Origin of the sequence: Methylobacterium sp. Leaf123, assembly GCF_001423405.1 — a bacterium.
Lineage (GTDB): Bacteria > Pseudomonadota > Alphaproteobacteria > Rhizobiales > Beijerinckiaceae > Methylobacterium.
This window is the reverse complement of sequence record NZ_LMNS01000004.1, coordinates 110,340-163,300: the sequence shown is the minus strand read 5'-3', so window position 1 is coordinate 163,300 and position 52,961 is coordinate 110,340. Positions and strand designations below refer to the sequence as shown.

60 protein-coding genes and 2 pseudogenes (2 of these 62 cut by a window edge) are annotated in these 52,961 nt (G+C 69.6%); 27 read left to right on the top strand and 35 right to left on the bottom strand.

Going from position 1 to position 52,961, the window contains the following annotated elements:
* Together flgA and flgH are read left to right on the top strand one after the other, a co-directional pair.
* Positions 1-847 carry the 3' portion of a flagellar basal body P-ring formation chaperone FlgA gene (flgA, locus tag ASF53_RS05940; protein ID WP_056195363.1) on the top strand. The gene continues 200 nt to the left of window position 1, outside the view, so the window shows 847 of its 1,047 coding nt (coding positions 201-1,047); the start codon falls outside the window, past its left edge; the stop codon is at positions 845-847.
* Positions 848-906: 59 nt separating this feature from the next.
* Positions 907-1,659, top strand: a complete 753-nt coding sequence (gene flgH / locus ASF53_RS05935) for a flagellar basal body L-ring protein FlgH (protein WP_056195360.1) — start codon at positions 907-909, stop codon at positions 1,657-1,659.
* A 223-nt stretch (positions 1,660-1,882) separates the two neighbouring features.
* On the opposite strand, the gene ASF53_RS26240 is transcribed toward flgH, so the two are convergent.
* The 5 genes from ASF53_RS26240 to ASF53_RS05910 all read right to left on the bottom strand — a co-directional run bounded on the left by ASF53_RS26240 (position 1,883) and on the right by ASF53_RS05910 (position 5,068).
* On the bottom strand, positions 1,883-2,059 hold the full coding sequence (locus tag ASF53_RS26240; protein WP_200943167.1) for a hypothetical protein: 177 nt from the start codon (positions 2,057-2,059) through the stop codon (positions 1,883-1,885).
* 179 nt (positions 2,060-2,238) lie between these two features.
* Positions 2,239-2,940 carry a hypothetical protein gene (locus ASF53_RS05925; RefSeq protein ID WP_056195352.1) on the bottom strand — a complete coding sequence of 234 codons (702 nt, stop codon included), beginning with the start codon at positions 2,938-2,940 and terminating at the stop codon, positions 2,239-2,241.
* A gap of 143 nt (positions 2,941-3,083) precedes the next feature.
* Positions 3,084-3,563 (bottom strand): hypothetical protein, encoded by a 480-nt coding sequence (locus ASF53_RS05920; protein WP_056195350.1) that lies wholly within the window; start codon positions 3,561-3,563, stop codon positions 3,084-3,086.
* Positions 3,553-3,912, bottom strand: a complete 360-nt coding sequence (locus tag ASF53_RS05915; protein WP_056195347.1) for a rod-binding protein — start codon at positions 3,910-3,912, stop codon at positions 3,553-3,555. Before ASF53_RS05915 ends, ASF53_RS05920 begins: the two co-directional genes overlap by 11 nt.
* Before the next feature lie 25 nt (positions 3,913-3,937).
* Positions 3,938-5,068 (bottom strand): flagellar basal body P-ring protein FlgI, encoded by a 1,131-nt coding sequence (locus ASF53_RS05910; protein ID WP_056195343.1) that lies wholly within the window; start codon positions 5,066-5,068, stop codon positions 3,938-3,940.
* 254 nt (positions 5,069-5,322) lie between these two features.
* Here ASF53_RS05910 and ASF53_RS05905 point away from each other — a divergent pair, with 254 nt between their 5' ends.
* Positions 5,323-5,763 carry a flagellar assembly protein FliX gene (locus ASF53_RS05905; protein ID WP_056195340.1) on the top strand — a complete coding sequence of 147 codons (441 nt, stop codon included), beginning with the start codon at positions 5,323-5,325 and terminating at the stop codon, positions 5,761-5,763.
* Positions 5,764-5,807: 44 nt separating this feature from the next.
* Here ASF53_RS05905 and ASF53_RS05900 read toward each other — a convergent pair whose 3' ends face one another.
* Positions 5,808-6,104, bottom strand: a complete 297-nt coding sequence (locus ASF53_RS05900) for a GCG_CRPN prefix-to-repeats domain-containing protein (protein ID WP_056195334.1) — start codon at positions 6,102-6,104, stop codon at positions 5,808-5,810.
* 350 nt (positions 6,105-6,454) lie between these two features.
* On the opposite strand from ASF53_RS05900, the gene ASF53_RS05895 reads away from it, so the two are divergent.
* The 3 genes from ASF53_RS05895 (at position 6,455) to dksA (ending at position 9,521) form a co-directional block, all read left to right on the top strand.
* Complete coding sequence (locus ASF53_RS05895) at positions 6,455-7,828, top strand: MBOAT family O-acyltransferase (RefSeq protein WP_056195331.1); 1,374 nt, start codon at positions 6,455-6,457, stop codon at positions 7,826-7,828.
* A 1-nt stretch (position 7,829) separates the two neighbouring features.
* Entirely contained in the window at positions 7,830-8,849 is a 1,020-nt protein-coding gene (locus ASF53_RS05890; protein WP_056195328.1) for a hypothetical protein, read from the top strand.
* A gap of 252 nt (positions 8,850-9,101) precedes the next feature.
* On the top strand, positions 9,102-9,521 hold the full coding sequence (gene dksA / locus ASF53_RS05885) for an RNA polymerase-binding protein DksA (RefSeq protein WP_056195326.1): 420 nt from the start codon (positions 9,102-9,104) through the stop codon (positions 9,519-9,521).
* Between the two features lie 21 nt (positions 9,522-9,542).
* Here the strand turns inward: dksA and ASF53_RS05880 are convergent, their stop codons facing one another.
* Both ASF53_RS05880 and ASF53_RS05875 read right to left on the bottom strand, forming a co-directional pair.
* Positions 9,543-9,851, bottom strand: coding sequence for a porin (locus ASF53_RS05880; RefSeq protein WP_082482488.1), 309 nt, complete (start codon positions 9,849-9,851; stop codon positions 9,543-9,545).
* Positions 9,852-9,882: 31 nt separating this feature from the next.
* Positions 9,883-10,101 (bottom strand): SlyX family protein, encoded by a 219-nt coding sequence (locus ASF53_RS05875; RefSeq protein WP_056195323.1) that lies wholly within the window; start codon positions 10,099-10,101, stop codon positions 9,883-9,885.
* A gap of 422 nt (positions 10,102-10,523) precedes the next feature.
* On the opposite strand from ASF53_RS05875, the gene ASF53_RS05870 reads away from it, so the two are divergent.
* Positions 10,524-11,114, top strand: coding sequence for a PilZ domain-containing protein (locus ASF53_RS05870; protein WP_082482487.1), 591 nt, complete (start codon positions 10,524-10,526; stop codon positions 11,112-11,114).
* Between the two features lie 102 nt (positions 11,115-11,216).
* The gene (gene ilvA / locus ASF53_RS05865; protein ID WP_056195317.1) at positions 11,217-12,749 is read left to right on the top strand and encodes a threonine ammonia-lyase, biosynthetic; all 1,533 of its coding nucleotides are present in this window, start codon (positions 11,217-11,219) and stop codon (positions 12,747-12,749) included.
* A 64-nt stretch (positions 12,750-12,813) separates the two neighbouring features.
* On the opposite strand, the gene ASF53_RS05860 is transcribed toward ilvA, so the two are convergent.
* Together ASF53_RS05860 and ASF53_RS05855 are read right to left on the bottom strand one after the other, a co-directional pair.
* The gene (locus tag ASF53_RS05860) at positions 12,814-13,086 is read right to left on the bottom strand and encodes a hypothetical protein (RefSeq protein ID WP_012254350.1); all 273 of its coding nucleotides are present in this window, start codon (positions 13,084-13,086) and stop codon (positions 12,814-12,816) included.
* Between the two features lie 290 nt (positions 13,087-13,376).
* Complete coding sequence (locus ASF53_RS05855) at positions 13,377-13,598, bottom strand: hypothetical protein (RefSeq protein ID WP_056195314.1); 222 nt, start codon at positions 13,596-13,598, stop codon at positions 13,377-13,379.
* Positions 13,599-13,923: 325 nt separating this feature from the next.
* Here ASF53_RS05855 and ASF53_RS05850 point away from each other — a divergent pair, with 325 nt between their 5' ends.
* Both ASF53_RS05850 and ASF53_RS05845 read left to right on the top strand, forming a co-directional pair.
* Positions 13,924-14,148: a hypothetical protein gene (locus ASF53_RS05850; RefSeq protein WP_056195311.1), complete on the top strand. Its 225-nt coding sequence runs from the start codon at positions 13,924-13,926 to the stop codon at positions 14,146-14,148.
* A gap of 160 nt (positions 14,149-14,308) precedes the next feature.
* Positions 14,309-14,653, top strand: a complete 345-nt coding sequence (locus tag ASF53_RS05845) for a hypothetical protein (RefSeq protein WP_056195309.1) — start codon at positions 14,309-14,311, stop codon at positions 14,651-14,653.
* 21 nt (positions 14,654-14,674) lie between these two features.
* On the opposite strand, the pseudogene ASF53_RS26535 reads toward ASF53_RS05845, so the two are convergent.
* The 3 genes and pseudogenes from ASF53_RS26535 to ASF53_RS05835 form a co-directional block, all read right to left on the bottom strand.
* A pseudogene (locus ASF53_RS26535) lies at positions 14,675-15,244 on the bottom strand (UDP binding domain-containing protein); the annotation flags it as partial.
* A gap of 1 nt (position 15,245) precedes the next feature.
* A pseudogene (locus ASF53_RS26530) lies at positions 15,246-16,077 on the bottom strand (UDP-glucose dehydrogenase family protein); the annotation flags it as partial.
* A gap of 231 nt (positions 16,078-16,308) precedes the next feature.
* Complete coding sequence (locus ASF53_RS05835; protein WP_056195306.1) at positions 16,309-17,322, bottom strand: NAD-dependent epimerase/dehydratase family protein; 1,014 nt, start codon at positions 17,320-17,322, stop codon at positions 16,309-16,311.
* Between the two features lie 531 nt (positions 17,323-17,853).
* On the opposite strand from ASF53_RS05835, the gene ASF53_RS05830 reads away from it, so the two are divergent.
* Positions 17,854-18,087 (top strand): hypothetical protein, encoded by a 234-nt coding sequence (locus tag ASF53_RS05830; RefSeq protein WP_003600212.1) that lies wholly within the window; start codon positions 17,854-17,856, stop codon positions 18,085-18,087.
* A 76-nt stretch (positions 18,088-18,163) separates the two neighbouring features.
* On the opposite strand, the gene ASF53_RS05825 is transcribed toward ASF53_RS05830, so the two are convergent.
* On the bottom strand, positions 18,164-18,811 hold the full coding sequence (locus ASF53_RS05825) for a hypothetical protein (RefSeq protein WP_056195304.1): 648 nt from the start codon (positions 18,809-18,811) through the stop codon (positions 18,164-18,166).
* A gap of 276 nt (positions 18,812-19,087) precedes the next feature.
* Between ASF53_RS05825 and ASF53_RS05820 the strand changes: the two genes are divergently transcribed.
* A complete protein-coding gene (locus ASF53_RS05820) occupies positions 19,088-20,464 on the top strand; it encodes an 8-oxoguanine deaminase (protein WP_056195302.1) in 1,377 nt (458 codons plus the stop codon).
* Here the strand turns inward: ASF53_RS05820 and uraD are convergent.
* Complete coding sequence (gene uraD / locus ASF53_RS05815) at positions 20,449-21,330, bottom strand: 2-oxo-4-hydroxy-4-carboxy-5-ureidoimidazoline decarboxylase (RefSeq protein WP_056195299.1); 882 nt, start codon at positions 21,328-21,330, stop codon at positions 20,449-20,451. The two genes, ASF53_RS05820 and uraD, sit on opposite strands and share 16 nt — an antisense overlap.
* 584 nt (positions 21,331-21,914) lie before the next feature.
* On the opposite strand from uraD, the gene ASF53_RS05810 reads away from it, so the two are divergent.
* Positions 21,915-22,163, top strand: coding sequence for a hypothetical protein (locus ASF53_RS05810; RefSeq protein ID WP_056195296.1), 249 nt, complete (start codon positions 21,915-21,917; stop codon positions 22,161-22,163).
* A gap of 218 nt (positions 22,164-22,381) precedes the next feature.
* Here the strand turns inward: ASF53_RS05810 and ASF53_RS05805 are convergent, their stop codons facing one another.
* Entirely contained in the window at positions 22,382-22,900 is a 519-nt protein-coding gene (locus ASF53_RS05805; RefSeq protein ID WP_056195293.1) for a flavin reductase, read from the bottom strand.
* Between the two features lie 209 nt (positions 22,901-23,109).
* Here ASF53_RS05805 and ASF53_RS05800 point away from each other — a divergent pair, with 209 nt between their 5' ends.
* The 7 genes from ASF53_RS05800 to ureG all read left to right on the top strand — a co-directional run bounded on the left by ASF53_RS05800 (position 23,110) and on the right by ureG (position 28,820).
* Positions 23,110-24,039: an urease accessory protein UreD gene (locus ASF53_RS05800; RefSeq protein ID WP_056195573.1), complete on the top strand. Its 930-nt coding sequence runs from the start codon at positions 23,110-23,112 to the stop codon at positions 24,037-24,039.
* A gap of 80 nt (positions 24,040-24,119) precedes the next feature.
* Positions 24,120-24,740 carry an urease subunit gamma gene (locus tag ASF53_RS05795; RefSeq protein ID WP_082482486.1) on the top strand — a complete coding sequence of 207 codons (621 nt, stop codon included), beginning with the start codon at positions 24,120-24,122 and terminating at the stop codon, positions 24,738-24,740.
* Positions 24,737-25,297 (top strand): HD domain-containing protein, encoded by a 561-nt coding sequence (locus ASF53_RS05790; protein WP_056195287.1) that lies wholly within the window; start codon positions 24,737-24,739, stop codon positions 25,295-25,297. The genes ASF53_RS05795 and ASF53_RS05790 overlap by 4 nt, the downstream gene beginning before the upstream one ends.
* A gap of 2 nt (positions 25,298-25,299) precedes the next feature.
* Positions 25,300-27,027 carry an urease subunit alpha gene (gene ureC / locus ASF53_RS05785; protein ID WP_056195284.1) on the top strand — a complete coding sequence of 576 codons (1,728 nt, stop codon included), beginning with the start codon at positions 25,300-25,302 and terminating at the stop codon, positions 27,025-27,027.
* Positions 27,028-27,030: 3 nt separating this feature from the next.
* Entirely contained in the window at positions 27,031-27,522 is a 492-nt protein-coding gene (locus ASF53_RS05780) for an urease accessory protein UreE (protein ID WP_056195282.1), read from the top strand.
* Positions 27,467-28,189 (top strand): urease accessory protein UreF, encoded by a 723-nt coding sequence (locus ASF53_RS05775; RefSeq protein WP_056195570.1) that lies wholly within the window; start codon positions 27,467-27,469, stop codon positions 28,187-28,189. Before ASF53_RS05780 ends, ASF53_RS05775 begins: the two co-directional genes overlap by 56 nt.
* Positions 28,190-28,205: 16 nt before the next feature.
* The gene (gene ureG, locus ASF53_RS05770) at positions 28,206-28,820 is read left to right on the top strand and encodes an urease accessory protein UreG (protein WP_056195279.1); all 615 of its coding nucleotides are present in this window, start codon (positions 28,206-28,208) and stop codon (positions 28,818-28,820) included.
* 272 nt (positions 28,821-29,092) lie between these two features.
* Here the strand turns inward: ureG and ASF53_RS05765 are convergent, their stop codons facing one another.
* From ASF53_RS05765 to ASF53_RS05740, 6 genes are read right to left on the bottom strand one after another with little or no spacing between them, the layout of a single operon-like run.
* The gene (locus ASF53_RS05765) at positions 29,093-30,154 is read right to left on the bottom strand and encodes a phytoene/squalene synthase family protein (protein WP_056195276.1); all 1,062 of its coding nucleotides are present in this window, start codon (positions 30,152-30,154) and stop codon (positions 29,093-29,095) included.
* Entirely contained in the window at positions 30,135-31,661 is a 1,527-nt protein-coding gene (crtI, locus tag ASF53_RS05760; RefSeq protein WP_056195274.1) for a phytoene desaturase family protein, read from the bottom strand. The genes ASF53_RS05765 and crtI overlap by 20 nt, the downstream gene beginning before the upstream one ends.
* A 44-nt stretch (positions 31,662-31,705) precedes the next feature.
* Positions 31,706-32,614, bottom strand: a complete 909-nt coding sequence (gene bchO / locus ASF53_RS05755; RefSeq protein ID WP_056195271.1) for an alpha/beta fold hydrolase BchO — start codon at positions 32,612-32,614, stop codon at positions 31,706-31,708.
* 9 nt (positions 32,615-32,623) lie between these two features.
* Positions 32,624-34,372, bottom strand: coding sequence for a magnesium chelatase subunit D (locus ASF53_RS05750; RefSeq protein ID WP_056195269.1), 1,749 nt, complete (start codon positions 34,370-34,372; stop codon positions 32,624-32,626).
* Between the two features lie 5 nt (positions 34,373-34,377).
* The gene (locus tag ASF53_RS05745; RefSeq protein ID WP_056195266.1) at positions 34,378-34,887 is read right to left on the bottom strand and encodes a DUF192 domain-containing protein; all 510 of its coding nucleotides are present in this window, start codon (positions 34,885-34,887) and stop codon (positions 34,378-34,380) included.
* Positions 34,884-35,429, bottom strand: a complete 546-nt coding sequence (locus ASF53_RS05740; RefSeq protein WP_193763202.1) for a cold-shock protein — start codon at positions 35,427-35,429, stop codon at positions 34,884-34,886. Before ASF53_RS05740 ends, ASF53_RS05745 begins: the two co-directional genes overlap by 4 nt.
* Positions 35,430-35,851: 422 nt before the next feature.
* On the opposite strand from ASF53_RS05740, the gene ASF53_RS05735 reads away from it, so the two are divergent.
* A complete protein-coding gene (locus ASF53_RS05735) occupies positions 35,852-36,838 on the top strand; it encodes a heparan-alpha-glucosaminide N-acetyltransferase (RefSeq protein ID WP_056195260.1) in 987 nt (328 codons plus the stop codon).
* A gap of 3 nt (positions 36,839-36,841) precedes the next feature.
* Here ASF53_RS05735 and efp read toward each other — a convergent pair whose 3' ends face one another.
* Positions 36,842-37,408 carry an elongation factor P gene (gene efp / locus ASF53_RS05730; protein ID WP_056195257.1) on the bottom strand — a complete coding sequence of 189 codons (567 nt, stop codon included), beginning with the start codon at positions 37,406-37,408 and terminating at the stop codon, positions 36,842-36,844.
* Positions 37,409-37,531: 123 nt separating this feature from the next.
* Here efp and epmA point away from each other — a divergent pair, with 123 nt between their 5' ends.
* Genes epmA through ASF53_RS05710 form a run of 4 tightly spaced genes read left to right on the top strand, consistent with a single transcriptional unit; the run spans position 37,532 to position 41,116 of the window.
* Positions 37,532-38,590: an EF-P lysine aminoacylase EpmA gene (epmA, locus tag ASF53_RS05725; protein WP_056195254.1), complete on the top strand. Its 1,059-nt coding sequence runs from the start codon at positions 37,532-37,534 to the stop codon at positions 38,588-38,590.
* On the top strand, positions 38,587-39,648 hold the full coding sequence (locus ASF53_RS05720) for a lysine-2,3-aminomutase-like protein (RefSeq protein WP_056195251.1): 1,062 nt from the start codon (positions 38,587-38,589) through the stop codon (positions 39,646-39,648). Before epmA ends, ASF53_RS05720 begins: the two co-directional genes overlap by 4 nt.
* Complete coding sequence (locus ASF53_RS05715; RefSeq protein ID WP_056195247.1) at positions 39,645-40,268, top strand: glutathione S-transferase family protein; 624 nt, start codon at positions 39,645-39,647, stop codon at positions 40,266-40,268. Before ASF53_RS05720 ends, ASF53_RS05715 begins: the two co-directional genes overlap by 4 nt.
* Before the next feature lie 50 nt (positions 40,269-40,318).
* On the top strand, positions 40,319-41,116 hold the full coding sequence (locus ASF53_RS05710; protein WP_056195244.1) for a YdcF family protein: 798 nt from the start codon (positions 40,319-40,321) through the stop codon (positions 41,114-41,116).
* A 7-nt stretch (positions 41,117-41,123) separates the two neighbouring features.
* On the opposite strand, the gene ASF53_RS05705 is transcribed toward ASF53_RS05710, so the two are convergent.
* The 7 genes from ASF53_RS05705 to ASF53_RS05675 form a co-directional block, all read right to left on the bottom strand.
* A complete protein-coding gene (locus ASF53_RS05705; protein ID WP_082482386.1) occupies positions 41,124-41,387 on the bottom strand; it encodes a DUF3253 domain-containing protein in 264 nt (87 codons plus the stop codon).
* Entirely contained in the window at positions 41,377-42,090 is a 714-nt protein-coding gene (locus ASF53_RS05700) for a DUF599 domain-containing protein (RefSeq protein WP_056195239.1), read from the bottom strand. Before ASF53_RS05700 ends, ASF53_RS05705 begins: the two co-directional genes overlap by 11 nt.
* A gap of 101 nt (positions 42,091-42,191) precedes the next feature.
* A complete protein-coding gene (locus ASF53_RS05695; protein WP_056195236.1) occupies positions 42,192-42,476 on the bottom strand; it encodes an acylphosphatase in 285 nt (94 codons plus the stop codon).
* A gap of 251 nt (positions 42,477-42,727) precedes the next feature.
* Positions 42,728-43,159 (bottom strand): gamma-glutamylcyclotransferase family protein, encoded by a 432-nt coding sequence (locus tag ASF53_RS05690; protein WP_056195232.1) that lies wholly within the window; start codon positions 43,157-43,159, stop codon positions 42,728-42,730.
* A gap of 278 nt (positions 43,160-43,437) precedes the next feature.
* Complete coding sequence (locus ASF53_RS05685; protein WP_056195230.1) at positions 43,438-45,441, bottom strand: acetyl-CoA carboxylase biotin carboxylase subunit; 2,004 nt, start codon at positions 45,439-45,441, stop codon at positions 43,438-43,440.
* A gap of 227 nt (positions 45,442-45,668) precedes the next feature.
* Positions 45,669-46,127 (bottom strand): hypothetical protein, encoded by a 459-nt coding sequence (locus ASF53_RS05680; RefSeq protein ID WP_056195567.1) that lies wholly within the window; start codon positions 46,125-46,127, stop codon positions 45,669-45,671.
* A 172-nt stretch (positions 46,128-46,299) separates the two neighbouring features.
* Positions 46,300-46,938, bottom strand: a complete 639-nt coding sequence (locus ASF53_RS05675) for a L,D-transpeptidase (protein WP_056195225.1) — start codon at positions 46,936-46,938, stop codon at positions 46,300-46,302.
* A gap of 300 nt (positions 46,939-47,238) precedes the next feature.
* On the opposite strand from ASF53_RS05675, the gene ASF53_RS05670 reads away from it, so the two are divergent.
* Complete coding sequence (locus ASF53_RS05670; protein ID WP_056195564.1) at positions 47,239-48,168, top strand: histone deacetylase family protein; 930 nt, start codon at positions 47,239-47,241, stop codon at positions 48,166-48,168.
* Between the two features lie 22 nt (positions 48,169-48,190).
* On the opposite strand, the gene ASF53_RS05665 is transcribed toward ASF53_RS05670, so the two are convergent.
* The 3 genes from ASF53_RS05665 to aroC form a co-directional block, all read right to left on the bottom strand.
* Positions 48,191-48,424, bottom strand: coding sequence for a hypothetical protein (locus ASF53_RS05665; RefSeq protein WP_056195222.1), 234 nt, complete (start codon positions 48,422-48,424; stop codon positions 48,191-48,193).
* Between the two features lie 109 nt (positions 48,425-48,533).
* Positions 48,534-49,613, bottom strand: coding sequence for a 3,4-dihydroxy-2-butanone-4-phosphate synthase (gene ribB, locus ASF53_RS05660; RefSeq protein WP_056195219.1), 1,080 nt, complete (start codon positions 49,611-49,613; stop codon positions 48,534-48,536).
* Positions 49,614-49,810: 197 nt separating this feature from the next.
* On the bottom strand, positions 49,811-50,911 hold the full coding sequence (gene aroC / locus ASF53_RS05655) for a chorismate synthase (protein ID WP_056195216.1): 1,101 nt from the start codon (positions 50,909-50,911) through the stop codon (positions 49,811-49,813).
* Between the two features lie 131 nt (positions 50,912-51,042).
* On the opposite strand from aroC, the gene ASF53_RS05650 reads away from it, so the two are divergent.
* On the top strand, positions 51,043-51,333 hold the full coding sequence (locus tag ASF53_RS05650) for an addiction module antidote protein (protein WP_056195213.1): 291 nt from the start codon (positions 51,043-51,045) through the stop codon (positions 51,331-51,333).
* Here ASF53_RS05650 and ASF53_RS05645 read toward each other — a convergent pair.
* Together ASF53_RS05645 and ASF53_RS05640 are read right to left on the bottom strand one after the other, a co-directional pair.
* Positions 51,305-51,943, bottom strand: coding sequence for a DUF3578 domain-containing protein (locus ASF53_RS05645; protein ID WP_056195210.1), 639 nt, complete (start codon positions 51,941-51,943; stop codon positions 51,305-51,307). The genes ASF53_RS05650 and ASF53_RS05645 overlap by 29 nt on opposite strands.
* Positions 51,944-51,953: 10 nt before the next feature.
* Positions 51,954-52,961, bottom strand: the 3' portion of a protein-coding gene (locus tag ASF53_RS05640; protein ID WP_056195207.1) for an anhydro-N-acetylmuramic acid kinase. Its footprint extends 126 nt past the window's final position; 1,008 of the gene's 1,134 nt are visible here — the last part of the coding sequence; the start codon falls outside the window, past its right edge — the gene reads right to left on this strand; it ends in the stop codon at positions 51,954-51,956.

The following is a 52,961-nucleotide window of genomic DNA, read 5'->3' as shown; positions in this document are numbered from 1 at the left end:
CCTCGTGGAAGGCGCCCCCGCCGAACTCGCCGCCCGTGCGCTGTTCCGCGCGCCGGCCCTCGGCGCCGTCGGCACGATCCAGGCACGCCGCATCATCGAGGCGGCCGCCTCCCTCGGCCTGACCGGAATCGAGACCGGCGGGCGGGTTCAGGTGACGGTGCAGCGCGCCGCCCGCCGGGTCGGCGCGACGGAGATCGAGGCGGCGCTCAAGCGCGCGCTGGAGACCGGCTACGGCCTCGATCCGAAATCCCTCTCGGTACGCCTCGACGGCGATGCGCCGATGCTGCTCGCCCCGCTCGACCTCGACGGGCAGGCAGCGGCGGTCGATCTCACCTACGATCCGCGCACCCGCCGGGTCGCCGGCCTCGTGGTGCTCGGCGAGCGTCAGGCCTCGCTGCGGGTGTCCGGCGTGGCCGTCGAGACCCGCGAGGTGGCGGTGCTGACCCGCAGCCTCCACCGCGGCGAGGCGGTCACCGGTGCCGACCTCACTGTCGAGCGCCGCCCGCGCGACGGCGTGCCCAACGACATGCAGGGCGCGCCGACCCTGGTCGTCGGGCAGGTGGCGCAGCGTCCCCTCAGCGCCGGCGCCGTCCTGCGCTCCGGCGACGTGGCCCCGCCCGATCTCGTCGCCCGCGGCGACAGCGTCGCCATCGTGTTCGAGACCCCCGGCGTGTCCCTGTCGCTGCGCGGCGTCGCCAACGAGAACGGCCGGCTCGGCGCCAGCGTCTCGGTGACGAACGCCGCCTCGAAGAAGGTGCTGCAGGCCGTGGTGATCGCCCCGGGGCGGGTCTCGGTCGGCCCGATCCCGCAGCCTCAGCCGATCCTCCAGGCCAGCGCGGCCCCGTGAGCCGCGCGCCCTTCCTTCCGTCTCGCTCTTCCCTTCCCGCCAGCGCCGGACCCCTTCCGATGACCGCTCGCCGTCCCCGCCTCTCCCGCCTTGCCGTGATCCTGGTGCTCGCGCCGCTCGGCGCCTGCAACACCGTGGACCGCCTCTCCCAGGTCGGCGCCACGCCGACGCTCTCGGCGATCGAGGACCCGACCGCCCAACCCGGCTACCGGCCGGTGCGGATGGCGATGCCCGATACGAGCCCCGTCTCCTACGCGCCGAACTCCCTGTGGCGCACGGGCTCGCGGGCCTTCTTCAAGGATCAGCGCGCCGCGCGGATCGGCGACCTGCTCACCATCAAGGTCAACGTCACCGACCGGGCCAACCTCAACAACGAGACCAAGCGCTCGCGCACCAATGCGGAAGGCTTCGGCCTGCCCAACGCCTTCGGCCTGGAGAACAGCGCGGGCGTGGCCGCCGCCGGCATCGCCCCCGACAAGCTCATCAACGGCACCTCGACTTCGTCGAGCGACGGCGCCGGCTCGGTTCAGCGCGCCGAGACGGTGAGCACCAACGTCGCCGCGGTCGTCACGCAGGTGCTGCCCAACGGCAACCTCGTCGTGGAGGGCAAGCAGGAGATCCGCATCAATTTCGAGGTGCGCGAGCTGGTCGTGGCCGGCGTGGTGCGGCCCGAGGACATCGAGTCGGACAACACCATCGATTCGAGCAAGATCGCTCAGGCCCGCATCGCCTATGGCGGCCGCGGCCAGATCACCGACGTGCAGCAGCCTCGCTACGGCCAGCAGCTCGTGGACATCCTGCTGCCGTTCTAAGCGGCTCTCGCGAAACGCGCCCAGCGCCGTGCCCGAAGGGGAATCGAGCGGTGACCGGGCGTTCGGTGGAGCACTTTCAAACCGGAGGGCGTGTGCGCCCTCCCCCCGGCGAAAAGCGAGCGCCGCGCCTTGGATCTCGGATCCAGGACGCGGCGCTCGTTTATTGTTCTGCATCGTCGTCTTCCGAGAGCCGGCCCCTTTCGGGGGGGCTGCTCCGGGCGCGTCAGTGCTCGGTGCCGGGCCGGTTCGGGCGCGGCGCTTCACCGTGGGCCTCGGTGAAGGCCGAGCGGCGCGGGTCGTTCTTCGATTGCGCGACCCGGCCCCGCTGCCAGATCGCGAAGGCGGCGACGAGGACAATGGTGACGATGGCGAGCAGCGGAATGAGCACGTCGTTCGACATCGCCATTTCCTCCGATGATTGTGTTCGGGGGCAAGCGGCGCGCTGCCGGAAAGGTTCCGGTCGCTCGAATCTTCGGACGATGATTATGAAAACATGGGGCCGATGCGGAAAGACGCTTCAGCTGCCAAATAAGATGAAATTCTTTCGCTCGCCGCCGTGAGCGGATTGTTTTCCGCCTGCTATCGGCTCGCTCCCAGGATCGAGTCGTATTGCTTCAGGGCTTCTCGTCTCGGATCGGCGCTTGTGGAAGGGGTCGCCCCGGACATCCGGTCCATGTAGTCCTGCGCCGCCGAGGTGAAGGCGCCGTCCTCGAGCACCATCGTGCCGGAGAGCCGCTGGATATCGAGCATCCGCGTCGTGTATCGGCCATAGGATTGATCCTGCTCCTCCTGGCTGCGCGCGCTCTTCTTCTCCTCGTTGTAGCGTTCGAGCGATTGCTGCGCGGTCCGCATGGCTTTCAGGGAGGCGATGGTCTCAAATTCCTTCACCAGCTCCGGGTCGTCCTTGAGGACTTCCGCGATTTTCGTGCGGTAAGGGCTGTCGGTGACGAGCGTCCCCGATTCGAGCCGCAGGGCGATCGGCTCGTCGAGGGGGATGCCTTTCTTCGCGAAGGCCGCGCCGAGCTTCGATGCGAACGCGTCGGAGCGCGCTTTCAGGTGCTCGTCGAAGGATCGGGCGGCGATCGCGGCCGCCTCGCGATCCGCGTCCAGCTTGGCCGCCGCCGCCTTCGCCTTGTCGGATACGTGGATTGTGGCGGCCGGATCGGCGGCGGTCTTGGGGCTGGCGGACGGACGATCCGGCGCGGCTGCACGCTGTGCGGGAAGGGCGCCGCGCGCGAATGGCGGGAGGCTCGACCCGCGATTCGTGGTGATAGACGTCATCGCCGTTCCTCCCCAAAGCGCACGCGACAGGGCGCCGGAAGGGGGCGGGCTGTCCGCCGCATCGAGGCGCTACAACCACAAGATCGGATCGCCGTTACGAAGTCGTGAAGCGAGGCCGCGCGGTGCGGAGCGCTGCACCGTCGTCAGAGGCTGCGCGAGAACACCAGCGGACCGCCCTGCGCGCCCCGGCCGTAGGGCGAGGGCGAGAGGGAGGGACGGCCATAGACGGTGGGCGTGCGCGATTTGGCGACTTCCTCAGCCAGCGCCTTGATCAGCCCCTCGGAGACGGCGCGGGCGGTGGCGAGCACCTGCTGGTTGGTTTCCACCACGGCGGCGAAGCGGTGCTGGGCCGCCTTCAGCGCTTCCAGCCCCTCCGGGGCGAAGCGGGCGAGTGCGATCGCGTTGGCCTTGGCCGCCTCCAACCCGTTCATGTAGGCGGAGGCGAGTTCGGACTTCACCACGGATTCCGTCAGCGCCTGGGCGATCCGCCCGGCCCGCACGCCGTCGCTCTCGCGGGTGAGCACCGCTTCCAGCTCGATCATGGTGGCGAGCAGCCCGCGCACGAAGGTCTGGGCCGAGGGGTGGTCGGTGAGGCGCAGGGCGAGGCTCCGATCAGCGGCCATTGCCCGCCTCCTGCATGCGCATCATCTCGGAATAGACCTGATTGCTGATGCCGACGCCGCCGGTCTTCACGATGGCGTTGGCGTATTCCTTGGTCATCATCGAGCGCCAGACGCCGCCGCCGGTGCCGTTCTCGCCCATCGGCCCTTCCGTGCCCTCGCTCTGCGTCAGCTTCTCCAAGCTGTCCTCCAGGAACATCTTTTCGAAGTCGTCGGCGGTCTTGCGCGCCTTGGTCGAGGCGGCGGACTTGGCCGTGTCCATCGTGTTCGCGTCGGTTTTCGCGAGCGTGTTGAGCAGGTTCTTGCCGACGCCGACGGCGGCGGAGGCCGCGAAGGTTGCGAGGGGCAGCATGTGCGGTCTCCCGATGGGATAGAAATTACATCAGCTCGATGTCGGCCTGGAGCGCGCCGGCCGTCTTGATCGCTTGGAGGATCGAGATCAGGTCGCGCGGGCCGACCCCGAGGGCGTTGAGGCCGTCGACGAGTTCGCGCAGGCTCACGCCCTCCTTCACCAAGGCGAGCTTGTTGCCGTCACCGGTATCCACCTTCACCCCGGTGCGCGGCACCACCGCAGTCTGGCCGTTCGACAGCGGCGCGGGCTGGCTCACCATCGGCTGCTCGGTGATCGTCACCGTGAGGTTGCCCTGCGCGATGGCGACCGTGGAGACCCGCACGTCGCGGCCCATCACGATGATGCCGGAGCGCTCGTCCACCACCACGCGCGCGGTCTGGTCGGGCTCGACCTTGAGCTGCTCGACCTCGGTGATGAGGCGGATCATGTTGCCGCGGTATTTGGCCGGGATCTGGAGGGTGATCGTCGCCGGGTCGGTCGGCTCGGCGGTGTCGGCGCCCATAAAGTCGTTGATCGCCGAGGCGATCCGCTTGGCGGTGGTGAAGTCGGGGTTGCGCAGCGACAGCCGCAGGGAGCGCGCCTCGTTGAGCTTGAACGCCATCTCGCGCTCGACCAGCGCACCGTTGGAGATGCGCCCGTTGGTCGGCACGCCGCGGGTGATCTTGGCGGCCTCGCCCTCCGCCGCGAAGCCGGCGATCGCCACCGAGCCCTGCGCCAGGGCGTAGATCTCACCGTCGGCGCCGAGCAGGGAGGTCGCCACCAGCGTGCCGCCCTGAAGCGACTTGGCGTCGCCGAGCGAGGAGACGGTGACGTCGATATGCGTGCCCTGGGTCGCGAAGGGGGGCAGGTTGGCCGTCACCATCACCGCCGCGAGGTTCTGGGTGCGCATGGTCGCGCCGCGGGTGTTGATGCCGAGCCGCTCCAGCATCGCCTGCAGGGACTGCTTGGTGAACGGGATGTTGTTGAGGGTGTCGCCGGTGCCGTTGAGGCCGACCACGATGCCGTAGCCGACGAGCTGGTTGGTGCGCACGCCCTCGACGGCGGCGAGATCCTTGACCCGCGACAGCGCGCTGGCCGGAGCCGGCGGCAGCAGGACCGCGAGGCAGGCGAGCACCGCGACGAGTCGGCGGGCGAAGTGGGGACGAGGCAGGGGCATCGGAACTCGGCAGCCGGACCAGGCGACTTTACGCCGGTTTCCTCTCTGCCAGGGCCGTGCCAAAAGATAAGTCTCTGATAGTAAGCTTATTTTTGTTTTACGGCGGTGCCGAAGCGGCGTGGAGGAGGAGAGCGTTTCCTGCCGCCCCGGCAGCTTCTGCCGGGCTGTTTACCCGCGCTTAACCCTGTCGGCCGATGTCTTCGGAGATCGGCACCCGCCGTGCATCGGCGGGTGTGAAAAGGTTTCGAACCATCATGCGCGTCGACACACGCTTTGCCGCCGCCGCCGCAGGGGCGCTCAACGCCACCCGCCGCGCCGCCGCGCCGGGCGCCTTCGCCCCAACGGCGGGAGCGGAAGAAGCGCCTCGGGCCGCGACCGCGGGCACGAGCCAGACCGGCATGCTCACCGGGCTCGACGCCCTCCTCACGCTCCAGGGACAGGACGGGGCCGACGCGCAAAAGGAGCGTCGCCGCCGCTCGGTGCAGCGCGGGCACGACCTGCTCGACGGGCTCGACCGCCTGAAAGCCGCGCTGATCGGCGGCCGGGTGGCAACGCGCGACCTTCAGGCCATCGCCGGCCGCCTCGCCGAGCGGAGTGCGGAGAGCGGCGACGCCCGCCTTGATGGGCTGGTGGCCGAGATCGAATTGCGGGCGGCGGTGGAACTCGCCAAGCTCGAAGCGGCGCGGGGCGCCTGAACACAAAAAGGGCCGGATCTCTTTTCGAGGTCCGGCCCCTGCGATCACCAGTAATAGGGCCGTGGGCGGTAATAGCCGTAGGGCCGGTAAAGCGGCCGCGGGCGATAATAGCCGGGGGGCGGGCCGCCCCAGTAGCGCCGCGGACCCCAGTTCGGGCGGCAGATGCCCCAGGGATTGGGATGGAAGCCCGGCCCGCAGCCGCCGGCGGTGCGCTCCACGAGCGTGCTGTCCGTCGCGGTCGCGAGGGGGACGGGGCTGAAGGGCGCCGCCTGGGCGCTGCCCGCGACACCAAGGCTGCCGGCGACCACCGCAGCCAATGCGAACGCCTTCGCGTGCGTCATCGTACGATTTCTCCGTTGCGGCCGGAACAGACGGCCGATGCGGGAAGCTAGGTCTGCCTCGATGAACCGAAGCTGACTGACTCGTCTCGTCGGCAGTGCTGCACGACCACTGTCGGCAAGCCCTGCATCCATCGCAATAATCCGTGGTCCGGAGCTCGGTTTCTTGCCGGGACTTCCGTGGGTCTGCTCACGGGTGTGGCGAGGACGACTCCGCGCCGTTTCCGTGCCGCTTCGGCGCGATTGACGGGTCCGCTTCGATCCCCGACAAGGCTGGCCGCGTGAGCGGGCGCGCGCCGGTCTCGCCGGGTCGCTAGCGGAGCCGGATCGCCAAGGGAATCGTCCGCGCCGCGATGCTGTTCAACTCCTTCGTCTTCCTGCTCGCCTTCCTGCCGGTCGCGCTGCTGCTGCACGCCGCTGCCGAACGCTATCGGCCGCAGGCGCGGCTACCGCTGCTCGTCGGGCTGTCCTTCGTCTTCTACGCGTGGTGGGATTGGCGCTTCCTGCCGCTGCTCCTCGCCTCCATCGGCGTGAACTGGCTCGTGGCCCGCGCCCTGCCGCGGGATCGTACCGGCTGGCTGTTCCCGCTGGCGCTCGCCGGCAACCTCGCCGTGCTGGGCGCCTTCAAATATCTCGGCTTCCTCGCCGATCTCGCCGACCTGATCCCCGGCATCGATCTCCCGCGGGTCGATCTCGCCCTGCCGCTCGGGATCTCGTTCTTCACCTTCCACCACATCATGTACCTGACGGATCTGAGGGCCGGGCGCGCGCCGGCCTTCGGGCTGACCCGCTACGCCCTCTACATCGCCTTCTTCCCGCAGGTTCTCGCCGGCCCGCTCGTGCGCTGGAGCGAGATCATGCACCAGTTCGAGGAGCGCCCCTACGCGCGGCCCGACGCCGCCGAGCGGATCGGGCGCGGGCTGATGCTGCTGACCGTCGGGCTCGCCAAGAAGGTGTTCCTCGGCGATCCGCTCTCGGTCTACGTCAATCCGGTGTTCCAGGCGGCCGCCGCGGGCCAGGCGGTGACGATGGCCGAGGCGTGGCAGGCGACGCTCGGCTTCACCTTCCAGATCTATTTCGACTTTTCCGGCTACACCGACATGGCGCTCGGCCTCGCGCTGCTGTTCGGGATCGTGCTACCGCAGAACTTCGACGTGCCCTACCGCGCCACCTCGCTGCGCGACTTCTGGCGGCGCTGGCACATGACGCTGTCGCGCTTCCTGCGCGACTACCTCTACATCGCCATGGGCGGAAACCGCCGCGGCCTTGCGCTCCAGGTCGGCGCGCTGTTTGCGACCATGACGCTCGGCGGCCTCTGGCACGGGGCGGGGCTGACCTTCGTCGTTTGGGGCGCCGCCCACGGCCTTGGCCTCGGGGCGGGCGTGCTGTGGCGCCGGGCGGGCGGACGGCTGCCGCATCTCCTCGGCTGGGCGCTGACGGCCGGTTTCGTGATCCTGACCTGGGTCCTGTTCCGCGCCTCCTCGTTCGAGGCGGCTTTGGCGATCTACAAGGGATTGTTCGGGCTGGCGCCGACGGGGGCGGGCTTCAAGTGGCGCACCATCGCGATCGCCGCCGCCGTCGCCATGATCGGCCCGACCGCCTGGGCCGCCGTGCACCGCCTGCCGCCGAAGCGATGGCTCGCGGCCGCCTTCGCCCTGTTGTTCGTTGTCGTGCTCCTCAAGATCGGGGACGATGCGAACTACGAATTCATCTATTTCCAGTTCTGAGATGGCATCCGCCTCCGGCAGCCCTGGGCGGCAGGATTGGGCAGCCTTCGCGCGCCTGTTCCTGTGTACCGCCCTCGGCCTGCTCGCCGGCTATCTCACGCTGGCCGTCCTGATCGATCCCTACGATAGCGGGCGCTCGACGCTGTTCTCGGCCGGCGCCGTGCGACCGCAGGGCCCGCGCACCGCCGCCGCCTCACGCGGGCGCGACCCGGCTTTCACGGGGGCCGTGTTCGGCAATTCCCACATCCAACTGATCGAGCCCGCGCGGCTCACGGCGGCGACCGGCATTCGCTTCGTGCAGCTCTCCGTGCCAGCCACCGGCCCCGGAGAGCAGCTCGCGCTGCTCGGCTGGTTCCTGCGCCACCATCCGGCGCCGCAGGCCGTGATCCTCTCGGTGGACGATTACTGGTGCACCGACGATCCGGCACTGGCCAACGACAAGCCGTTCCCGTTCTGGCTCTACAGCCCCGATCCGCTGGCCTATCTGCGGGGGCTCCTGCGCTTTTCCGTGGCCCAGGAGGTGGTCGGCCGCATCGGTTGGCTCGTCGGCCCGCGCCGCAAGCGGGCGACCACCGACGGCTGGTGGGACTACGAGCCGGATTACTTCAAGCTCGGCTCCCTCGACGACGAGCACCTCCGCGCCGCCCGCGAAGCGCCGGTGCCCGATGCGGCCACTCCGGGCCAGGCGGGGCCGGACTTTCCCGCTGCGGACCGTCTCGCCGCCGCGCTCTCCGCACTGCCGGCCGAGACCGCTGTCGTCATGGTCTTCCCGCCCGTCTACGCCGCCGGCCTCCCCCGGCCCGGTACGCCGCGCGCCCACGCCGAGGCCGCGTGCCGGAACGCCGCGGCGGCGGCGCTGCGACGGCACGGGCGCAGCGCTCTCATCGATGCGCGGCGCGAGCGGCCGGCCCTGCACGATCCCGGCCTGTTCTTCGACCAGACCCATTACCGGCACGCCCTTGCCCGCCCCCTGGCCGACGAGATCGCCGCCGCCATCGTCCGGCTGCGCGGCGCGCCCTGAGCGGGGCGGTTTCATCGCCGAGCACGCACGGCGTTCGTGGTCGGCGTCCCTCGCGCGCCCACGAGAGCGAGCGCACCGGCTCAACCTGATGTCGGGTCGAGGGCCACTTGAGCGTGTCGTCTTTGCCGCAATGCGAGAGCTTTTCACGCGAGACGCTGCAAGGCGGCATCCGCGCGTTGTAGAGCTTGCCCAGCTCGATTATAGCCTCGCCGACGATCGCCGCTGACCGGCAGGGAGCGCGAGGATAAGACGATGGCGAAGGTCACGATCGAGGACGGCTACAGGCCCTCCGACGACGAGCCCTTCATGAATGAGCGGCAGCGCGAGTACTTTCGACGCAAGCTGCTCAATTGGAAGAGCGAAATCCTGCGCGAGGCGCAGGGGACTCTCAGCGCGCTTCAAAGCGAGAACGAGAACCATCCGGATATCGCCGACCGCGCCTCCTCGGAGACGGACCGGGCGATCGAGCTGCGGGCTCGTGACCGCCAGCGCAAGCTGACGAGCAAGATCGACGCGGCCCTGGCCCGGCTGGAGGACGGTTCCTACGGTTTCTGCGAAGAGACCGGCGAGCCGATCTCGCTCAAGCGGCTCGATGCGCGGCCGATCGCGACCCTGTCGCTCGAAGCCCAGGAACGTCACGAGCGCCGCGAGCGCGTCTATCGCGACGACTGACCCGGCGCGCTTCGGCGCTCCTCAGCGCTGACCCGCGTCGATCCGGACGAAGCTGCGCACCGGCCCGAGGGCGGAGTCGCTCCGCGTATCGACCGCGATGCGGCCCTGCACGGGGATGTCGGTACGGCGCGAGCCGATCTCGGCATCGGCCCTCACCCGGCCCGACAGGCGGATGCAGGTCGCGGTGCCGGGAATGCGGAAGAAGCCTGCCCCCTGGCTCGGGCAGGGTTCCATCGGCCCCTCGGAGGGAGGCGGCGCGCGCTCGAATGCGCTTGCGGCGAACGGCACCAATGCGAGGCACAGGCCGAGGCCGCGCATCACGCTCCGCATCTCACCCTCCCCTGCCCCATGACGGTTCGCCTCAGTAATGCGGGGGCGGCGGCTCCGGCGCACCGCTGGCGCCCCGGAAGGCGCTGTCCTCGACCTGCTCCTGCAACCGGCCTAGCTGCCGGGTGAGCCGGTCGATCACCTTCCACTGCGCGGTGATGGCCGCGTTCAGATCCTCGATCACGGCCTCCTGTTCGGTCAGCCGAATCTCGAGACGGGCGATGCGATCGGTGTCGGGCGGTAGGTCGCTCATCCCCCGACCATGCCCGGAGCGGCCGCCCCCTGACAACCGGCGAGGATCATCCACGCCTCTTTCACCATCATATGATGGAATAAGCGGTATGCTCCCCTGGAATGGCTGCCAGATCGGGTCGAAATTTATCTGGTCTTGAGTCGTTCTATCCAATTCTTGTCCCTGTTTGTATCGCTGTTTCCGATTCCAACCAGAAAAATCATGTATAAATTTCGCGGTAATTCACTGTAGCTTCGAGACAATGCTCTGTGGCTATCCCCATCCGGCTGTGGCGAGAGCAAGATTGGGCGGAGCCGAGGATCGATTGGCTCGAATTCACAGTCGATGACTTGGCGCGGCGGTTCGCGCGGCGAAAATTTCGGAAAAGTCGAGGAATTTTGGGCGTTTTCCCTTCAGGGCTGCACGGCCAGTGTCGCGCAACGATGACACGTGGCACCATGATCGAGCGCACCGCCGCCAACCTCCATACGGTGTTTCTTCCCGCGCTGTGCTGGGGCCGGCGGCAGCCTGACTTCTACGCGGTGACGCAGGATCTCTCCCGGGCCGGCATCACCTTCCGCTCAGCCTCCAATCCGGCGGTCGATGAGACGCTCACCTGCAGCATCCGCTATATCGGCCAGATCGAGGTCCGGGTCGTCCGCAGCGGCGACAACCAGTTCGTCGTCCGCCTCATGGCATCCCGGCAGCGGGCGGCCGAGGTCGCCCGCACCATGCTGGCGCTGGCCCGCGAGCAGGGGCGGGTCTTCGACGCGACACGGGCGCATCCGCGGATCAACCCGGCCCGTAAGGACGTGCTCGTGACCCTCGAAGACGGTCGCGTCCTGCCGGGTCGGCTGATCAACGTCTCGGCCTCCGGGGCAGCGCTCGCGCTCGACCACTCGCTCTCGCGCGGGGCGAGCATCACCATCGGCAACACGGCGGCGAAGGTGGTGCGCATCTTCCGCGACGGCATCGGCGCCACCTTCGCCTTTCCCCTCGATCCGGGGCAGGTCCATTCCGGGATCCGGCTCTGACACTGCGGGCCGTTTCCTCGCGCATCCCGCCCTCGCATCCCGGCCGCGGAAGGACTAAGTGCCGGTTGTGCCCTGCCCGATGACGCGGCCGAAAGCCTACCCGTGACCGACTACATCAAGAAGATCCTCTCCGCCCGCGTCTACGACGTGGCGATCGAGAGCCCCCTCGACCCGATGCCCCGCCTGACGAAGCGGCTCGGCCGTCCCGTGCTGCTCAAGCGCGAGGATCTGCAGCCGGTCTTCTCGTTCAAGCTGCGCGGCGCCTACAACAAGATGGCCTCGCTGTCCCAGGAGCGGCTCGCGAGCGGGGTGATCTGCGCCTCGGCCGGCAACCACGCGCAGGGCGTGGCGCTGGCCGCAGCCAAGCTCGGCGTGCGGGCGGTGATCGTGATGCCGCGCACGACCCCCGCGATCAAGGTCGATGCCTGCCGGGCGCGCGGTGCCGAGGTGGTGCTGCACGGCGACGCCTTCGACGAGGCTCTGGCCGAGGCACGGCGCCTCGAAGCGCAATGGGGCCTGACCTTCCTGCACCCATTCGACGATCCCGAAGTGATCGCCGGCCAGGGCACGATCGGCATGGAGATCCTGCACCAGCATACCGGACCGATCGAGGCGATCTTCGTGCCGATCGGCGGCGGCGGGTTGGCGGCCGGCATCGCCACCTTCGTGAAATATCTGCGCCCCGAGACCAAGGTGATCGGCGTCGAGCCGGACGACGCCGCCACCATGTCCGAGGCGATCCGGGCGGGCGACCGGGTGATGCTGCCGACCGTCGGCTTGTTCGCCGACGGCGTCGCGGTGCGGCAGGCTGGCGAGGAGACCTTCCGGCTCTGCCGCGAGCATCTCGACGCGGTCATCACCGTCGATACCGATGCGATGTGCGCCGCCGTCAAGGACATCTTCGACGACACCCGCGCGATCTCCGAGCCGTCGGGCGCGCTGAGTCTGGCCGGCGCCAAGGCCTGGTCGGCGAAGAACCCCGGCGCCGGGCCGCTGGTGGCGATCTCGTCGGGCGCCAACCTCAACTTCGACCGGTTGCGCCACATCGCCGAGCGGGCGGAGATCGGCGAGGAGCGCGAGGTGCTGCTCGGCGTCACCATCCCCGAGCGGCCCGGCGCCTATCGCGCCTTCATCGGCGCGCTCGGCCCCCGCGCGATCACCGAGTTCAATTACCGCTACGCGCAAGGCAGCGATGCGCGCATCTTCGTCGGCATCAACCTGCCCGGCGGCAAGCCCGAGAAGCGCGACCTGATCGCCGCCCTGGAGAGTGCCGGCTACCGCGTCGCCGATATGAGCGACAACGAGATGGCCAAGGTGCATGTCCGCTACATGGTGGGCGGGCGCGCGGCGGGGCTCGCCGACGAGCGGCTCTACCGCTTCCAGTTCCCAGAGCGGCCCGGCGCGCTGATGAAGTTCCTGGAAGCCCTCGGAGACGGCTTCAACATCAGCCTGTTCCACTACCGCAATCACGGCGCCGATTACGGCCGGGTGCTGGCCGGGATCGAGGTGCCGGCGGCGGAGCGCGCCCGCTTCGACGCCGCCCTCGAAGCGCTCGCCTATCCCTATGTCGACGAGACCGACAACCCGGCCTACCGGATGTTCCTCGACAACGGCATCGGCGCGGACGACCACTGACGCACGGGTCCCCCCATGCGAGGGCCGACTCTCCGGCGGTGAGCGATCCGCAGGGGAACCCGAGTTACGCCGTGGCGTGTGCGGGCTGGCTGCGGAACAGGGCCGTGCAGCCGGCATCCCGATGCATGCTCAGGATCGAGGCCCGGTCGATCTCGGGGTGCTCGGCAAGAACGCGGCGCACATCCTCAACGACCTTGTCGTAGCGGTGGGCGTCGAAGTTCTTCTCCAGCGGACTGACGGCGATATAGGCCTCGACCACGAGCACCCGTTCGGTGCGCTCCTTGGTGACATCGACGGCGATCCAGGCCGATTTGACCAAGCGGTTGGCGGCGAGCATGGGACGACCCTCCGATGCCGCCGCGTTGTCCGGCGGCTTTCGAAGCCGAGCATGGACCGCTCTGAAGAACTTGCCAAGGGATTCTCAGGGTAAGGGCAGCCTAAATCCTCACGGATCTTGCGCAAACCCTCTCGGAACCAATGCGAGAACCGGCTTGGTCTGAAGCTAGCGCTTACATGAGCCGCGCTGCCCGACTTCGGTTGCGAGCCAACCCCAGGGCGGGGCCTCGCGCCGGGGAATCGAGCGCGTGCCCGATGGCCTCGGCGATTTCCCCAGCCCCTCCCCTCACATCACGTGTCGGAGACGATCCGCAGGCCCCCATATCCGTTCGGGCGGGAGGGCGGCGCGTAGCCTCCCGAGCCGTCCTCGGCATCGGCCGACCCCTTCTTGCGCCCCTTCATCAGCGTCGGGCGTGCGATCCACCGCACCACCTTGTCGCCGTGGTATCGCCCGGTCCGCCGCTCGTCCCTGCGCAAGACCCAGCGCGGATGAACCGCTCCATTCCTCATCATGACCCGTCCCCCTCCGGGGGCGTCGCGCCGCAGCCGGCACCCCCTTGGCGCGCCCCGGTCTCACTGCGGCCCGTGCCCCCTCGGGGGCTAGCAGGCAACGATTTCGGGACAATTGCATCCTCCAAATTAGGGATATCCGGCATCATTTGCACTTAAGTAGCCGAGGGCATCCTCAAAGATATTTTTCAACCTCACAGCGGAAAACGTCCCTCCCGTCACCGCAACCGGCCGGCCGTGCATTCAACGCAACAGTCGACGCAACATGCCCGCAAACAGCCGATTCTAACCCGCTTCTTGCGAAATGTGAGATGTCGCGAGGGGAAAGATGCCGAAGATCGTAGTCACCGCCCGTGCCGCCTCGATCACGCTGATCGTATCCTGCCTTGTTCCATCCCTGCCGGTGCGCGGCGCCGTGCCGGAGATGCGGTCCGAGGATGGTGATGTTGGCCGCGGATGGGGCAGCGTCCAGAGCACGACGCGCGCCTCGGATGCGCCGCGGGCCTCGTGCCCTCTGCGCTGGCCCTACATCGTCCTGACCTGCACGGCGTGATGCGGCCATGACCCTGTTCGTTATCCTGCTCGCCTGCAATCTCGCCCTGGGTGTCGTCTTCTCGCTGATCGCCGCATCGGGGGAGTGAGCCGGTAGGGCGGCATCGGCGCGTGCGGCCGGCGCGCTTGACCTGGGTGCCGGCTTGCGCGCACGAGATCTTATGCTGACGCTTGTTCGCCTGATGGCATGGGTCGTGGCCATCGGCCTCGTCGCCGTGACGCTTTCGCCGCTCGAAGCGCGTCCGGTCCTGGCTTCGCCGACCCTGGAGCGGGCCGGCGCCTACGCGCTGTTCGGCTTCCTGCTCGTGCTCTCCTATCCGCGGCGTTGGGGATGGGCGCTCCTCGCGGCCGTCGCCCTCGCCGGGGGGCTCGAGGCGGCCCAGGGCCTGACCGTGAGCCGGCATGGCCGGCTCGCCGATTTTGTGGTGAAGGGCGGCGCGGCGATGGCCGGAGGGCTCGCCGCGCAGGCGATGCATCTCCTGCTCGCCCGCCGCGTGGCGCGTTAGAGCCGCGTCCCGAAGGCCGGTTCAGTCGCCGCTTGCCAGGGCGCCGACGCCGACATGGCGCAGACCTTGGCGGCGGGCCTCTTCCGGCGCGTAGACGTTGCGCAGATCGACGAGGACGGGCGCGCGCATCACGCCCTTGAGCCGGGCAAGATCCAGCGCCCGGAACGCGTTCCACTCCGTCACGATCACCAGGGCGTCCGCGCCCTCCGCGCAGGCATAGGCGTCCTCAGCGTAAGCGACCCCCTGCAGCAGCGGCCGCGCCTGCTCCATCCCCTCGGGGTCGTAGGCCACGATCTGCGCGCCGGCATCCTGCAAGCCGGCGATGATCGACAGCGAGGGCGCGTCGCGCATGTCGTCGGTGTTCGGCTTGAACGTCAGCCCGAGCAACGCCACGCGCTTGCCCCGTACGCTGCCGCCGCAGGCCGCGATCACCTTGCGCGCCATGGCACGCTTCCTCTGATCGTTGACCGCCACCACCGTCTCGACGATCCGAACCGGCGTGCCGTAATCCTGCGCCGTCTTCACCAGGGCCAGCGTGTCCTTCGGGAAGCACGAGCCGCCATAGCCCGGCCCGGCATGCAGGAACTTGGANTAATCCTGCGCCGTCTTCACCAGGGCCAGCGTGTCCTTCGGGAAGCACGAGCCGCCATAGCCCGGCCCGGCATGCAGGAACTTGGAGCCGATGCGGTTATCGAGGCCGATGCCGCGGGCGACCTCCTGCACGTTGGCGCCGACCTGCTCGCACAGATCCGCGATCTCGTTGATGAAGGTGATCTTGGTCGCCAGGAACGCGTTGGCGGCATATTTGGTCAGCTCGGCCGTGCGCCGTCCGGTGAACAGGATCGGCGCCTGGTTGAGGTAGAGCGGGCGGTAGACCTCCTGCATCACGGCGGCCGCGCGGTTGTCCTCGGCGCCGATGACGATGCGGTCGGGCCGCTTGAAGTCGCCGATGGCGGCGCCCTCGCGCAGGAATTCGGGGTTGGAGGCGACGCCGACATCTATATCGGGCCGGGCCTCGCGGATGATGCGCTCGACCTCATCGCCGGTGCCGACGGGCACGGTCGATTTGGTGACGACCACGGTGTAGCCGGTCAGCGCCGAAGCGATCTCGCGGGCGGCGGCGTAGACGTAGGAGAGGTCGGCAAAGCCGTCGCCGCGGCGGGACGGGGTGCCGACCGCGATGAACACGGCTTGCGCCTGCGCCACGGCGGGCTTGAGATCGGTGGAGAAAGAGAGGCGTTTAGCCCGCACGTTCTCGGCGACGAGGGTATCGAGGCCGGCTCGTAGATCGGCATGCGGCCCTCGTTGAGGGCGGCGATCTTGTCCGGATCCTTGTCGATGCAGACGACCTCGTGGCCGAAATCGGCGAGGCAGGCACCCGACACGAGGCCGACATAGCCCGAGCCAATCATCGCGATGCGCATCGGTGGTCCGTCTCCCTGAAGCGGCGGACCCGATCCTCAAAAAATGTCGAGGAGACCGCCCGTCGCGAGGGTCGGCATATTTTCCGGTGCGGGCAATTCGCTCAGCGTGGCCGGAGTGGGCGCATCCGGGGAAGGTGAGACCCCGAAAGGCTGTGATCCGTTTTCGGGAACGAGGGCGGTGCGACGCGCCCTCCAGGGGCTCTTCTCTGGATGCCCTGGCCCGCAAGAGCTCTATTGGTCCCCGTAATAGTCGAGATACCACCTCACGAAGGCGGGGATGCCAGTCTCCAGCGGTGTCTCGGGCAGTTTGCCGACGAGGTCGCGCAGCAGGTCGGGGCTTGCATGGGTCCGGATCACGTCGCCGGGCGGCAGCGGCTTGAGCACGCGCTCGGCCTTGCGACCCAGGGCCGCCTCCAGGGCGCCGATCATGGCATCGAGCCGGACCGGACGGCCGCCGCCGATATTGACCAGACGATAGGGTGCGACGCTGCTCAGGGTGTCGGCCGCCGAGACCGGGCCGCCCTCGGACGGCATCGGCGGCGGGCGCTCCGACAGCGCGACGATCGCGTCGATGAGATCGTCGATGAAGGTGAAGTCGCGCTCCGCCGCCCCCTCGCCGAACACCTCGATCGGCTCGCCCGCCAGGATCTTCCGGGTGAACAGGAACAGGGCCATGTCCGGCCGCCCCCACGGTCCGTAGACCGTGAAGAAGCGGAACGCTGTCGTCGGCACGCGGAACAGGTGGGCGTAGGAATGCGCCATCGCCTCGTTGGCGAGCTTCGAGGCGGCGTAGAGGGTGAGCGGCGAGACCGCCCGGTCGGTCTCGCGGAACGGCACGCTCGCATTGCCGCCATAGGCCGAACTGGTCGAGGCGACGAGCAGGTGCTTGACGGGGTGGGCGCGCACCGCCTCCAGCAGGTTGGCGAAGCCGACGAGATTCGCTTCGACATAGGCGCCGGGGTCGATGAGGCTGTAGCGAACGCCCGCCTGCGCCGCGAGATGGAAGACCAGATCTGGCTTCACCCGTGCCATCACGTCGAGGAGCGCGCCGGGCGTCTCGAGCCGCGCTTCCACCGCCTCGAAACCGGGAGATCGGGCGAGATCCGCGTGCCGGGCCCGCTTCAGCCCGACGTCGTAATAGGGCGAGAGGCCGTCGAAGCCCGTCACGCCGAAGCCCGCCGCCAGCAGACGGCGGCTCAGCGCATGGCCGATGAAGCCGGCCGAGCCCGTGACGAGAGCATGCATGCGAGGCCCGATGCGCCGTCTTCCAAAGGAATCGTGTCGCTCACTCAATGCCCGCTGCGCCGCCATGCCAAGTGGAGAGACGATCGGAGACGGGGATTTTTATGAGGCACTCCGAAGCGGGATAGCTTCCGCACGCGCGCGTCGCAAGGAACGCGAGCACCGGTCACGCGGTGAGCCGTTCACCGGATCGGGAACGTTGTGCCTCAACTTCGATTATCGTTTTCACAGGGTTTTTCCGGCAGGTCTCCGCCGGCCTTTCGCCTGGTGAACGCGCTAACCCTGCTTCCAGCGCGCAGCTGTCGCGCCGGCTCAGGGGTTGTTTATCGGGGAATCAGGTATACTTACGCCAGACAATCAGCCGACCTTCGTCTTGCGCCCGTTCGCGACGCCGGTCCCGCATTCAGCCGGGACTGAACCTCGCCGTACGGATCGCATAAGGCGAGCGGGCCGGCCGAAACATCCGTCCAGGCCCAGGGCGCTGTGCCGCCCCTCGCTTGGGTCCAGCGAGTCCGAACACCGAGTGTCCGCACGATGAACCAGCTTTTCCGCCTGCCGCAAGTCGGTGAGGCCGATGCGATTGCCGAACCCTCCGCCGATCTTCGTGTCCCCTTCGCGCAATCCGGCACTTTCGTCTGCAAGTTCATCATCGGTGAGCCGAGCGACCAGGCCGTGTGCTGCGGGGCTCCGGTTGCCGATGGCAAGAGCTGGTGCGCCTATCACCGCCGCATCGTGTTCGAACCGGCACGTCCCGGCCGCGCGCGCTGAGCGGCCCTTCCCTCTCTGATCTCTGACGGCCCCGCCTTATCGAAGGGCGGAGCCGACCACCCGCTTCCTCGGCGAATCAGTCGAATGGCGATGGGCGGTCGATCATGAGACCGGTCGGTACGCCCGGCCCGCGCCACCGCATGACGAGGTGGCCGTCCCCGCGCATCCCGACGGTGCGATAGGCCGGTCCGCCGTCCGAGGGGAGACCGAGATGGCCCGGTCGGTTCCCGACGCTCCCGATGCGGCGCTGTTCGTAATAGGCGTCGGCCGGGGCATCCGGCGCGATGAACCCGTAGACCGGACTCAGGCTCCGTCCCGTCGCCCTGAACGTCCGCGGTGTCGGCGCCATCCGGGCCACGACCCGCCGGGTCGGTCGACTCTCGTCCCTCCGCGACATCGCCACCCGCACCTGTCGGATCGGCCGGGCGCGGCTCGCGGCCGTTCGAATCCGCTCCCGGCGGACCCGAGCCGTGCGTCGGGTCGGCCGGGCTTCGGCGCGGGTTGAGACCTTGGGCTCTTCGATCTTTGCAGGCATCGCGATCGGTTTCGCCGCGGCGGCGTTCATCGCCGGGGTGTTCACCTTGGCCGGTGGATCGGTCCACTGGCCCGCGGATTTGGTCTCGGGGGATGGCGCGCCGGGCTTGTCCTCGGCGCCCGCAGGGGCTGCCGTCAGGATCGTGCCGAGCACGAGGAGCAGGGTCGGAAAGCGGCTGCCGCGCGACATGGAAAATCCTCTCGGGGTCGGAGAAGGACAACGCCGGCCGTGGGCTTTCGCATCGCGTGCACCGGCACCCGTCGCGGAAGCTTTCAGCAAAGATAGGGGCGCCTCCGCGTGGCGTCCATAGATCCATGTATCAAAACGCGAAGTTCTGCGACGCTTCCACCACAGGTCTCAAGGTAGACGCTTTCGCCGCGGCGACGTGACCCCTAGTTTCGCTGTTCGATAGAGCCAGATCGGTGACGGGTCCGGTCTCACCTTTCGAAGATCTCGGGAATCGGCATGGCAGCGGATGGCACGGTCGCGCGGCGGCTCTGGATACGCGATCCCCTCGCGATCCTGGCGGACGGGGCCGGCGGGGGCGTCGTCGTCGAGGGCAGCCGCATCTCTGAGCGGGTGCCGGCTGGCGGGCAGCCCGCCGCGCCGGTGGACGAGACCTTTGAGGCCGGGCGGCATGTCGTCATCCCCGGCCTCATCAACACGCATCACCACTTCTTCCAGACGCTGACGCGCGCCCATCCGGCGGCGATCAACAAGCCGCTGTTTCCATGGCTGCAGGCGCTCTACGGGATCTGGGGGCGGCTGACGCCGGACGCCTTCCGGCTCGCGACGCGGCTCGCCTACACGGAACTGCTGCTGTCGGGCTGCACCACGGCGGGTGACCACCACTACCTGTTCCCGCAGGGGCTGGAGAATGCCGTCGACATCCAGGTCGAGGAGGCGCGGCGCCTCGGCATCCGCGCCGTCGTCACCCGCGGCTCGATGAGCCTGTCGCAGGAAGAGGGCGGCCTGCCGCCCAAGGCGCTGGTGCAGGACGACGACACCATCCTCGCCGACAGCGAGCGGGTGCTGCGCCTGTTCCACGATCCCGCGCCCGGCGCGATGGTGCGGATCGGGCTTGCCCCCTGCTCGCCCTTCGCCGTCACCAAGCGGCTGATGCGCGAGAGCGCCGCGCTGGCCGAGCGCTACGATTGCCCGCTCCACACCCATCTCGGCGAGACCCGTGACGAGAACGCCTTTTGCCTTGAGGCGTTCGGCCAGCGCCCGGTCGATTACCTCAAGGAGGTCGGCTGGATGAATTCGCGGGCCTGGCTCGCCCACGGCATCCACTTCAACGACGACGAGGTGCACCGCCTCGGCGCGGCCGGCGTTGGAGTGTGCCATTGCCCGACCTCGAACATGGTGCTCGCCTCGGGCCAGTGTCGGACCTGCGAGTTGGAGGCAGCGGGCTCGCCGGTCGGCCTCGGCGTCGATGGCTCGGCCTCGAACGACAATTCCAACCTGATCGAGGGCGTGCGCCACGCCCTGATGATCAACCGCCTGACCTACGGCGCGGAAGCCGTGACCCATCTCGATGCCCTGCGCTGGGCGACGCAAGGCTCCGCCGCCTGCCTCGGGCGCAGCGACATCGGCCGGATCGAGCCCGGCCGGGAAGCGGATCTGGCCCTGTTCACCCTGGACGAACTGCGCTTCTCCGGCGCGCACGACCCGCTCGCCGCGCTGGTGCTGTGCGGGGCGCATCGGGCCGACCGGGTGATGGTGGCGGGGCGCTGGCGGGTGATCGACGGGCAGCCGCTCGGCATCGAGACCGGCCGCCTGCGCGAGGAGCATTCGCGGCTCGCCCGGCACCTGTTCGGCGATGCTCAGCTTCCGCGATAGGTCTGGTAGCTCCAGGGGCTGGCAACGAGAGGGACGTGATACTGCCCCTCCGGCTCGGCCACGCCGAAGCGGATCGGCACCACATCGAGGAAGGCCGGATCCGGCAGGGTGAGCCCGGTGCGGCAGAAATACGCGCCGATGTAGAAGCGGAGCTCGTAGGTCGCGATCGGCACCGGGCGACCGCCGATCAGCGGGCTGTCGGTGCGCCCGTCGGCATTGGTCACGGTGCGGGCGACCGTCACCGATTCGTCCCCGACGATCTCGGCGAGTTCGACCACGACGCCCGCCGCTGGCCGGCCGGCCACCGTATCGAGCACATGGGTCGAGAGCCGCCCCGTGGTGCGCAGCCGCCCCTCCCCCTCGACGAGGGCGTCGAGGCGGATCGCCGCGATCCGGAGGATTTCGGCCTCGGCCGTCTCCCGCTCGCGCGCCGCGTCGCTGGACAGCCGGGTCTCGAACTGCCGCAGCAGCGAGGCGCGGCCGTGCCGCTTGATGCAGAGGATGAACGGGAAGCCGAAGGTCTCGGCATAGGCGGCGTTGAGCGCCGCGAACCGCGCGTATTCCGCCTCGCTCAAGCGATCGAGCCCGGCGGCGGCCTGCTCGGCGATGGAATCGGCGGCGATGGTGCCGGCGCGGGCCGAGCGGCCGGCGAGTTCGGGATGGCCCTGCAGCAGGGCGAGCCGCCGCGCCGCGGGCGCTGCGAGAACCGCCTCGCGCATGGCCGCGAACAAAGCCTCTACGCTTCCGAATGGCCGCCGGGCCGCTGCGGCCTCGGCGACCCAGGGCGCATGTTCGAAGATCGCGCCAAGGGCGGCGACGAAATCCGCTTCGGAGGCCGCATTGAGCGCGTCGAGGGTCAGGGGCATGAACGGGCCTTGGTGAGAGCATCGTCCGGACAGGGGGCGCTGGCGTTCGCGACGATGCAAAAATGAAGCGAGAGCATCGCGCGGAATCTAATCTTCAGAACGATGCCGTGAGCTGGAAGTCGCGGCGCGGTCGCCGGCGCGGAGGATTATAGACCGCGGCCTCCCGGCCGTGCCGCTTGTCCTGTAGCGGCCCGGATGGGCCCAAGCGGGAGAGACGGCAGGGCGCTGACGGCGGCGATCGGCCGGGGGGGTGAGGCTGCGGCGCTGCTACAGTGGGTGCCGCCCGTTTAGTCCCGGCAGAAACGCGCGCCGTGCCCGCACGCACATGGCGGGAAAGGATTGTGCCACATGCTAAGCAAGCAGGCAGATTCCTCTACGTTTCGTCTAAGTACCGGAAACGGATAGGAAATATAGCGCTATGAGGCTGCACCAATTAGCTCGGGGGCTGTGTAGCGATCTCGCGATGCCCATATCGTATGCAAACGATGGCTATTCGGCGGGCTTCACTGCACAAAATCTGTGAGCATTGCGCCCGCGACGTGCTTAACTCCCTGAACGAAGCAACTCGTTCAGGAGACAAGAAAATGTCCGTACGCATCTTCTCCGCCGCACTCGTCGTGCTCGCTGTCTCGGCCGGTGGCGCTTTCGCGGGCGATCGGGGCCGGATGGTCGGGGCGCAGCAGCCGGAGACGACTGGCAGCGTTCCCCGCTCGGCCGAGCCGCTGAACCTGTTCGGCCTTCCGGATCGCGATCCCAGCTCGTTCGCGCCGCAGCGCCCGAGCCGCAGCACCTTCAACGCTAACACCGCCCGCGCGCGCCACTACGAGCGCTGAGCGCCGGTTGGGCGACCTTGCTTCGGTCGACCCGTCCGCTCCCTGCCGAGCGGCCGGGCGCAAGCTTGGCCTCGAAGCACGCTTGAAGCGTCGATCCCACGGCATCGGTCGGCCGGGAGAGACGGCGCGGCGGGCTTCGAGGCTGCCGGCGTAGCGCCTCGATGATGTTCGTTGCCGGAACAGGTCGGCGATGCGGCCTACCGCCTCGGCAAGGGCGATCAGCCGCCTTTGGAGCCCTCGCGCGGCAGGACGCGATAGTGCCGCCCGGCATAAAGCAGGCTGTCGGCGCCGCTGATCTCGGCGAGCGCCTCGACCGTGCAGATCAGCACGTCATGCGTGCCGACCTCGTGGCGATCGACGATCCGGCAATCGAAGCTGACGAGGGCGCCTGCCAGCACCGGTGCCCCGGTCTGCAGCGTGCCCCAGGCTGGTTCCGCGAAGCGTTCCGCCTGCGGCACGCGGCCGGCGAAATCGGCGGAGAGGCCTTCCTGCGCCGCCGTGAGCGTGTTGATGCACAGCACCCCGTTGCGCAGAAAGGCCGGATAGGCGGACGAGCCGCGATTGAGGCAGACCAGCAATGTCGGCGGACCGTCGCTGACGCTGCACACCGAGGTTGCCGTGACGCCCGCCCGGCCGCCGGGCCCGTCCGTGGTCACGAGATGCACCGCACTCGCGATCTGCGCCATCGCTTCGCGGTAGGCCGAGGCGGAGACGGCCTCGGGATCGGATGAAGTCATGACGGTCGCCTCTCGGGGCCGGATGAGGTCCCGATCGTGGAGCAGGACGTCGCAAGGCTCGGTTGAACGCCCTTGAAACGATGACGCGGTGGGCGTTCCGGCCGCTCCGGTCAAGGGGAAGAGTGACCCTCTCACGGCCAAGGACGGTCTTCTCTGCCCTCATCCTGCGCGTTCGCTGCCGAAGATCGGTGCGGGATGGCACCGGACCGGTGGGGCCCGCCACCTTGCGGATAAGGGCTCCGCTGGCCGATGAAGCCCGCACCTGCTCCGCCGGAGGCCGTCCGATCCCCGCCGCCGAACCGCTCCGCCCCGCTTTGTCCCGCCAGCGCTCGCAGGGCGCGGCGCATCTGCGCGTCGCCCCGGCCGGAACGGCGCCGGACGCGCCAACGCGGATCGTCGATCTCGCCGAGAGCGGCCCCTTGCGCCTGCGCTTTCCCCGCCAGGGCGCCGAGCGGATGCTGGAGGGCGTGCTGGTCAATACCGGCGGCGGCATCGCCTGCGGCGATGTGTTCGCGGTGTCGGTGACGGTCGAGCCGGGCGGGGCCTGCCTGCTGACCACCACCGCGGCGGAGAAGATCTACCGCTCGGACGGACCCTGTGCCGAGATCGTCAACCGGGTGAGTGTCGGCGCCGGCGGGCGGCTCGATTGGCTGCCGCAGGAGACCATCCTGTTCGACCGGGCCCGACTGGTGCGCCGCTTTGAGGCGGATCTTGCCCCCGACGCATCGTTGCTGGTGGCCGAGATCGCGGTGCTCGGCCGGGCCGCTCGCGGCGAGAGCCTGGAGGAGGCCCTGTTCGAGGATCGCTGGCGCCTCCGCCGCGACGGCCGCCTCGTCTACGCCGACAGCCTGCGTCTCGAGGGGGCGGTCACGGCCCTCATGGACCGCCGGGCGATCGGCGGCGGGGCCCGCGCACTGGCCACGATCCTCGACCTTTCGCCGGGCGCGGAGGGCCGGCTCGACGAGGCCCGCGCCCTCCTCGACGCGCTGCCGCCGCAGGTCGAGGCCGGGGCGAGCGCCTGGAACGGCCACCTCGCCGTGCGGATGCTGGCCCCCACTGTCGCACCCCTGCGCGACGGCGCCGCCCGCTTCCTCGCCGCATGGCGCGGGCAGCCGATGCCACGCGTGTGGCAGACCTGACCAGCTTGACCTTGGGCCGAGCATGATCCTTGCTCGGCGGACCTTCAGGCCCGGCCGACTCTCACCTCAGGACGCACGCCTTGCTCCTTACGCCCCGCGAGAAAGACAAGCTCCTCGTCGCCATGGCCGCCCAGGTCGCCCGCAACCGGCTGGCGCGGGGGGTGAAGCTCAACCATCCGGAGGCGATCGCCCTCATCACCGACTTCGTGGTCGAGGGTGCCCGTGACGGGCGCTCCGTCGCCGAGTTGATGCAGGCCGGTGCCCGCGTTCTCGATGCCTCGCAGGTGATGGAGGGCGTGCCCGAGATGATCCACGACATTCAGGTCGAGGCGACCTTCCCCGACGGTACCAAGCTCGTCACGGTCCACCACCCGATCCGCGGCGCACCCTCGGCGGACGTGCCGGGCACCGTGACGACCTTGCCGGGCGAGATCGTCTTCAACGAAGGTGCGCCGCGCACGGTGATCGAGGTCGCCAATACCGGGGACCGGCCGATCCAGGTCGGCTCGCACTATCATTTCTTCGAGGCGAATCCCGGCCTCGTCTTCGACCGCGACAAGGCCCGCGGCCAGCGCCTCGACATCGCACCGGGCACGGCGGTGCGTTTCGAGCCGGGCTCGACCCGCGAGGTGGCGCTGGTGCCGCTCTCGGGCGACCGGAACGTCTACGGCTTCCGCGGCGACGTGATGGGGCCGCTGTGAGCGGGCTCGATCCGGATCGCCGTGTGGACGTGGCGCTCGTGTCGCGCGCGGCCGATTTCGCGGCCCGCCGGCACGCGGACCAGCAGCGAAAGGGCGCCGCCCGCGAGCCCTACGTCAACCATCTGGCGGAAGTCGCCTGCCTCCTCGCGGAGACGATGGGGGAGCCCGATGCCGCCCTCGTGGCCGCTGGCTGGCTCCACGATACGCTCGAAGACACCCAGACCGACCGCGAGGAGTTGGAGCGGCTGTTCGGCCCGCGCGTGGCCGCCCTCGTCGCGGAGGTGACGGACGACAAGTCTCTCCCCAAAGCGGAGCGCAAGCGGCGGCAGGTCGAGGGAGCGCCGCACAAATCGGCGGGTGCCAAGGCGATCAAGCTCGCCGACAAGACCAGCAATCTACGCTCGCTGACGGCGAGCCCGCCGGAGGGTTGGGAGCGGCAGCGGATCGCCGATTACATCGCCTGGGCGGAAGAGGTCGTGGCGGGCTGCCGCGGCACCAATTCCGCCCTGGAAGATCGCTTCGACCGCGCGGTCGCCGAGGCGCGAGGGACTCTTTAGAAATGGCCGACATCCGCAAGCCCGCCGCCCTCCCCCGCGCGGCCTATGCCGCCATGTTCGGACCGACCACCGGCGACCGGATTCGCCTCTCCGACACCAGCCTCGAGATCGAGGTCGAGCGCGATCTCACGACCTATGGCGAGGAGGTGAAGTTCGGTGGCGGCAAGGTGATCCGCGACGGGATGGGCCAATCACAGGCGACCAACGCCGCGGGCGCCGTCGATACCGTCATCACCAACGCGGTGGTGCTCGACCATTGGGGCATCGTGAAATGCGATGTCGGCATCGTGCGCGGCCGCATCTTCAAGCTCGGAAAGGCCGGCAACCCGGACGTTCAGGCGAATGTCGACATCGTCGTCGGCCCCGGCACCGAGGTGATCGCGGGCGAGGGCAAGATCCTCACGGCCGGCGGCTTCGACAGCCACATCCACTTCATCTGTCCGCAGCAGATCGAGGAGGCGCTCTGCTCCGGCGTCACGACGATGCTCGGCGGCGGCACCGGGCCGGCGCACGGCACCTTCGCCACCACCTGCACGCCGGGCCCCTGGCACATCGCCCGGATGATCGAGGCGGCCGATGCCTTCCCGATGAACCTCGCCTTTGCCGGCAAGGGCAACGCCTCGGTGCCCGGCGCCCTGGAAGAGATGATCCGCGCCGGCGCCTGCGCGATGAAGCTGCACGAGGATTGGGGCACCACGCCCGCCGCGATCGACACCTGCCTCTCGGTGGCGGACGCCTTCGACGTGCAGGTCATGATCCACACCGACACGCTCAACGAATCGGGCTTCGTCGAGGACACGATCGCCGCCTTCAAGGGCCGCACCATCCACGCCTTCCACACCGAGGGCGCCGGCGGCGGCCATGCGCCGGACATCATGCGGGTAGCGGGGCTGGCCAACGTGCTCCCGTCATCGACGAACCCGACGCGGCCCTTCACGAAAAACACCATCGACGAGCATCTCGACATGCTGATGGTGTGCCACCACCTCGACCCGTCGATCCCCGAAGACCTCGCCTTCGCCGAGAGCCGCATCCGCAAGGAGACCATCGCGGCCGAAGACATCCTGCACGATATCGGCGCGCTCTCGATGATGTCGTCCGACAGTCAGGCGATGGGCCGGGTCGGCGAGGTCGTGATCCGCACATGGCAGACCGCCGACAAGATGAAGCGCCAGCGCGGCGCCTTGTCCGGCGATGCTTCGGGCAACGACAACCTGCGCGCGCGGCGTTACGTGGCGAAATACACGATCAACCCGGCCATCGCCCACGGCGTGTCGCGCCATATCGGCTCGGTGGAGCCGGGCAAGCTCGCCGACCTCGTGCTGTGGACGCCGGCCTTCTTCGGCGTGAAGCCGGACCTCGTGCTCAAGGGCGGCATGATCGCCACCGCGCCGATGGGCGACCCCAACGCCTCGATCCCGACGCCGCAGCCGGTGCACTATCGCCCGATGTTCGGCGCCTATGGCCGCGCGCCCTACGCCACCGCGCTCACCTTCGTCTCGCGGGCGGCACTCGAGGACGGCGTGAAGGAGAAGCTGCGCATCTCCAAGGAGCTGGTGGCGGTGGAGAATGTGCGCGGCGGCATCTCGAAGAAGAGCATGATCCTCAACGACGCGACCCCGAACATCGAGATCGACCCCGAGACCTACGACGTGCGCGCCGACGGCGAGTTGCTGGTCTGCGAGCCGGCGGAGGTCTTGCCGATGGCGCAGCGCTACTTCCTGTTCTGAACCATGATCCGCGCCACCCGTGTCATCCGCCGCGACCGTCTCGGCTCCGGCGAGATCATCGACCGCATCGTGCTCGATTCGAACGACCGGCATCGCCGCCGCATGGCGATGCGCGGCGTCGGTGGCACGGCCTTCCTGCTCGATCTGCACGAGGCCACCGTGCTCGATGACGGCGACGCCCTCGCGCTGGAGGATGGTCGGCTCGTCTGGGTCGAGGCGGCGCCCGAAGCGTTGCTGGAAATCCGCGCGCCCTCCCCGCACGCCCTCAAGCGTCTGATCTGGCATATCGGCAATCGGCACATCCCCGCCGAGATCGGCGAGGAGGCGGTGTGGATCGGCCACGACCACGTGCTCGCCGAGATGGTGCGGGGTTTGGGCGGCAGCGCCGAGCCGGTGACGCGGCCGTTCCGGCCCGAGGGCGGCGCCTATGCCGGCGGGCATGCCCATGACCATGGGCACGGCCATTCGCACGGCCACCCGCACGCCCATGATTGACGCCTTGCGGCTGATGGCGTGGCTCTCGCCGACCTATCCGGTCGGGGCTTTTGCCTATTCGCACGGCCTCGAATGGGCGGTGGAGAGTGGCGATGTGCGCGACGCCCCCACCCTCGCCGATTGGCTCGCCGACGTGCTGGAACGGGGCGCGGGGCGCAACGACATGATCCTCTGCGCCGCCGCGCATCGCGCCACCGAGGCCGGAGACGATGCGGGTCTCGCGGAGATCAACGACCTCGCCCTCGCGCTCGCCCCCTCCCGCGAACTCCATCTGGAGACGAGCCAGCAGGGGCGCAGCTTCCTGGACGCGACCCTGCGGGCCTGGCCCTGCCCTGCCCTCTCGACGGTTGCCGATCGGCTGACGACTGAGGTCGCCTATCCCGTCGCCGTCGGCGCCGCGGCGGGCGCGCACGGCGTCGCGCGGGAGGCGACGGTGGCGGCCTATGGCCTTGCCTTCGTTCAGAACCTCGTCTCGGCGGCGCTGCGGGTGGCGCCGGTCGGCCAGAGCGCCGGCACGACGATTCTCGCCGCGCTGACCCCCCGCGTCGCCGCATTGGCCGAATCGCTGCATGAGGCCGGACTCGACGCGCTCGGCAGCGCGACCCTTCGGCTCGATCTCGGCTCCTTCCGGCACGAGACGCAGTATTCCCGCATCTTCCGCTCCTGAGGATTTTTTGGAAGTCATGGCATCCGTGAACGGACCCCTGCGCGTCGGCATCGGCGGACCCGTCGGCTCCGGCAAGACCGCGCTGATGGAGCAGCTCTGCCGCCGCTTCCGCGATACCTACGAGATCTGCGCGATCACCAACGACATCTACACCAAGGAGGATGCCCGCATCCTCACGGTGGCCGGGGCGCTGCCCGAGGAGCGCATCCTCGGCGTCGAGACCGGCGGCTGCCCGCATACGGCGATCCGCGAGGACGCCTCGATCAACCTCGCGGCGGTGGCGGAGATGCGCCGTCGCTTCCCGAAGCTCGACCTCGTGCTGATCGAATCCGGTGGCGACAATCTCGCGGCGACCTTCTCGCCGGAACTGGCCGATCTCACCCTCTACGTCATCGACGTGGCGGGCGGTGAGAAGATCCCCCGCAAGGGCGGCCCCGGCATCACCCGCTCCGACCTGCTCATCGTCAACAAGACCGACCTCGCCCCGCTCGTCGGCGCCGACCTCTCGGTGATGGAAGCCGACACCCAGCGGATGCGTGGTACGCGGCCTTACGTGTTCGCCTCCCTGCGCGACGGCCACGGGGCGGATACGGTGGCCCGCTTCATCGTGGAGGCCGGCGGGCTGGCGTGAGAACGCTTCGCGAGACCTGATCGCGTGAGTGCATCCCCTCTCCCCGCGGGCGGGGAGAGGGTCGCGACGACCTCGTCGTCGGCGCGACAAGGCGGCAGCAGAGGGTGAGGGGGCTTTTCCGAAAGAGCTTCGTCCGGTGCTGCCCCCTCACCTTCGCTTCAGCTTCGCCTTCGCTCCCGGCCTGCACGACGAGGTGCAGGCCGGCCTCTCCCCGCGCGGCGGGGCGAGGGGGATGCAGCTCAACCCGGTTCGATCGAACGACCGCCCTCTTCTTACGACGCAGCCGAGCGGCGGAAGGCGTCGCGCTCTTCCAGCGCCTCGATCAGGTCAAGCACGCGCACGACCTGCCCCGACACGTTCCACCACGGCGGCAGGCGGCGCGCGGCCGGGACCGGATGGTGTGTGACGGCGTCCACGAGGAAGGCGGTCTCGGGCAATGGCGGTGCCGGCAAGCCGCGTCCGCCGCCCGCGGGCAGGAGGGCGGCGGCCAGAAGCCCGGCCTTGCGCGCGCCGGTGACGCGGGCGCGCTGCGAGACTGAATCGAGGCCGTTCGCCTCCACGGCGCGGCCGATCTCCGCGTAGATCAGGCCGGCGGCGCGGATCGCCGGGCGGCAGCTCAGCGGGAGCGCGGCGATGCCGGGTTCGGCGCGGGCATAGAGTTCGTCGGCCGCGGCCAGCAGATCGGCCACCACCCGTTGCAGACCGGGGCCGAGCCGAGGCTCGGCGAGGAAGGCCTTCGCGTCGATGCAAGCGGCGTCAAGCCATTCGCGCGGCAGGTAGAGGCGCCCGGCGCGGGCATCCTCGCCGACATCGCGGGCGATGTTGGTGAATTGCATGGCGACGCCGAGATCGCAGGCGCGGGCGAGCGCCGGGCCGTCGCGCACCCCCATCACCAGCGTCATCATTGCCCCGACCGCGCCCGCGACCCGGGCGGCATAGGCGGCCAGCTCCGACAGCGTGTCGTAGCGTCGGCCTTGCGTGTCCCAGGCCAGCCCTTCGAGCAGCGCCCGCGGCAATGCTTCGGGGATGGCATGGCGGGCGAGCACCTCGGCGAGCGCCCGGTCGGCCGGGTGGTTGGCGGGGCGGCCATCGAGGGCCGCCGTCAGCCGTCGCTCCAGGCGGGCGAGGGCTGCCGCGCGGTTGCCCCCGGCCTCGTCCACCGCGTCGTCGGAGAGGCGGCAGAAGGCGTAGAGGCCGTAGGCCGAGACCCGCACCGTGGGCGGCAGCAGCAGCGAGGCCGCGAAGAAACTTTTGGAGCCGGCACGGATCGCGGCCCGGCAGGCCAAACGGTCGGCCGCGCTGGCGGCGGAAGGGTCAGGCGCAAACACGGGCATCCGGCACCACGGAATCGAGGACACGAGCCGAGGACAGCACGCCCGGCAGACCGGCGCCGGGATGCGTCCCCGCGCCGACGAGGAAGAGGTTCGCCACGTCTTCCGAGCGGTTATGCGGGCGGAACCAGGCCGATTGCGTCAGCACCGGTTCCAGCCCGAACCCGGAGCCGCGGACGCTCAGGAAATCGTCGGAAAAATCCTGCGGCGTCGTCACCCGCGAGGTGACGAGGGCGTCGGAGAGCCCCGGCAGCACCGAGCCTTCGAGGAAGCGGGCGATCCGCTGGCGGTAGGGCTCGGCGATCTCCGCCCAATCCTGCCCGCCATCGAGGTTCGGCACCGGGGCGAGCACGTAGAATGCGTCATGCCCCGGCGGCGCGAGCAGCGGGTCGGTCGCGGTCGGGCGGTGGAGGTAGAGGCTGAAGTCGTCCGCCAAGTGCTTGCGGTCGAAGATGTCCTGCAACAGGCCGCGATAGCGCGGGCCCATCAGGATCATGTGGTGATCGACCTCCGGGTATTTCTTCCGGGTGCCGAAATACCAGACGAACAGCCCCATGGAGGAGGAGGCGCGGGCCAGACGCCGCGGGCTCCAGCGCCGGGTTCGGCCGCCGAGCAGCGTGCCGTAGGTGAAGGCGGAATCGGCGTTCGAGACCACGATGTCGGCGGGGATGACCGCGCCGCCCGCCAGCACCACACCGGTCGCGCGCCCACCCTCGACGCGGATGCGCGCAACGTCCTCGCCGCACCGGACGCGGCCGCCCTGCCCCCGGATCAAGCCGCAGAGCCCGTCCACCAGCCGCCCGGTGCCGCCCATGGCGAAATGGACGCCCCATTGCCGCTCCAGATGGGCGATGAGGCAGTAGATGCCGCTGGCGCGGAACGGGTTGCCGCCGATGAGCAGGGGATGGAAGCTGAAGATGGTGCGCAGGCGCTCGTCGCGGATGAAGCGGGACACCACGTCGTAGACGCTGCGGTGGCCCGAGAGGCGCAGGAGGTCCGGCGCGATCCGCAGCATCGAGCCGACACTGCCGAACGGGACGTGGCCGAGTTCCTCGAAGCCCATCCGGCACACGGCCTCGCTATGGGCCATGAAGCGCTCGTAGCCGGGCACGTCGTCCGGCGAGAAGCGGGCGACCTCGGCCCGCATCGCCGCGCGATCGCCGCTATAGGCGAAGCTCTGCCCGTCCTCGAAGCGGATGCGATAGAACGGCTGCATCGGCACGAGGGTCACATCCTCGCGCATCTCCCGCCCGCAGAGCCGCCACAGCTCCTCGAACAGGAACGGCGCGGTGACGATGGTCGGCCCCGCATCGAAGGTGAAGCCGTCCTGCCGGTGGACGCGGGCGCGGCCGCCCGGCTGGTCCAGCCGTTCCAGCACGGTGACGCGATAGCCACGAGCGCCGAGCCGCACCGCCGCCGCCAGCCCACCGAAGCCGGCTCCGATCACGACCGCATGCGGCCGGGCATCGGGGCCAGACGCGACAGTCGGTTTGACGCGGAGTGTCAACATAGGTTGACACTATGGCTGGGATTTTCGTCAGCGCAAGAGGCGTCTCAGGTCGCCGGGGCGCGAATGGCCTCGGCCTCCGCAAGAATGATCTCCGCCACCCGCTCCGGCGCCTCCTCGTGGGCGAGGTGGCCGAGCCCGCGCAGCAGTTCGACGCGGGCACTCCGCAGCCGCTCGCGCAGGGCGAAGGAATCATCGGGCTTGATCGCCTTGTCGTCCCCGCCGACGATCAGCAGCGTGCGAGTCTCAATCCGCGGCAGGTCGCGGGCGAGCGCCGGGAGATCCCAGTTCGCCATCATGCCCAGCGCGCCCGAGACGTGGCCGGGGCGGGTGAACAGCCGCCGGTAGAGGTCGAGCCCCTGCGGATCGAGACGCGAGCCGGTGCCGTCGATGAGGCGGCGCACCGCTGCCCGGTCGGCGCTCCAGGCGAAAACCTTCGGGGTCACGGGGTTCAGGAACAGCATCCGGGCGATGCCAGGGAAGAGAAAGCTGGCGACGCCGGGAAACGGAGTCAGCGCGCCGTTGAGCGCCACCAGCAGATCAGGGTCGATGCGCCGGTCGAGGCACATCCGCGCGAGCACCGCCGCACCGGCCGAATGGCCGATTACGACCTGCGGGGTCAGGCCAAGACTGGTGACGAACTCGCCCACCGCCTCGGCCATGCCCGGCAGGGAGAGCCGGCGGGGGGGCAGCGGATCGGTGAAGCCGTGGCCCGGCAGATCGGGCGCCACGACGCGAAAGCCGCCCTGCGCCAGGAGCGGCGCCAGCCCGCGCCAGGAATGGGTCGCGGCGCCGGTACCGTGCAGGAGCAGCAGGCCGGGCGCTTGCCGATCGCCGAATTCCTGCACGTGCCAGCGCAGGCCCGCGGCCTCCACGAAGCGGCTGGCCGCCCGGTGCGGCCAATCGCGGCCGTCGCGCTCCCAATCCGGCCGGTCGTCTTTTGGGGGCAAGGGCAAAGGGGGGCCTCAGGCTGTGGCGGCGCGCACCGCCGCGCTGACGCTGCCCGCATCGGCATGGGGCAGCGGACAGTAACGCCCCTGCGCCGCCTCGGCGAGGCCGCGCGCCCCGTCGGGCCGGGCGCCGGTGTCGATCACGAGAATGGGGAGCCCCTGCACCCGAAGCACGCGGGCGGCCGCCAGAGCCTCCTCTCCGGCCAGCGCCCGGCCGCCGAGACCGGAGCGGGCGACGTTGGCCCGACCGTCGGTGAGCAGGACGATGACCGGGCTTCCGCCCGCCCGCCGGATGCCGAGGGCCAGGGCGGCGGCGGTGTCGAGCCCGGCGGCGAGCGGCGTACCGCCTCCGCCGGGCAGACCCGCGAGCGCGCGCTTGGCCCTGACCAGGGAGCGCGTCGGCGGCAGCACGGTCTCGGCCCGCGCGCCGCGGAAGGCGACGAGGGCGATGCGGTCGCGCCGGACATAGGCCTCGGCGAGCAGCAACTCGACAGCGCCCTTCGCCTCGGCCAGCCGTTCGAGCGCCGCCGAGCCGGAGGCATCGACGCAGAAGATCGTCGTCGTCTCGCTGCGCCGCTTCAGCCGGCGAATCCGGAAATCCTCCGGGGTGACGATGACGCGGCGCGGATCTGCCGCGCCCCGGCGCAGGCGCTGCCAGGGGGCGGCGGCGCGCAGGGTCGCGATCAGGTCGAGCCGCCCCCGGCGCGGATCGCCGGGACGGCTGCCGACCGGGCGGCCCGTGAGCGGCGAGGCGGAGGCTGCCCCCATCCGCCCGGCCGCGCCGGCGCGTAGCGGCGGACCGCCGGCGAGGAGCCGGGCGAGCAAGTTTTTCGGGAGAGCGGCGCGGACCGCGTCGAGCACCGTCTCGTCGGGCTCTCTCGGCGGGGCGTCCGCGCGCTCGGCCCCGTCCTCGGGTGTTTGGTCCCGGTCCTGCGGGGGCTGCGGCTCCGGCGGGAGCGGGTCCGCCGGTTCCGGCTCGGACGGCTGCGGTGGTGCGGGTAGACGCGTCGCCCGCGGCGCCAGGACGAGGCGGGCGGCGTCGATCAGGTCGGCCTCACTCGGTTCGTCCCGGCCGGCCTTCCCAGCGATGAGCCGGGCGATCCGCAGGGCGAGAAGCGGCGCCCGCAGCGAGGCGATGCCGAAGGCCTCCGCAAGGGCGCAGAGGGTGGCGGTCGCGTCGGGTGCGGATGGGCTCTCCGCTTCGGCCGCCTCGCCAGCGGGAGGGGAAGCGGCGACCTTCGCATCGCGCAGGCTCACGCCGGACAGGTCGATGCGGAGTGCCAATCGGTCGGCCAGCGCCTCGGCGACGGTCTCGTCTTCCTGGCCCTCGTCGAGCAGCACGAGGCCGAACCGGGCCGGGAGCCGCGCGGCGAGGCCGTCGCGTTCCAGCGCCAGCGTACCGGTGTCGAGGGCGCTCGCGAGCCGGGCCACGGTGCCGCGTTCCAGGCGTTCGGCCATCGGCACCACGACGACACCGCCATCGGCCTCCGCCAGCAGGCCGCGCTGGATCACCGGGCGGCCGGCACGCAGGGTGGCGGGCAGGTCGAGCCCGCCGATCAGACGGTCGTCGGCGATGCCCGGCGGCATCCGCCGTACCGGGCCCGTGAGCCTGTCGCGGAGATGATCGAGCCAGAGGTCGCGCACCGGACCGGCTCCGGCCCGCAGCACGACCCCGCCGAGGCCGTGCGGGTCGGCGGCGAACAGGGCGGCGGCGTGCAGCGCACCGTTCCAAACCCCGGCCGGATCATCGGTCTCCGGGGCCATCGCGGCTAGCGCTTGAACATCGGGTGCTCGACCCGGTCGCCGGTACGGATGCCGAGCTTGGCGGCGGTGCCGGCATTGAGTTCGAGCACCGCGAGAACCGGCTCGCCCGACGGGATCACCTTGGTCGAGAGCGGCTCGGTATCCGGGGCGATCCGGGCGATCGAGCCGTCGGAGCGGATGAACACCATGTCGAGCGAAAGATAGGTGTTCTTCATCCACATCGTGACCGGCGCCGGTCGCTCGAAGTCGAACAGCATGCCGTGGTCGGCGGCCATGGAGCGGCGGTACATCAGCCCCTTGGCGCGCTGCGCATCGGTGCGCATCACCTCGACTTGGAAGGCGTGGCGACCGTTCTTGGCGACGATGCCCAGCGGCTCGGTCGCGGCCTGGGCGGCGGGTGCCGCCTCTTGCGCGCGCAGCGGAAGCGTCGGCACAGCCGTCAAAGCGGCGAGGCAGGCGGCGAGGCGCAGAAGCTTTGTCGCGGAGGGAAACACGGGCACGCGGATCACCGTCAATGGGAAGCCGGAAGCGCCCCGTCGACGAGGCGGACTTCCGCCGCCATAGCACCCTTCGAGCCGTCGCCGTAGCGCACCAGCACCTCCTCGCCGGGCTTCAGCTCGGCGATGCCGTAGCGGCGCAGGGTCTCCATGTGGACGAAGATGTCCGGCGTGTCGTCGCCGCGGCTGAGGAAGCCGAAGCCGCGCAGGCGGTTGAACCACTTCACCACCGCACGTTCCAGGCCGCTCGTCGGCGTGACGACTTCGTGAGTACGCGCCATCGGCAGTTCGGAGGGGTGGAGCGCGGTGGACTGATCCAGCGAGAGCACCCGGAAGGCCTGCCAGCCGCGGGCGCGCTGCACCGCCTCGACCACGATCCGCGCGCCTTCGCTCGCGGCCTGGTGCCCGTCCCGCCGCAGGCAGGTGATGTGCAGCAGCACGTCCGCCGAGCCGTCATCCGGCACGATGAAGCCGAAGCCCTTCGAGACGTCGAACCACTTGATGCGCCCGGCGACCTCCAAGAGTTCGGCCGGACGTTCCTCCTCGGTCTCCCGCTCCATCGCGCGGTCTCGCGTCTCCGGCATACGAAGCCCGACGGCACTCAGTTCGTGTTCGTTCGACATGTAAGCAACCCGTGCCGAATCGCGCGGCGCAATCCCGATGCTACGTTAACAAAGTCACATTACGCGGAAAGCCCGTTTGGCCGGCAACGGGACACTTCAAATGATCATTTTTCAGAAGCATGGCGTCAATGCCGCATCTCGCCCCCGCCGGTTTGCCCGTCCGCTCCATTGATTTGAAGGCCGATTCGGGACGGGAGAGCGTGGCTGGACAACGGCTTAGGATCATCCGTGCCGAATTCGACCTGTGAGCGGTCTCGTTTCGGGCTGATTCGATTGGCCGCAAGTTCTGCCCGAGCGAGAGGCAGCGTCTCGTGCGGGTGCCCTTCGCCTCGACCGGGGAACGGTGATAGGGCGCGGCCATGCCTGCCTCCCCCGCCTCCACGCCCCCCCGTTCGAGCCGGCGGATCGATGCCCTCGACCTCGCTCGCGGCGCGGCGCTCGCGGCGATGGCGGCCTATCATGGGCTGTGGGATCTCGGATTCCTGCAACTCACGCCGCAGAATTTCGCGCTGACCCCGCCGGGACGGCTCGCGGCCCACGTCATCGCCGGCGCGTTCCTGCTGCTGGTGGGTATCGGCCTCGTGCTCGCCAACGGCGAGGGCGTGCGCTGGCGGGCCTTCGCCCTGCGGCTCGTGCGGATCGGCGGGGCCGCACTCCTCATCACAGGGGCGACGTGGTTCGCGTTTCCGCAGAGCTACATCTTCTTCGGCATCCTGCACTGCATCGCCGTGTCGAGCGTGCTCGGCTTGCCCTTCGTGTTCCTGCCGGCCCCGGTGACGGCGCTCGCGGCCACCGCCGTGCTGGTGGCGCCGCACGTCGTGGCCCATCCCCTGCTCGACGCACCGGAATTGTCTTTTCTCGGCCTCGGTCGCGGTCTGCCGGACACCAACGATTGGGTGCCGCTGTTTCCCTGGTTCGGGATGGTACTGGCCGGGATCGCGCTCGCCCGGATCGCGCGGCCGGCGCTCGCCGGGTCATGGCTCGCCCGCTGGCGGGCCCGGAACGCCGTGGCCCGCGGGGCAGCCTTTGCCGGCCGGCACAGCCTCGCCGTCTATCTCGTGCACCAGCCGGCCTTGCTCGCCCTGTTGACCGGCCTCGTCACGCTGACCGGGCCGCATCCGAAGGCGGGGCTCGCGAGTTTCCGCAAGGATTACGTGGGCAACTGCACCCGCACCGGCGGCGAGGCGGAGGCTTGCCGGATCGCCGCCCGCTGCACGGCGGATGCCCTGCGGCGGGAGGGGCTCTGGGGCTCGGGCAGGCCCTACTCCGTGGAGGAGCGGGCCAAGGCGCAGGGGCTCTCGCAGCTTTGCTACGAGGCCGCGGAAGGCACCGCGGCCCCGCCGTAGAAGTTAGTCCTTGGCGCGTTCCACGTAGGAGCCGTCCGCCGTCATGATGACGACGCGGGTGCCGGTGCTGACATGCGGCGGCACCGAGGTCTTGATGCCGTTCGACAGGAGCGCCGGCTTGTAGGACGAGGAGGCGGTCTGGCCCTTGGTGACCGGCTCGGTCTCGACGATCTCGAAGGTCATGCGCTGCGGCAGCTCGATGGTCAGCGGCACGCCGTTATGGGTCGAGAGGGACACGGTCATGCCCTCCTGCAAGTAGGGGGCGGCGTCGCCGATCACGTCGGCCGGGACGGCGATCTGCTCGTAGCTCTCGGGGTTCATGAAGTGATACCCCTCGCCGTCCTGGTACAGGAAGGTGTGGTCGCGATCCTCGACGAAGGCGCGCTCGACCTGCTCGGTGGTGCGGTAGCGCTCGGAGACCTTCACGCCGTCGGTGATGCGGCGCATATCGAGCTGCGTTACCGGGGTGCCCTTGCCGGGGTGGATGTTCTCCGCCGTCAGGATGACGTAGAGCTTGCCGTCCTTATCGACGACGTTGCCCTTGCGAAGGGTACTGGCGATCACTTTCACGAGCGTGGACCTTGGCTTGACGAGAACGGCGGCTCTTCACCGGCGTCTCGGCCGGATGAGCGGAATCATCCGCGAGGCCCTACCCTATCCGCGGCTCGGTTGCCAGCCGGAGGCTGTTTTCGCGTGAGTCACGAGTCTTCGCCCTGGTGGCATCCCGGCCTCCATGCGGATCGCCGGCCGCTGCTGCTGACGCGCAACCGCATCCTCGCGGGGTTTCGCGCGTGGTTCGCGGCGCGCGATTTCGTCGAGGTCGAAGCCGCCGCGCTGCAGGTCTCGCCGGGCAACGAGGCGCATCTCTCCGCCTTCGCCACGGAGGCGATCCTGCCCGATGGGAGGCGCGAGCCGCTCTATCTCCACACCTCGCCGGAATTCGCCTGCAAGAAGCTGCTGGCGGCGGGCGAGCCGCGCCTGTTCAGCCTCGCCCACGTCTTCCGCAACCGCGAGCGCGGCGCGCTGCACCACCCCGAATTCACGATGCTCGAATGGTATCGGGCGGGCGAGGGCTACGACGCGCTGATGCAGGACGGCGCCGCGCTGCTCGCGCTCGCCGCCGAGACGGCGGGCGTAAAACGCCTCACCTTCCGCGGGCGCGAGGCCGATCCGTTCGCGCCCTTCGAGCGGCTGACCCTCGCGGAGGCGTTCCAGCGCTTTGCCGCCATCGACCTCCTCGCCACGGTCTCGCCCGACGGCACGACCGACCGCGATGGGCTCGCCGACGCGGTGATGACCCGCGGCCTGCGGGTGGCGCCGGACGACACCTGGGCCGACCTGTTCAGCCGCATCCTCGTCGGGCTGATCGAGCCGCATCTCGGCCAGGGGCGCCCGACCATCCTGTGCGAGTATCCGGTGAGCGAAGCGGCGCTCGCCCGGCCGAGCCCGCGCGACCCACGCGTCGCCGAGCGGTTCGAGCTTTATGCCTGCGGCGTCGAACTCGCCAATGCCTTCGGCGAACTCACCGACCCGGCCGAGCAGCGCCGCCGCTTCGAGGCGGAGATGGCGGAGAAGGCCCGCGTCTACGGCGAGCGCTACCCCATCGACGAGGAGTTCCTGGACGCGCTGGCGGTGATGCCCGAGGCGAGCGGCATCGCGCTCGGTTTCGACCGGCTGGTGATGCTGGCCACCGGCGCGCCGCGCATCGACGACGTGATCTGGACCCCGGTCCCCCGGAACAGGTTGCGGTGAGCCTCGCCTTGAAGAGCGCCACGGCGCTGGCCCGCGCCGGGCTGGTGGATGCGCAAGCCCTCCCCGCCCTGGAGCGCGTCGCGGCGCGCTACGCCGTCTCGGTGACGGTCGACATGGCCGAGCTGATCGACGCCTGCGATCCCGCCGATCCGATCGCCCGCCAGTTCATCCCCCGCGCGGAGGAGATCGAGACGCGGGCCGAGGAGCGCGCCGATCCGATCGGCGACGACGCGCATGAGGCGGTGCCCGGCATCGTCCACCGCTATCCCGACCGGGTGCTGCTGAAGCCGCTGCATATCTGCCCGGTCTATTGCCGCTTCTGCTTCCGCCGCGAGCGCGTCGGGCCCGCCGGCCAAGGTTCGCTCAGCGAGGGGGAGTTGGCGGCGGCCTACCGCTACATCGCCGCGCATCCCGAAATCTGGGAGGTGGTGGTGACGGGGGGCGACCCCTTCGCCCTCTCGCCCCGGCGGCTCGCGGCGATCACCGAGGCGCTCGGCGCGATCCCGCATGTGCGGGTTTTGCGCTTCCACACCCGCGTGCCCGTGGTCGAGCCCGCCTGCGTGGATGCGGCCCTGGTCGCCGCCCTCAAGGGGTTTTCCGGCGCGGTGTTCGTGGCGCTCCACGCGAACCATCCGCGCGAATTCACGCCGGCCGCGCAGGGTGCCATCGCCCGGCTGGTCGATGCCGGCATCCCGATGGTGAGCCAGAGCGTGCTCCTGCGCGGCGTCAACGACGATGCGGAGACGCTGGAAGCTCTGATGCGCAGCTTCGTCGAGAACCGGATCAAGCCCTACTACCTCCATCACGGCGACCTCGCGCCGGGCACCGGCCATCTGCGCACGGAACTGCCGGAGGGGCAGGCGCTGATGCGAGCCTTGCGCGGTCGCCTCTCCGGCCTCGCCCAGCCGCTCTACGTGCTCGACATTCCCGGCGGCCACGGCAAGGTGCCGGTGGGGCCGGACTACCTTGACGCGGCGGGCGCGTCCTGGCGGGTGACCGACCCGAGCGGGGCCGTTCACGCCTATCCCCCCGAGAGCGACGACGAGGACCGAGGATGACGCTGAAGCTGTGGGGGCGGGCCAGCTCCGGAAACGTCCAGAAGGCGCTCTGGGCGCTCGACGAGCTGGGTCTGGTCTACGAACATATCGAGGCGGGCGGCGCCCACGGCATCGTCGGCGAGCCGCGCTATCGCGCGCTGAATCCCAACGGCCTCGTGCCGACCCTGGAAGAGGACGGTTTCGTCCTCTGGGAGTCGAACGCGATCCTGCGCTACCTCGCCTATGCCCATGGCGGCCCGCTGGCCCTGCCGGAGGCGCCCCGCGCCCGCGCGCTCGTCGACCAATGGCTCGATTGGCAGGCCACCGCCTTCACCCCGACGATGCGCGATGCCTTCCTTCAACTCGTGCGCGTCGCCCCCGACAAGCAGGACGCTCGGCTGATCGAGGCATCGCGGGCCGGGTCCGAGCGCTGTGCCGCCCTGCTCGACCGGCATCTGGCTGACACGCCCTACGTGGCGGGCGAGCTTTTCTCCATCGCCGACATCGCCGTGGGGCTGGCGGCGAATCGCTGGTTCCAACTGCCGCTGGCGCGGGAGGAGCGCCCGAACATCCGCCGCTGGCTGGGCACGCTCGCGCAACGGCCGGCCGCCTCAGCCGTTCTGTCGCTGCCGCTCACCTGATTCTTCCCCGCGGAGATCAGCCTGTGTCGAACCCTGGACGAAAGAAGACGATGTTCTTCCCGCTCTCGAAGCTAATCTTCTTCGTCCTCACGCCGTCGAACTTCCTGATCCTGCTCGGGCTTCTCGGCTGCCTCCTGCTCTTCACCGAAGCCGGCCGCGGGATCGGGCGGGTTCTCACCGTTGCGGGATTTGCCGGGCTCCTCGTCGCCGGGCTCTCGCCGCTCTCGGCCTGGACGCTGGCGCCGCTGGAGAACCGGTTTCCGAGCTTCACCGATGACGGCACGCCGGTCACCGGCATCGTCGTGCTCGGGGGAACGGTCGAGGCTGATACCTCGATCGGCCGCGACCAGATCACCGTCAACGAGGCGGGCGAGCGGGCCATCGCCCTGGGCGACCTCGCCCGACGCTACCCGCAGGCGCGCCTCGTCTTCTCCGGGGGCGCCGGCAGCACCCGCGAGGACGCGGTCTCGGAGGCCGAGATCGTCAGCCGCTTCGCCGACACCCTCGGCGTGCCGCGCAACCGCCTGATCCTCGAGCAGCAATCGCGCAACACGCATGAGAACGCGGTGTTCTCCGCGCGGATGGTGCAGCCGAAGCCGGGCGAACGCTGGCTCCTCGTCACCTCCGCCTGGCACATGCCGCGCTCGATGGGCTGCTTCCGCAAGGCCGGCTTCGATGTCACCGCCTACCCGGTCGATTACCGCACCAACTGGCCGCGCGATGCGTACCGCCTCGCCAGCTTCGCTTCCACCGGTCTGGGGGAACTCGATATCGGCGTGAAGGAGTGGATCGGCATGATCGCCTACCGGCTCACCGGCTACACCGACGAGGTGATGCCGGCGCCGTAACTGGCCTTCAGACCCGCGGCAGGCTCAAGCGGTAGATCCCGCGAAAATCGTCCGGATCGTCCACCGGCTTGCCCTTGCGCATGATCTGAACCCGGCCTTCTTTCGTCAGCCGCACGGCGACGCGGCGAACCGGCTGCATCAAGGGGCTCCAGCCATCCGGATGCGGGCCGCCGAGCGCACGGGCGATCTCGGAGGGGCAGCAGGTCTTGTCCGCGCCCCGCTCGGTCACGAGCCGCAGCATCGTCTCTTCGATCGCGGCTTCATCGGCCATGGACATCATCCTCGTCGAGCAGGAAGGCGCGAATCCGGGTGGAGAACTGGCGCCGCCACATCACCCAGACCACGCTGGCGGTGGCGAGCATCAATACCGGTGCGCTCACGAACCAGCCGAGATAGGCCAGTGCGAACAGGAAGGCACGCTGGCCTTTCGCGAAATGCGAGCCCGCCGCCACGTTCATCGCCCCGGCCCGCTCGGCGGCGCGCAGCATCACGGCCTCGGAGGCGCCCGAGCCCTTGGGCGGCACCGCGCCGATCAGGATCGCGCCGTAGTTGAACAGCCGGTAGGCCCAGGCGAACTTGAAGAAGGCGTAGACGAACACGATCGCGAGCCCGGTGACCTTGATCTCCCAGGTCTGGCGGGTCGTCCCCGCGCCGAAGGGCAGCGCGGAGAACAGGTTCAGCACATCGTCGCCCGAGCGCGAGAGCGTCAGCACCGAGCCGAGCGCGATCAGCGAGGTCGAGGCGAAGAAGGCGGTGCCGTTCTGGAGCGAAGCGTTGATCGTCGTATCCACCACGCGGTTGTCGCGGGTGATCATCTGAACGGCCCATTTGTGCCGCTGCCGGTTCATGATCTGGCTGAGGCTCAGCCGGTCGCCCCGCCGCCGCTGCACGGCGAAGCTGTAGCCGGCCCAGGACGCCACGAAGAAGACGAGGGCCGCGAAGTCGAGCGGGGAAAAGGCGTGGAGGTCCCACATGGTCAGGGCGTCGTCATCGCGGTGTCGTCGTGCCGCTCCGGGCCGGAGTGCTGCACCGGCGGCTACAGGCCGGAGGCGCAGCGGGCAAGCCCTCGCCCTGTCTACGCGCGGATCTCGAAACCCGCGCCCGGAGCCGGCCCGGCCTCCTCGCTCACCTCGATGCCGTCGACGCGCGCCGCGAAGGGCCCGCGCCGGCACGCGGCGAGCAGCGTGTCGACCGCCTCCACGGGGCCGAAGAACAAGGCTTCGACGGTACGGTCGGGCAGGTTGCGGACCCAGCCGGTGACGCCATGCCGGTCCGCCTGCTTCTTGGTCCAGGCGCGGTAGGACACGCCCTGCACCCGGCCGCGGATCACGATGCGGATGGTCTTGCTGTCGGTGCTCACGATGGCGGGAACTCCCGGTTTCTTGCCGTCGCCGGAACCTCGCGTTTCCGGCTCGCGGGTGGCCTTAGCGGCGGAGGCCGGCGCGGACCCACTGCGGCGCGCGGCTGCCTACGGTCGGTCGGTGAGATACCACGCCCGCCAGATGAAGCGCACGCCGCCGACGAAGTTGCGGAAGCCGCACAGTGCAGAGCGGGCTGCCGAGGTAGCTTCGACCCAAACTCCGCAGTTCAGGTGCCAGGGATCGTCGCGCGTCAGGCCGGCGTGCGGCGCTGCCAGCCGCGGATTTCCTGGAGGTACGGGCCGGGGAGTTGGGCCGCCTGCCCCGCCGCGAGCACCGCTTCGAGATAGCCCGGCCGTGGCAGGCCGCCGGCTCCGCTGCGGCCGAGATAGATCAGGGCCCGCTTCGTGCCGCCCTCGGAGACGATCGGCTGATAGGCCTTCACGTAGAGGCCGCCCGCCACGCCCTCGTAGCGGTCGAGGGCCGGCACGTCGGAGAGCGCCAGCTCCCACAGCACGCCCCACACCGTGGCGCCCGGCGCGCGCACCACGGAGGCCCAGCCCTCGCGCATGATGATGAAGCGGTGCCGCGGCAAGCGCCCGCGCCCGATCAGTTGCGAAGCCGGGCAGCGCTGGGCCATGGCGGCGGCGTCCATGTTGGCGCCGTAGGCAAAGTAGAGCGGCATATTTTCGGGGTGATGGAGTGGCGCGCCCGCCCGCCGGCGGATGCGGTCGAAGACCGAGGTGATCCGCCCTCGATCCTTTGTCGTGCGTCGTCAGTTCGGACGTTCTGCGGAAGCGGTCATACCGATCGTAGCGCCCCGGACCGCTTCGGCTTCGCTCACCGGGACGGTACGGAAACCCATTCCGTCGTCGCGAGCGAAGCAATCCAGGGCGGTGTCTTACGCGGACAGGTCGCCCTGCCGGATCGCTTCGTCCAGGGATGGCCGGAGCGTTCTGCCGATCAGGCGAATTCCAGGATCACGGCATCCACCGCGAGGCTGTCGCCTTCCTTGGCGGCGATCTTGGAGATGGTGCCGTCGCGCTCGGCGCGCAGCACGTTCTCCATCTTCATCGCCTCGACGATGGCCAGCGGCTCGCCGTTCTTCACCTCCTGGCCCTCGCTGACCATGATCTGCTTGACCAGGCCGGGCATCGGGCAAAGGAGCTGCTTGCCGGAGCCGGCATTCTCCTTGACCGGCATCAGGTCGGCGAGTTCGGCCTCGCGGCGGGTGAAGACCCGCGCTTCCGCCGCCGCGCCCGCATGCTGCAGGAACACGCCGTTGAGGAGCGGGCGCACCTGGATCGCGACCGACTGATCGCCGACCGTCCCGCTCCAAACCGGCGCACCGGGGCGCCACTGGCTGCGCACCGGGGCCGTCGTACCGTCGTCGAAGGTGACGAGGAGGTCGTCGCCATCCGCATCGACGGTGACGTTGAAGCGCTGGCCGGAGAGCACCACCACGCGCTCGCGCTGGAAGGTCAGCAGGCTCGGGTCGCGCATCTGGCCGGAGATGCCGCGCTTGCGGACGTTGAGCTTGTGGTCGATCGCCGCCGCCACCGCCGCGAGCCGCAGGGCGACCGGCCCCTCGGGCTCGGGGGCGATGAAGCCTTCTGGGAACTCCTCCTTGATGAAGCCCGTCGAGAGCCGGCCGTCGCGCCAGCGGGGATGGGCCATCAGGGTGGCGAGGAAGGGGATGTTGTGGCGGATGCCCTCGATGGCGAAGGCGTCGAGCGCGGTCGCCTGCGCCTCGATCGCCTCCAGACGGGTCGGCGCCCAGGTGACGAGCTTGGCGATCATCGGATCGTAGTGGATCGCGATCTCGCCGCCCTCCTCCACGCCGGTATCGTTGCGCACGATCGCGCCGCCGAGCGGACCTTCTTCCGGCGGCTGGTAGGTGGTCAGCCGGCCGATCGAGGGCAGGAAGTTGCGGGTCGGATCCTCGGCATAGACGCGGCTCTCGACCGCCCAGCCGTCGAGCTTCACCTGACCTTGCGTCAGCGGCAGCGTCTCGCCGGCGGCCACCCGGATCATCAGCTCGACGAGGTCGAGCCCGGTGATCATCTCGGTGACCGGGTGCTCCACCTGAAGGCGGGTGTTCATTTCGAGGAAGTAGAACGACTTGTCCTGGCCCGCGACGAACTCGACGGTGCCGGCGGAGTCGTAATTCACGGCCTTGGCCAGCGCGACGGCCTGCTCGCCCATCTTGCGGCGGGTCTCTTCGTCGAGGAGCGGCGACGGCGCCTCCTCGATGACCTTCTGGTTACGGCGCTGGATCGAGCATTCGCGCTCGCCGAGATAGATCACGTTGCCGTGCTTGTCGCCGATCACCTGGATCTCGATGTGGCGCGGGTCGGTGATGAACTTTTCCACGAAGACGCGGTCGTCGCCGAAGGAGGACGAAGCCTCGGACTTGGCGCGGGCAAAGCCCTCGGCGACCTCGTCTGCCGATTCGGCGATGCGCATGCCCTTGCCGCCGCCGCCGGCCGAGGCCTTGATCATCACGGGATAGCCGATCTCGTCGGCAATCTTCACGGCGTGCTCAGGCGACTCGATCACGCCGAGGAAGCCCGGCACCGTCGAGACGTTGGCTGCGGCCGCGGCCTTCTTGGATTCGATCTTGTCGCCCATGGCGGCGATGGCGCCCGGATTCGGGCCGATGAAGACGATGCCGGCCTCGGCCAGCGCCTTCGGGAACGCCTCGCGCTCGGAGAGGAAGCCGTAGCCCGGATGGACCGCCTGGGCGCCGGTCTGCTTGCAGGCGTCGATGATCTTTTCGATCAGAAGGTAGGACTGCGCGGCGGGCGCCGGGCCGATATTCACGGCCTCGTCGGCTATCGCGACATGGACCGCATCACGGTCGGCGTCCGAATAGACCGCCACCGTCTTGATGCCCATCTTCCGGGCCGTCTTGATGATGCGGCAGGCGATTTCGCCCCGGTTGGCAATCAGGATCTTATCGAACATCGCAGCCGCTTCTTGAGGGTGACTGTCCCGACCTGCCCCTCCCGAAGGCAAGCCCGAACGCATCCCGATAAAGCACTTACGCGAGAGACGGAAGCTATGCGGCACTCCCCAAAAGGCCAGCTTCGGTGAAATCCGATTGAGGCGCCGTCAATTCGAATTTCGATGGGGCTCGGATGCTGGCCGCGGAGCGGATGCCCTCGGCGTATCTGGGCTCAAAACTGAATTCATCATGCAGCGCAGGGCATGCGACCGGTGCGGCAGGCGACGGCCTTGGCGGTTGCACTCTTGGCGGTCGCGCTCTTGGCCTTGAGGGCGAAGGCGATCAGCGTCTCGTCGCTGGTGTCGGCCTCGCGCACGATCTCCATGGCGATGCGGGCGCCGAGCGCGGTCGGGCCCTTGCGGCCGGCGATGGAGGCGGAGAGCCATGCGGACATCTCGCGGGTGATGATGCCGGTGGGGCGCTCGCCGTAGACGGCGAAGTTCACGACTTCCGCCGTGACGAAGGCGGCAAAGCCTTCGTGGGTGTCGGCGACGGCGCGGTCCAGCGCCAGCAGCAGGTCGGCCTCGTCGCGGCCCATGATGCCGTCGGGGAGGATGTCGCGGGCGAGTTCGCGAACGTCGTCCTGGTTCAGGCTGCCGGCGTCGACGATGCGGGTGCAGAACAGTTCAAGAGCAGTGTTGGTCATGGTCAGGTGCCTTTCGAGCTCGTTGTCGCCGGTGTTCGTCCGTGTCTGTGCTGACATTACGGACCGACAACGCTCGAAGAGGTTAATGGCCAAATCTGAACCCGTGTTCAGGTAAACGGCTGCTCACGATTGAGCCTTTCGAAAAGCTTGCTTTGGCAAAGTAAGACTCTCTTTAGCGAACCACGACCTTCGTCCCGACGGGCACGCGCTCGTAGAGGTCCATCACGTCCTCGTTCAGCATGCGGATGCAGCCCGAGGAGACCGCCTGCCCGATCGTCTCCGGCTCGTTGGTGCCGTGGATGCGGTAGAGCGTGTCCTTGCGATTCTGCGCGAGGTAGAGCGCGCGGGCGCCGATCGGGCTGAACGGGCCGCCCTCCAGGCGCGACGGCAGATCGGGGTGGCGGCCGATCATCTCGGGGGCCGGGTTCCAGTCCGGCCATTCGAGCTTGCGGTCGATCTCGGCCCGGCCGGTCCATTCGAGGCCCGCCCGCCCCACCGAGACGGGGTAGCGCATCGCCTTGCCGCCGGGCTGCACGAGGTAGAGCCGCCGCTCGGCCGTATCGACGACGAGGGTGCCGACGGGCTCGCGGGTCGCGAAATCGACGGTGGTGCGGGCCAGCGCCGGATCGAGCGGGGCTTTCGGCGCCAGCTTCATCCAGGCCGCATCCCGCTCCGGCCCCGGCGGCAGCGGCGGCACGGCGGGCAATTCACCGACGAGGGGGACGGGTTGAGCGACCTGCGCCGTCTGCGACTGGCAGGCCGCGAGCGGCACGAGGCCCACGAGAAGCGCGAGGGCGGGCAAAGGGCGCATGACGGGGGCCGGTCGTTCGAGAAAAGCCACCGCAGGTTGAAGGTCGGTTTGTGGCCAAGCTTGGACCGCGACACGGCCGGTTGTGGACGAGATCGATCCGCGCGCCTGTCCCGTTTTGCGCTGTTGCGCGCGGGCGACAAGATCGACAAGTTCGAGACGACAAGGGCGGTGGAAGGTCCGGCGCAAGATCGGGCGCACCGCATCGGCAACAACACGCTCGCCCCGCTTTCGCAGGGCGGCACGCGACGAGGCGGGGTGCCCGAACGGGCATCATCGCCTTGGGCACCGGGAGAAACGGCCCTGAGCACCCTGTACGTCACCCATCCGAGCGCGGTCGAACACGCGGTCCCGACCGGCCATCCCGAGCGGCCGGCCCGCATGCAGGCGGTCGAGCGCGCCCTCGAGGACGAGCGCTTCGCCGCCCTGGTGCGCTGCCATGCGCCGAAGGCCGAGGCGGCGATCGCCGAACTCGCCCACCCCGCATCCTACGTCGAGACCATCGTCGCGGCCTCGCCCGACGAGGGCTTCTTTCAGATCGACGGCGATACGCTGATGTCGCCGGGCACGCTCAACACCTGCCTGCACGCCATCGGCGGGTCGAACCATGCGGTCGATGCGGTGATGAAGGGGGAATGCGCCAACGCCTTCGTCGCCATGCGCCCGCCCGGCCACCATGCCGAGCGCGGTCGCGCCATGGGCTTCTGCCTGTTCAACCACGCGGCGATCGCCGTGCGCCACGCACAGAAGGCGTTCGGTGCCACGCGCGTCGCGCTGGTGGATTGGGATGTCCACCACGGCAACGGCTCGCAGGACATCTTCTGGGCCGACAAGACGGTGATGTATGCCTCGACGCACCAGATGCCGCTGTTTCCGGGATCGGGCGCCACGGGCGAGCGCGGCGACCACGACACCATCGTCAACGCGCCGCTCAAAGCCTTCGACGGCAGCGAATTGTTTCGCGAGGCCTTCGAGGCCCGCATCCTGCCGCGGCTCGACGCCTTCGCGCCCGACCTGATCGTGATCTCGGCGGGGTTCGACGCGCACAAGCTCGATCCCCTGGCCAACATCCAACTCGAAGAGGCGGATTTCGGCTGGGCGACGCGGCGGCTGATGGAGATCGCCGACCGCCATGCCGGCGGCCGCGTCGTGTCGATCCTGGAGGGCGGCTACAGTCTCGACGGGCTCGCCCGCTCGGTCGCCGCCCACATGGATGCGCTGATGGGGCGGTGACGGGCACCGCCGGCCGTTGCGCCTACCGGTGCGCGAGGATCAGCGTGATGAGCACGGCGGCGACGCTGAGGAACATCACGCTGCCGAGAATCGCCCCGGTCACGGCGTTGGCGGAGACGTAGGTTCCGGCGACGCGGCTCAGCGCCGGCACGACCCCGTGCCGGTCGGCGGCACGGCCGGGATGCCCGCAGGACGGGCAGGCGAACGCCTTCTCCGAGACGCGGTGATCGCAGGCCGGACAGGGGACGAGGACCATGCACGCTCCTTTTCCGAAACCGACGGCCGCGTGTCGCTGACGAAGCCGCCTCGAAAAGGAACTGGGAACGGCCGCGCTTGCCCGCAAGGGGCCGCGCGGCTGCCAGTCTTTAGCCCTCCAGCGGCTCTTCGCTGACCAGCTCGATGCCGAAGCCCGACAGGCCGACATAGGAGCGCGACGACGAGGACAGGTTGCGGATCGAGACAACGCCGAGGTCGCGCAGGATTTGCGCGCCGAGCCCCACCTCGCGCCACTGGCGCACGCGCTGCGCCTCGGCGCCCTCTTCCTCGGCGTAGCGGTTGAGCGGCACGCCCGCGGTGCCGTCGCGCAGATAAACGAGGATGCCGCGGCCCTCCTTGGCGAAGCGGCGCATCACCGAGTCGATCTGCGCCCCGCCCTCGATCACGTCGGCGACGACGTTGGAGCGGTGCAGGCGCACCGGCATGTTGCGGCCGTCGCCGATGGCACCGTGGACGAAGGCGAATTGCTGGATCGGCTCGAACGGGGTGACGTAGGCATAGCCGGTCATCGCCCCGAACTCGGACTTCACCGGGAAGGTGCCGACGCGCTCGACCAGCCGGTCGCGGGCTTGGCGGTAGGCGATGAGATCAGCCACCGAGACCCGCTTGAGGCTGTGCTGCTCGGAAAACGTGTCGATCTGCGGCCCCTTCATCACGGTGCCGTCGTCGTTGGCGAGTTCGCAGATCACGCCGACCGGCGGCAGACCCGCGAGCTTGCACAGATCGACCGCGGCTTCCGTATGCCCGGAGCGCATCAGCACGCCGCCATCGCGAGCGATGAGCGGGAAGACGTGGCCCGGCCGCACGAAATCGCCCGCGCCCATATTGCCGTTGGCGAGCGCGCGGACGGTGTTGCAGCGCTGCTCGGCCGAGATGCCGGTGGTGAGCCCGTGGCGCACATCCACCGTGACGGTGAAGGCGGTGCCGAGCGGCGCGTCGTTCGAGGCCACCATCGGGTCGAGATGGAGGCGGCGCGCTTCGTCGAGGGTGATCGGCGCGCAGACGATGCCGCAGGTGTTGCGGATGATGAATGCCATCTTCTCCGGCGTGCAGAGCGAGGCGGCGACGACGAGGTCGCCCTCGTTCTCGCGGTCGTCGTCGTCGGTGACGACCACGATCTCGCCGCGGGCGAAGGCTTCGATGGCCTCGGTGACGCTGCAATGGGGCACGGCTTCGTCTCGTTCAGCGGTTTGAAAACAGTCGTTACACCAATCGGCGATCCCTCATCCACCGCCTCACCCTGAGGTGCCGAAGCGACGGCGCAGGCCTCGAAGGGGTCTCCGGGCATCGCGCGGGATCTGAAGCCTTCGTCGAGGCCGCTTCGCGGCACCTCAGGATGAGGGGATCGATGGGAGATCGTGCGTTCTCACGGGCGCTCGCCATTCTGCCCGCGATGGCGAAGATAATGGTCCGCCAGCACGCAGGCCATCATCGCCTCGGCGACGGGGACGGCGCGGATGCCGACGCAGGGGTCGTGGCGGCCCTTGGTGATGAGATCGATCTCAGCCCCGTCGCGGTTCACGCTCTGGCGCGGCGTCAGGATCGAGGAGGTCGGCTTCACGGCAAACCGGACAACCACCGGCTCGCCCGACGAGATGCCGCCCAGGATGCCGCCGGCATGGTTGGCGAGAAAGCGCGGGCGGCCGTCATTGCCGGCGCGCATCTCGTCGGCATTGTCCTCGCCGCGCAAAGCGGCCGCCGCGAAGCCGTCGCCGATCTCGACGCCCTTGACCGCGTTGATCGACATCATCGCCGCGGCCAGATCCGCGTCGAGCTTGCCGTAGATCGGCGCGCCGAGGCCGGGCGGCACGCCCTCGGCCACCACCTCGATCACCGCGCCGACCGAGGAGCCGTCCTTTCGGATCGCGTCGAGATAGGTCTCGTAGAGCGCGGCCGCCTTCGCATCGGGGCAGAAGAACGGGTTTTGGCCGACCTGCTCCCAGTCCCAGTTCGCGCGGTCGATCGCGTGCGGCCCCATCTGCACCAGGGCGGCGCGGATGGTGATGCCGGGGATGACCTTGCGCGCCACCGCGCCGGCCGCAACCCGCGCGGCGGTCTCGCGGGCGGAGGAGCGTCCGCCGCCGCGATAATCGCGGATGCCGTACTTGGCGTCGTAGGTGAAATCGGCATGGCCGGGGCGGTAGCTGTCGCGGATCTCGGAATAGTCTTTCGAGCGCTGATCGGTGTTCTCGATCATCAGCGCGATCGGCGTGCCGGTGGTGAGCTGGCGCCCGCCGGTGCGGTCGTCGCTGAACACGCCGGACAGGATCTTCACCTGATCGGGCTCGCGCCGCTGCGTGGTGAAGCGCGACTGGCCGGGTTTGCGCCGGTCGAGCTCCGCCTGGATCTCCTCGGCTTCGAGCGCGAGGCCGGGCGGACACCCATCTACCACGCAGCCGAGCGCCACCCCGTGGCTCTCGCCGAAGGTGGTGACGCGGAACAGGTGGCCGAAGGTGTTGTGCGACATGGCGCGCGTGCCTTAGCGCGGGATGCGAGGCGGCACAAACTCCGCGCGATCTTCGATCCACCGCGTGCGCTCGGGTTTGGCGCGACCGAGGAGCCTGTCGCTGGAATGTCGTCTGTGGGCTACGCTGCCGCATGACAGAGGTGAGCCCATACGATTCGGCGGAGTTCCTCGATAGCGACGAGGCCGTCGCCGCATATCTCGCCGCGGCCGTCGAAGAGGGCGACGCCGCGCTGTTTCGCCGGGCGCTCGGTGTCGCGGCGCGCGCCCGCGGTATGACCCAGATCGCTCGCGAGACAGGGTTATCGCGGGAAAGCCTCTACCGGGCGCTGTCGGATGACGGCAATCCGAGCCTCGACACGGCGCTACGTGTCCTGAACGCCTTGAACGTCCGCCTCACGGCCTCTGCGGCTCCACCCCACTGACGCCCGAGTGCGGGGCTGGAAGATCGAGCCCGCCCCGCGTCTTCAGCGCCCGGTAGGCGGCGAGGCCGGTGGCGAGGTCGGCGTGCAGCCGCCGCTCGTCGCCGAGGTCGGCGAGAGTGTAGGTTAGCCCGAGGATATGGGCGGCCTCGTAGCCCTCGGGCAGCTCACCCGCGCTGCCGAGGGTGATCGCCGGGACCGGCAGAACATCCGAGAAATCTGAGAGCCGTTCCCGAAGCCGGGCCCCGCTGGCGCGCAGGTGCTCGCCCGAGTGCCGCCCGTGCTCGCGGATCGCCGCGACGGTCCCCTGCGCTAGGGAGAGATGCACTGCCTCCCAGTGCGCCGGGAACAGGTAGACGAGGTAGTAGCCGCGGGTGGCGCTCGTCGTCACGGCGGGGTCGAACACCGCGAGCCACGGCACCGCGGCCCAATGGCTGCCGCGGCCGGGGCTGCCCTTGACCAGGAACGGCCCGCCGAGGGGGGCCAGGACCCGGCGCAGCTCGTCCGGCGCGCCGTTTCGGATCACATGCGCGAGCGGATGCCCGGCCGGCGGGTCGGTGCGCGCGAGCGGATATTCCTCGACGATGCGGCGCAGGGCGTGGCCAAGGCTCAACGGACGAGGCTCACGGTTCGGAGACGACCCCGCCCGTCACCGGCGCGGCAACCCCCGTGGTCGTCGGGTAGGTGAGCGGCAATCCCTCCAGCGCACGGAGCGCGAGATAGGCGAAGGCCTGCGCTTCGAGAAAGTCCGAGGACCAGCCGATGTCGTCCGCGTTCAGCACCTCGGCGTCGAGGAGCTGCTTCAGCATCGCCATCAGCGTCTCGTTCTTCGCCCCTCCCCCGCCGACGATCCAGCGGGTCGGCGGCTCCGGCGTGAAGATGCGGCTGCGGGCGACCGCGTGGGCGGTGAAGGCGGTGAGCGTCGCCGCGCCGTCCTCGACCGTGAGATAGCCGGCCAGCCGATGCGAGAACCAGTTGCGGTCCAGCGATTTCGGCGGCGCGCGCAGGATCAGCGGATGGCCGAGCAGGTTTTCGAGCAGCTCGTCGTCCACCGTGCCGCGGGCGGCGGTGGCGCCGCCCTCATCGAAATCCTGGCCCACCCGCTCCTTCATCCAGTCGTTGATCGGCCCGTTGCCCGGCCCCGTATCGAAGGCGAGCATGGTGCCGCTCGAATCGATCAGGGTGGCGTTGGCGAGGCCGCCGATATTAAGGATGCCGAGCGGACCGGCGAATCCCGCGGCCTCGGCCAAAGCCTTGTGGAACACCGGCACCAGCGGCGCGCCCTGCCCGCCCTGCGCCACGTCGTTGGCGCGCATGTCGGACACGACGCGGATGCCGAGACGCTTGGCCAGAGCCTCGCCGTCGCCGACCTGGACCGTGAGGCCGAGCTTGGGCCGGTGAATCACCGTCTGGCCGTGGAAGCCGACGACGTCGATGTCCTCCGGCCGGAGGTCGTTCGCCGCCAGGAATGCTTCGATCGCCTCGGCATGGGCGCGGGTGACGAACGCTTCCGCCTCCGCGAGGCGGCCCGGCCGGTCGGTGCGCGCCCGCAGCCCTTCCGCATCCCGCGTCGCCTCACGCAGAAGCAGCTTCTCGGCCTCGTCGTAGCCGCGATAGCCCGTCGGCCCGAG

Bases quoted from the DNA above. Each gene is read 5' to 3' on its own strand.
- flgH (WP_056195360.1), top strand. From the start codon at position 907: ATGACCGCTCGCCGTCCCCGCCTCTCCCGCCTTGCCGTGATCCTGGTG.
- ASF53_RS26240 (WP_200943167.1), bottom strand. From the start codon at position 2,059: ATGTCGAACGACGTGCTCATTCCGCTGCTCGCCATCGTCACCATTGTC.
- ASF53_RS05925 (WP_056195352.1), bottom strand. From the start codon at position 2,940: ATGACGTCTATCACCACGAATCGCGGGTCGAGCCTCCCGCCATTCGCG.
- ASF53_RS05920 (WP_056195350.1), bottom strand. From the start codon at position 3,563: ATGGCCGCTGATCGGAGCCTCGCCCTGCGCCTCACCGACCACCCCTCG.
- ASF53_RS05915 (WP_056195347.1), bottom strand. From the start codon at position 3,912: ATGCTGCCCCTCGCAACCTTCGCGGCCTCCGCCGCCGTCGGCGTCGGC.
- ASF53_RS05910 (WP_056195343.1), bottom strand. From the start codon at position 5,068: ATGCCCCTGCCTCGTCCCCACTTCGCCCGCCGACTCGTCGCGGTGCTC.
- ASF53_RS05905 (WP_056195340.1), top strand. From the start codon at position 5,323: ATGCGCGTCGACACACGCTTTGCCGCCGCCGCCGCAGGGGCGCTCAAC.
- ASF53_RS05900 (WP_056195334.1), bottom strand. From the start codon at position 6,104: ATGACGCACGCGAAGGCGTTCGCATTGGCTGCGGTGGTCGCCGGCAGC.
- ASF53_RS05895 (WP_056195331.1), top strand. From the start codon at position 6,455: ATGCTGTTCAACTCCTTCGTCTTCCTGCTCGCCTTCCTGCCGGTCGCG.
- ASF53_RS05890 (WP_056195328.1), top strand. From the start codon at position 7,830: ATGGCATCCGCCTCCGGCAGCCCTGGGCGGCAGGATTGGGCAGCCTTC.
- dksA (WP_056195326.1), top strand. From the start codon at position 9,102: ATGGCGAAGGTCACGATCGAGGACGGCTACAGGCCCTCCGACGACGAG.
- ASF53_RS05880 (WP_082482488.1), bottom strand. From the start codon at position 9,851: ATGCGGAGCGTGATGCGCGGCCTCGGCCTGTGCCTCGCATTGGTGCCG.
- ASF53_RS05875 (WP_056195323.1), bottom strand. From the start codon at position 10,101: ATGAGCGACCTACCGCCCGACACCGATCGCATCGCCCGTCTCGAGATT.
- ASF53_RS05870 (WP_082482487.1), top strand. From the start codon at position 10,524: ATGACACGTGGCACCATGATCGAGCGCACCGCCGCCAACCTCCATACG.
- ASF53_RS05860 (WP_012254350.1), bottom strand. From the start codon at position 13,086: ATGCTCGCCGCCAACCGCTTGGTCAAATCGGCCTGGATCGCCGTCGAT.
- ASF53_RS05855 (WP_056195314.1), bottom strand. From the start codon at position 13,598: ATGATGAGGAATGGAGCGGTTCATCCGCGCTGGGTCTTGCGCAGGGAC.
- ASF53_RS05850 (WP_056195311.1), top strand. From the start codon at position 13,924: ATGCCGAAGATCGTAGTCACCGCCCGTGCCGCCTCGATCACGCTGATC.
- ASF53_RS05845 (WP_056195309.1), top strand. From the start codon at position 14,309: ATGCTGACGCTTGTTCGCCTGATGGCATGGGTCGTGGCCATCGGCCTC.
- ASF53_RS05835 (WP_056195306.1), bottom strand. From the start codon at position 17,322: ATGCATGCTCTCGTCACGGGCTCGGCCGGCTTCATCGGCCATGCGCTG.
- ASF53_RS05830 (WP_003600212.1), top strand. From the start codon at position 17,854: ATGAACCAGCTTTTCCGCCTGCCGCAAGTCGGTGAGGCCGATGCGATT.
- ASF53_RS05825 (WP_056195304.1), bottom strand. From the start codon at position 18,811: ATGTCGCGCGGCAGCCGCTTTCCGACCCTGCTCCTCGTGCTCGGCACG.
- ASF53_RS05820 (WP_056195302.1), top strand. From the start codon at position 19,088: ATGGCAGCGGATGGCACGGTCGCGCGGCGGCTCTGGATACGCGATCCC.
- uraD (WP_056195299.1), bottom strand. From the start codon at position 21,330: ATGCCCCTGACCCTCGACGCGCTCAATGCGGCCTCCGAAGCGGATTTC.
- ASF53_RS05810 (WP_056195296.1), top strand. From the start codon at position 21,915: ATGTCCGTACGCATCTTCTCCGCCGCACTCGTCGTGCTCGCTGTCTCG.
- ASF53_RS05805 (WP_056195293.1), bottom strand. From the start codon at position 22,900: ATGACTTCATCCGATCCCGAGGCCGTCTCCGCCTCGGCCTACCGCGAA.
- ureC (WP_056195284.1), top strand. From the start codon at position 25,300: ATGGCCGACATCCGCAAGCCCGCCGCCCTCCCCCGCGCGGCCTATGCC.
- ASF53_RS05780 (WP_056195282.1), top strand. From the start codon at position 27,031: ATGATCCGCGCCACCCGTGTCATCCGCCGCGACCGTCTCGGCTCCGGC.
- ASF53_RS05775 (WP_056195570.1), top strand. From the start codon at position 27,467: ATGCCCATGACCATGGGCACGGCCATTCGCACGGCCACCCGCACGCCC.
- ureG (WP_056195279.1), top strand. From the start codon at position 28,206: ATGGCATCCGTGAACGGACCCCTGCGCGTCGGCATCGGCGGACCCGTC.
- ASF53_RS05765 (WP_056195276.1), bottom strand. From the start codon at position 30,154: ATGCCCGTGTTTGCGCCTGACCCTTCCGCCGCCAGCGCGGCCGACCGT.
- crtI (WP_056195274.1), bottom strand. From the start codon at position 31,661: ATGTTGACACTCCGCGTCAAACCGACTGTCGCGTCTGGCCCCGATGCC.
- ASF53_RS05750 (WP_056195269.1), bottom strand. From the start codon at position 34,372: ATGGCCCCGGAGACCGATGATCCGGCCGGGGTTTGGAACGGTGCGCTG.
- ASF53_RS05740 (WP_193763202.1), bottom strand. From the start codon at position 35,429: ATGGAGCGGGAGACCGAGGAGGAACGTCCGGCCGAACTCTTGGAGGTC.
- ASF53_RS05735 (WP_056195260.1), top strand. From the start codon at position 35,852: ATGCCTGCCTCCCCCGCCTCCACGCCCCCCCGTTCGAGCCGGCGGATC.
- ASF53_RS05715 (WP_056195247.1), top strand. From the start codon at position 39,645: ATGACGCTGAAGCTGTGGGGGCGGGCCAGCTCCGGAAACGTCCAGAAG.
- ASF53_RS05710 (WP_056195244.1), top strand. From the start codon at position 40,319: ATGTTCTTCCCGCTCTCGAAGCTAATCTTCTTCGTCCTCACGCCGTCG.
- ASF53_RS05705 (WP_082482386.1), bottom strand. From the start codon at position 41,387: ATGGCCGATGAAGCCGCGATCGAAGAGACGATGCTGCGGCTCGTGACC.
- ASF53_RS05700 (WP_056195239.1), bottom strand. From the start codon at position 42,090: ATGTGGGACCTCCACGCCTTTTCCCCGCTCGACTTCGCGGCCCTCGTC.
- ASF53_RS05690 (WP_056195232.1), bottom strand. From the start codon at position 43,159: ATGCCGCTCTACTTTGCCTACGGCGCCAACATGGACGCCGCCGCCATG.
- ASF53_RS05685 (WP_056195230.1), bottom strand. From the start codon at position 45,441: ATGTTCGATAAGATCCTGATTGCCAACCGGGGCGAAATCGCCTGCCGC.
- ASF53_RS05680 (WP_056195567.1), bottom strand. From the start codon at position 46,127: ATGACCAACACTGCTCTTGAACTGTTCTGCACCCGCATCGTCGACGCC.
- ASF53_RS05675 (WP_056195225.1), bottom strand. From the start codon at position 46,938: ATGCGCCCTTTGCCCGCCCTCGCGCTTCTCGTGGGCCTCGTGCCGCTC.
- ASF53_RS05665 (WP_056195222.1), bottom strand. From the start codon at position 48,424: ATGGTCCTCGTCCCCTGTCCGGCCTGCGATCACCGCGTCTCGGAGAAG.
- aroC (WP_056195216.1), bottom strand. From the start codon at position 50,911: ATGTCGCACAACACCTTCGGCCACCTGTTCCGCGTCACCACCTTCGGC.
- ASF53_RS05650 (WP_056195213.1), top strand. From the start codon at position 51,043: ATGACAGAGGTGAGCCCATACGATTCGGCGGAGTTCCTCGATAGCGAC.